At 64.6% G+C, this 47172-nt stretch carries 49 protein-coding genes and 1 riboswitch; of the genes, 23 read left to right on the forward strand and 26 right to left on the reverse strand.

What is annotated here, in order from left to right:
• Nucleotides 1-256: hypothetical protein (locus LJE61_RS01840; protein ID WP_296917257.1), on the forward strand; the 256-nt coding region annotated here is incomplete at its 5' end.
• A 207-nt stretch (nucleotides 257-463) separates the two neighbouring features.
• Here LJE61_RS01840 and erpA read toward each other — a convergent pair.
• The 6 genes from erpA to LJE61_RS01870 all read right to left on the reverse strand — a co-directional run bounded on the left by erpA (nucleotide 464) and on the right by LJE61_RS01870 (nucleotide 4398).
• A complete protein-coding gene (gene erpA / locus LJE61_RS01845) occupies nucleotides 464-814 on the reverse strand; it encodes an iron-sulfur cluster insertion protein ErpA (protein WP_296917259.1) in 351 nt (116 codons plus the stop codon).
• A 278-nt stretch (nucleotides 815-1092) separates the two neighbouring features.
• Complete coding sequence (locus LJE61_RS01850; protein WP_296912988.1) at nucleotides 1093-1908, reverse strand: DUF6776 family protein; 816 nt, start codon at nucleotides 1906-1908, stop codon at nucleotides 1093-1095.
• Between the two features lie 58 nt (nucleotides 1909-1966).
• Entirely contained in the window at nucleotides 1967-2998 is a 1032-nt protein-coding gene (argC, locus tag LJE61_RS01855; RefSeq protein ID WP_296912991.1) for an N-acetyl-gamma-glutamyl-phosphate reductase, read from the reverse strand.
• A 152-nt stretch (nucleotides 2999-3150) separates the two neighbouring features.
• Complete coding sequence (locus tag LJE61_RS01860; RefSeq protein WP_296912994.1) at nucleotides 3151-3516, reverse strand: HesB/IscA family protein; 366 nt, start codon at nucleotides 3514-3516, stop codon at nucleotides 3151-3153.
• A gap of 82 nt (nucleotides 3517-3598) precedes the next feature.
• Nucleotides 3599-4051: a DUF5063 domain-containing protein gene (locus tag LJE61_RS01865; protein ID WP_519972662.1), complete on the reverse strand. Its 453-nt coding sequence runs from the start codon at nucleotides 4049-4051 to the stop codon at nucleotides 3599-3601.
• A 182-nt stretch (nucleotides 4052-4233) separates the two neighbouring features.
• The gene (locus LJE61_RS01870) at nucleotides 4234-4398 is read right to left on the reverse strand and encodes a rubredoxin (RefSeq protein ID WP_296913000.1); all 165 of its coding nucleotides are present in this window, start codon (nucleotides 4396-4398) and stop codon (nucleotides 4234-4236) included.
• A 274-nt stretch (nucleotides 4399-4672) separates the two neighbouring features.
• Between LJE61_RS01870 and thiD the strand changes: the two genes are divergently transcribed.
• From thiD to LJE61_RS01900, 6 genes are all read left to right on the forward strand, one after another.
• Nucleotides 4673-5464, forward strand: a complete 792-nt coding sequence (gene thiD, locus LJE61_RS01875; RefSeq protein WP_296917261.1) for a hydroxymethylpyrimidine/phosphomethylpyrimidine kinase — start codon at nucleotides 4673-4675, stop codon at nucleotides 5462-5464.
• Nucleotides 5461-6096, forward strand: coding sequence for a thiamine phosphate synthase (gene thiE / locus LJE61_RS01880; protein WP_296917263.1), 636 nt, complete (start codon nucleotides 5461-5463; stop codon nucleotides 6094-6096). The genes thiD and thiE overlap by 4 nt, the downstream gene beginning before the upstream one ends.
• Nucleotides 6093-7376 (forward strand): glutamate-1-semialdehyde 2,1-aminomutase, encoded by a 1284-nt coding sequence (gene hemL / locus LJE61_RS01885; protein ID WP_296913008.1) that lies wholly within the window; start codon nucleotides 6093-6095, stop codon nucleotides 7374-7376. Before thiE ends, hemL begins: the two co-directional genes overlap by 4 nt.
• A gap of 123 nt (nucleotides 7377-7499) precedes the next feature.
• The gene (gene prpB / locus LJE61_RS01890; protein ID WP_296913011.1) at nucleotides 7500-8387 is read left to right on the forward strand and encodes a methylisocitrate lyase; all 888 of its coding nucleotides are present in this window, start codon (nucleotides 7500-7502) and stop codon (nucleotides 8385-8387) included.
• Between the two features lie 195 nt (nucleotides 8388-8582).
• On the forward strand, nucleotides 8583-9737 hold the full coding sequence (gene prpC, locus LJE61_RS01895) for a bifunctional 2-methylcitrate synthase/citrate synthase (RefSeq protein ID WP_296914333.1): 1155 nt from the start codon (nucleotides 8583-8585) through the stop codon (nucleotides 9735-9737).
• A gap of 234 nt (nucleotides 9738-9971) precedes the next feature.
• A complete protein-coding gene (locus LJE61_RS01900; RefSeq protein ID WP_296914335.1) occupies nucleotides 9972-11420 on the forward strand; it encodes a bifunctional 2-methylcitrate dehydratase/aconitate hydratase in 1449 nt (482 codons plus the stop codon).
• A gap of 108 nt (nucleotides 11421-11528) precedes the next feature.
• Here the strand turns inward: LJE61_RS01900 and LJE61_RS01905 are convergent, their stop codons facing one another.
• Nucleotides 11529-12299 carry a spermidine synthase gene (locus LJE61_RS01905; protein WP_296914338.1) on the reverse strand — a complete coding sequence of 257 codons (771 nt, stop codon included), beginning with the start codon at nucleotides 12297-12299 and terminating at the stop codon, nucleotides 11529-11531.
• A gap of 219 nt (nucleotides 12300-12518) precedes the next feature.
• Here LJE61_RS01905 and LJE61_RS01910 point away from each other — a divergent pair, with 219 nt between their 5' ends.
• Nucleotides 12519-13499: a hypothetical protein gene (locus tag LJE61_RS01910; RefSeq protein WP_296914341.1), complete on the forward strand. Its 981-nt coding sequence runs from the start codon at nucleotides 12519-12521 to the stop codon at nucleotides 13497-13499.
• A 35-nt stretch (nucleotides 13500-13534) separates the two neighbouring features.
• Nucleotides 13535-14137 (forward strand): YqiA/YcfP family alpha/beta fold hydrolase, encoded by a 603-nt coding sequence (locus LJE61_RS01915; RefSeq protein WP_296914344.1) that lies wholly within the window; start codon nucleotides 13535-13537, stop codon nucleotides 14135-14137.
• Nucleotides 14138-14230: 93 nt separating this feature from the next.
• On the opposite strand, the gene LJE61_RS01920 is transcribed toward LJE61_RS01915, so the two are convergent.
• Nucleotides 14231-15436, reverse strand: coding sequence for a TraB/GumN family protein (locus tag LJE61_RS01920; RefSeq protein WP_296914347.1), 1206 nt, complete (start codon nucleotides 15434-15436; stop codon nucleotides 14231-14233).
• 458 nt (nucleotides 15437-15894) lie between these two features.
• On the opposite strand from LJE61_RS01920, the gene LJE61_RS01925 reads away from it, so the two are divergent.
• Both LJE61_RS01925 and LJE61_RS01930 read left to right on the forward strand, forming a co-directional pair.
• Entirely contained in the window at nucleotides 15895-16326 is a 432-nt protein-coding gene (locus LJE61_RS01925) for a hypothetical protein (RefSeq protein ID WP_296914350.1), read from the forward strand.
• 23 nt (nucleotides 16327-16349) lie between these two features.
• On the forward strand, nucleotides 16350-17417 hold the full coding sequence (locus LJE61_RS01930; protein WP_296914353.1) for an AI-2E family transporter: 1068 nt from the start codon (nucleotides 16350-16352) through the stop codon (nucleotides 17415-17417).
• Nucleotides 17418-17492: 75 nt separating this feature from the next.
• Here the strand turns inward: LJE61_RS01930 and LJE61_RS01935 are convergent, their stop codons facing one another.
• Nucleotides 17493-17759: a hypothetical protein gene (locus tag LJE61_RS01935; RefSeq protein WP_296914356.1), complete on the reverse strand. Its 267-nt coding sequence runs from the start codon at nucleotides 17757-17759 to the stop codon at nucleotides 17493-17495.
• Nucleotides 17760-18206: 447 nt separating this feature from the next.
• Here LJE61_RS01935 and LJE61_RS01940 point away from each other — a divergent pair, with 447 nt between their 5' ends.
• A complete protein-coding gene (locus LJE61_RS01940; RefSeq protein WP_296914359.1) occupies nucleotides 18207-18521 on the forward strand; it encodes a DUF3301 domain-containing protein in 315 nt (104 codons plus the stop codon).
• 13 nt (nucleotides 18522-18534) lie between these two features.
• Here LJE61_RS01940 and LJE61_RS01945 read toward each other — a convergent pair whose 3' ends face one another.
• The 6 genes from LJE61_RS01945 to LJE61_RS01970 form a co-directional block, all read right to left on the reverse strand.
• Nucleotides 18535-19008 carry a ClpXP protease specificity-enhancing factor gene (locus LJE61_RS01945; protein WP_296914362.1) on the reverse strand — a complete coding sequence of 158 codons (474 nt, stop codon included), beginning with the start codon at nucleotides 19006-19008 and terminating at the stop codon, nucleotides 18535-18537.
• Between the two features lie 20 nt (nucleotides 19009-19028).
• Nucleotides 19029-19664 (reverse strand): stringent starvation protein SspA, encoded by a 636-nt coding sequence (gene sspA / locus LJE61_RS01950; protein ID WP_296917266.1) that lies wholly within the window; start codon nucleotides 19662-19664, stop codon nucleotides 19029-19031.
• A gap of 214 nt (nucleotides 19665-19878) precedes the next feature.
• A complete protein-coding gene (locus LJE61_RS01955) occupies nucleotides 19879-20610 on the reverse strand; it encodes a cytochrome c1 (RefSeq protein WP_296910694.1) in 732 nt (243 codons plus the stop codon).
• Nucleotides 20607-21851, reverse strand: a complete 1245-nt coding sequence (locus tag LJE61_RS01960; RefSeq protein ID WP_296910696.1) for a cytochrome b N-terminal domain-containing protein — start codon at nucleotides 21849-21851, stop codon at nucleotides 20607-20609. Before LJE61_RS01960 ends, LJE61_RS01955 begins: the two co-directional genes overlap by 4 nt.
• A complete protein-coding gene (gene petA, locus LJE61_RS01965; RefSeq protein WP_296910698.1) occupies nucleotides 21851-22444 on the reverse strand; it encodes a ubiquinol-cytochrome c reductase iron-sulfur subunit in 594 nt (197 codons plus the stop codon). The genes LJE61_RS01960 and petA overlap by 1 nt, the downstream gene beginning before the upstream one ends.
• A gap of 351 nt (nucleotides 22445-22795) precedes the next feature.
• Nucleotides 22796-23548 (reverse strand): Nif3-like dinuclear metal center hexameric protein, encoded by a 753-nt coding sequence (locus LJE61_RS01970; RefSeq protein WP_296917268.1) that lies wholly within the window; start codon nucleotides 23546-23548, stop codon nucleotides 22796-22798.
• Nucleotides 23549-23820: 272 nt separating this feature from the next.
• On the opposite strand from LJE61_RS01970, the gene LJE61_RS01975 reads away from it, so the two are divergent.
• Nucleotides 23821-24912 (forward strand): S1C family serine protease, encoded by a 1092-nt coding sequence (locus LJE61_RS01975; RefSeq protein WP_296910459.1) that lies wholly within the window; start codon nucleotides 23821-23823, stop codon nucleotides 24910-24912.
• Between the two features lie 46 nt (nucleotides 24913-24958).
• On the opposite strand, the gene LJE61_RS01980 is transcribed toward LJE61_RS01975, so the two are convergent.
• Nucleotides 24959-26020: an aminoglycoside phosphotransferase family protein gene (locus tag LJE61_RS01980; RefSeq protein ID WP_296910454.1), complete on the reverse strand. Its 1062-nt coding sequence runs from the start codon at nucleotides 26018-26020 to the stop codon at nucleotides 24959-24961.
• 161 nt (nucleotides 26021-26181) lie between these two features.
• Between LJE61_RS01980 and LJE61_RS01985 the strand changes: the two genes are divergently transcribed.
• The 3 genes from LJE61_RS01985 to pdxA are packed head-to-tail and all read left to right on the forward strand — an operon-like array spanning nucleotide 26182 to nucleotide 31044.
• Nucleotides 26182-28701, forward strand: coding sequence for an LPS-assembly protein LptD (locus LJE61_RS01985; protein WP_296910452.1), 2520 nt, complete (start codon nucleotides 26182-26184; stop codon nucleotides 28699-28701).
• Entirely contained in the window at nucleotides 28682-30040 is a 1359-nt protein-coding gene (locus LJE61_RS01990; RefSeq protein ID WP_296910450.1) for a peptidylprolyl isomerase, read from the forward strand. The genes LJE61_RS01985 and LJE61_RS01990 overlap by 20 nt, the downstream gene beginning before the upstream one ends.
• Nucleotides 30037-31044 (forward strand): 4-hydroxythreonine-4-phosphate dehydrogenase PdxA, encoded by a 1008-nt coding sequence (gene pdxA / locus LJE61_RS01995; RefSeq protein WP_296910448.1) that lies wholly within the window; start codon nucleotides 30037-30039, stop codon nucleotides 31042-31044. Before LJE61_RS01990 ends, pdxA begins: the two co-directional genes overlap by 4 nt.
• Here the strand turns inward: pdxA and LJE61_RS02000 are convergent.
• Both LJE61_RS02000 and LJE61_RS02005 read right to left on the reverse strand, forming a co-directional pair.
• Nucleotides 30992-31930: a Gfo/Idh/MocA family protein gene (locus LJE61_RS02000; RefSeq protein ID WP_296910446.1), complete on the reverse strand. Its 939-nt coding sequence runs from the start codon at nucleotides 31928-31930 to the stop codon at nucleotides 30992-30994. The genes pdxA and LJE61_RS02000 overlap by 53 nt on opposite strands.
• Nucleotides 31931-32012: 82 nt before the next feature.
• Nucleotides 32013-32180 carry a hypothetical protein gene (locus tag LJE61_RS02005; protein WP_296910444.1) on the reverse strand — a complete coding sequence of 56 codons (168 nt, stop codon included), beginning with the start codon at nucleotides 32178-32180 and terminating at the stop codon, nucleotides 32013-32015.
• 157 nt (nucleotides 32181-32337) lie between these two features.
• On the opposite strand from LJE61_RS02005, the gene apaG reads away from it, so the two are divergent.
• Nucleotides 32338-32712, forward strand: a complete 375-nt coding sequence (gene apaG / locus LJE61_RS02010) for a Co2+/Mg2+ efflux facilitator ApaG/CorD (RefSeq protein ID WP_296910441.1) — start codon at nucleotides 32338-32340, stop codon at nucleotides 32710-32712.
• 95 nt (nucleotides 32713-32807) lie between these two features.
• A complete protein-coding gene (locus LJE61_RS02015) occupies nucleotides 32808-33647 on the forward strand; it encodes a symmetrical bis(5'-nucleosyl)-tetraphosphatase (protein ID WP_296917270.1) in 840 nt (279 codons plus the stop codon).
• On the opposite strand, the gene LJE61_RS02020 is transcribed toward LJE61_RS02015, so the two are convergent.
• The 5 genes from LJE61_RS02020 to LJE61_RS02040 all read right to left on the reverse strand — a co-directional run bounded on the left by LJE61_RS02020 (nucleotide 33644) and on the right by LJE61_RS02040 (nucleotide 37732).
• Nucleotides 33644-34168 (reverse strand): dihydrofolate reductase, encoded by a 525-nt coding sequence (locus LJE61_RS02020; protein ID WP_296910437.1) that lies wholly within the window; start codon nucleotides 34166-34168, stop codon nucleotides 33644-33646. The two genes, LJE61_RS02015 and LJE61_RS02020, sit on opposite strands and share 4 nt — an antisense overlap.
• Before the next feature lie 121 nt (nucleotides 34169-34289).
• Nucleotides 34290-35270, reverse strand: coding sequence for a helix-turn-helix transcriptional regulator (locus tag LJE61_RS02025; RefSeq protein WP_296910435.1), 981 nt, complete (start codon nucleotides 35268-35270; stop codon nucleotides 34290-34292).
• Nucleotides 35271-35280: 10 nt separating this feature from the next.
• Nucleotides 35281-35637, reverse strand: a complete 357-nt coding sequence (gene rsfS / locus LJE61_RS02030) for a ribosome silencing factor (protein ID WP_296910433.1) — start codon at nucleotides 35635-35637, stop codon at nucleotides 35281-35283.
• A gap of 152 nt (nucleotides 35638-35789) precedes the next feature.
• Complete coding sequence (gene nadD / locus LJE61_RS02035) at nucleotides 35790-36419, reverse strand: nicotinate-nucleotide adenylyltransferase (protein ID WP_296910432.1); 630 nt, start codon at nucleotides 36417-36419, stop codon at nucleotides 35790-35792.
• A gap of 38 nt (nucleotides 36420-36457) precedes the next feature.
• Nucleotides 36458-37732 carry a glutamate-5-semialdehyde dehydrogenase gene (locus tag LJE61_RS02040; RefSeq protein WP_296917272.1) on the reverse strand — a complete coding sequence of 425 codons (1275 nt, stop codon included), beginning with the start codon at nucleotides 37730-37732 and terminating at the stop codon, nucleotides 36458-36460.
• Between the two features lie 109 nt (nucleotides 37733-37841).
• Between LJE61_RS02040 and LJE61_RS02045 the strand changes: the two genes are divergently transcribed.
• Nucleotides 37842-38411, forward strand: a complete 570-nt coding sequence (locus tag LJE61_RS02045) for an ATP/GTP-binding protein (protein WP_296910846.1) — start codon at nucleotides 37842-37844, stop codon at nucleotides 38409-38411.
• Nucleotides 38412-38593: 182 nt separating this feature from the next.
• Here the strand turns inward: LJE61_RS02045 and holA are convergent, their stop codons facing one another.
• From holA to leuS, 3 genes are read right to left on the reverse strand one after another with little or no spacing between them, the layout of a single operon-like run.
• Complete coding sequence (gene holA, locus LJE61_RS02050; RefSeq protein WP_296910848.1) at nucleotides 38594-39625, reverse strand: DNA polymerase III subunit delta; 1032 nt, start codon at nucleotides 39623-39625, stop codon at nucleotides 38594-38596.
• A 32-nt stretch (nucleotides 39626-39657) separates the two neighbouring features.
• Complete coding sequence (locus LJE61_RS02055) at nucleotides 39658-40293, reverse strand: LPS assembly lipoprotein LptE (protein WP_296910850.1); 636 nt, start codon at nucleotides 40291-40293, stop codon at nucleotides 39658-39660.
• Between the two features lie 32 nt (nucleotides 40294-40325).
• Nucleotides 40326-42992: a leucine--tRNA ligase gene (gene leuS, locus LJE61_RS02060; RefSeq protein ID WP_296910853.1), complete on the reverse strand. Its 2667-nt coding sequence runs from the start codon at nucleotides 42990-42992 to the stop codon at nucleotides 40326-40328.
• 239 nt (nucleotides 42993-43231) lie between these two features.
• Between leuS and LJE61_RS02065 the strand changes: the two genes are divergently transcribed.
• The 4 genes from LJE61_RS02065 to gcvPA all read left to right on the forward strand — a co-directional run.
• A complete protein-coding gene (locus LJE61_RS02065) occupies nucleotides 43232-43774 on the forward strand; it encodes a zinc ribbon-containing protein (protein ID WP_296910855.1) in 543 nt (180 codons plus the stop codon).
• 63 nt (nucleotides 43775-43837) lie between these two features.
• Nucleotides 43838-43926: riboswitch (glycine riboswitch) on the forward strand.
• A 362-nt stretch (nucleotides 43927-44288) separates the two neighbouring features.
• Nucleotides 44289-45380: a glycine cleavage system aminomethyltransferase GcvT gene (gene gcvT / locus LJE61_RS02070; RefSeq protein ID WP_296912808.1), complete on the forward strand. Its 1092-nt coding sequence runs from the start codon at nucleotides 44289-44291 to the stop codon at nucleotides 45378-45380.
• 67 nt (nucleotides 45381-45447) lie between these two features.
• Nucleotides 45448-45840 (forward strand): glycine cleavage system protein GcvH, encoded by a 393-nt coding sequence (gene gcvH, locus LJE61_RS02075; protein WP_296912809.1) that lies wholly within the window; start codon nucleotides 45448-45450, stop codon nucleotides 45838-45840.
• A gap of 54 nt (nucleotides 45841-45894) precedes the next feature.
• A partial coding sequence (gcvPA, locus tag LJE61_RS02080) for an aminomethyl-transferring glycine dehydrogenase subunit GcvPA (protein ID WP_296917274.1) occupies nucleotides 45895-47172 on the forward strand: 1278 nt, incomplete at its 3' end.

Consider the following 47172-nt stretch of genomic DNA (forward strand, 5'->3'; position numbering starts at 1 on the left):
TTATGCGCGAATAATGATGCGAGACTACAAATTTCGACAGACAGAGTGGCCGCGGCGCAAGACACGCAACGCGACCCAACGGATCCTCGCCGTGCTATTGGCGGGTCTGGGACTGGCTTTGCTGGTGTATGCAGGGGTCCAGTGGCTTGCGACGAGACCGGCACACGAGGGGACGGTGCCGAGCGATGCACGCGTCATCCCGTTGACGATTCCGCCCGAGAAGCCGGCACAACTCGGCGGAGACGCCGGGGGATAGCGTCCGGTCGCTCGTTGTCGAGATCATTGGGCTGAGCGCGCCCCGGGGAGGAGAGCCATCTCCGATCACACTCAGTGTACCCGTTTCCCCCAAGATAGGGCAGCGACGGTCGGTCGTTTCCCGCATGTTCAGGCGCTGGAGCGCTTCACAGCAGCTGTGCATCCTGCCGCTGCACGGGAGGCGCAGAATGGGTGTTTCAGGGCTTGCCTAGGTCGAGAACGACGAACCACAACCACAGGTGGTGGTCGCGTTCGGATTGCGGATGACGAATTGGGCGCCTTGCAGACCTTCGGTGTAATCGATCTCCGCACCCATCAGGTACTGGAGGCTCATCGGGTCGATCAACAGCTTGACGCCGTCGGTGACGACCTCGGTGTCGCCGTCTTGGACCTCCTCATCGAACGTGAAACCGTACTGGAAACCCGAGCATCCCCCCCCTTGGATGTAGACGCGCAGCATGAGGGCCGGATTGCCTTCCTCGGAGATCAGTTCGGCGACCTTCGTGGCAGCGGAGGTCGTGAACACGAGCGGCGTATCTACGGTGGCTTCAGTGGTCATGGCAAATCAGCTCACAATTTCAGGTTTGTCTGTCGCCATATCCTATGCGCTCGGTCGGCTTTTTCAATACCTGGGCGCGGCTGGGCCGGGGGCGAGATGTGCTCAGCTCACTCAGGCGACGATGATCGATTGCCCAGCCTGGCCGACAATCAGCAGGCAACTTCGAGACGCGGCCTCCTGGATGCGGTTTAGTGTCGATCGGTTAGGCAACAGACCATGGCGGTGTCCTCTCTGTGCCGATGGGAGCACCGGGTTCTTCAGCGCTCCCACGAGGGAAATCAGCGACCCTCCGAAGACCCGTCATCGAGCGAAGCCTCAGGACGAAGATCCCCGGTCTCCAGCGCCCATGGGAACGACTCCAGGGTCGGAATCAAGCTCTCGCTGGACGGCTCGATCCCGACCACGACGCCGCTGGGCTCGAAACCATCCGGAAGCTCGAAGGTCCCAGACAGGGTCTGAAAGTGCTCGAACGCGACCCGCAATTCCCGTGGCTCTGCGGCCGGTAAATCACTCAGCGACAGGGTCATGGCAGTGTCGCCATTGTGTCCCTCGATCTCGAACCGCACGCGCCCCTCGGCTTCACCGAACCCAGGAACCATCTGGGTGACCGTGAAGCTGTAGCGAAACGCCCCGGTTCCATCGCCAGCCATCAGATGCAGATCCTGGACTCGCATGGCACCCCGCCCGCCCTCTTGGACCAGCCGCTTCAGGTAGGATAACTCGCGGTTAAGGGCGAGCCGGGCGTCTTGGGCCTGTTTCAGCTGATCCGTGAGGGCGCGGGCGGCCTCGCGATCAATCTGGTGGCTGCGCTCCAGGATGACCCGTTCTCGGAGTGCTGTGGCCAACCCCTCTCGAAGCGACTCGCGTTCAGCCACCACTGAGCGGACCTCCGCAGTCAAAGCCGCCAGTTGCAGCTCCCACCCGGACGAAAGCCGCCGAACACCGAGCTCGAACCCGCCCCAGAATGCCGCGGCCAACAGGACGGCGTAGAGGCCGATCGCGAGCAGCCGGTAAGACAGCCTCCTGAACGAGTCGGTCATGGAGTCGGCGGTGTTGGCGTTGGAGCGACTGGTCACCGAGCGGCGGGTTGACACGGGATCTCAGCGCACGCCACCGACGTCTCCTCAAGAAGCATCAACTGGCACCCTAAACCTAAGGCAGAAGGGGCAGCGCGCCAAGCCCGACCGACTCCTCGATGCCAAACATCAGATTCATGTTCTGGACGGCTTGCCCCGCGGCGCCTTTGACGAGATTGTCTATCACCGACTGGACCACCACGACGCCCGAGGAACCCTGGAGGGTTGCGGCAATTCGACAGAGGTTGGCACCGCGCACGGAACGCGTGTCCGGATGGGCGCCCCCAGCCATCACGTCGACGAAGGGCTCATCCGCGTAATAGTCCCTGAACAAGTCGTCGAGATGGATCGCCACATCGGTCAGCCGCGCATAGATTGTGGCCTCGATTCCTCGAATCATTGGGACCAGGTGCGGAACAAAGGTGAGATTCAGGTCTGGGCCAGCGAACCTGGTCAGGTTCTGTCGGATCTCGGGCGCATGCCGATGGCCCTTGACCGAGTAAGCTTTGAAGCTCTCACCAACCTCCGCCATCAACAAAGCCGTGGACGCCTTGCGCCCGGCCCCGCTGACCCCGGACTTGGCGTCGGCGATCAGCCAGCTCGGATCCACGGCGCCCGCCGCCAGCAACGGGAGAAGCCCCAGGGTCACAGCCGTCGGATAACAGCCTGGATTGGCCACCAGTCTGGCAGCACGCACCTCGGCCCGATTGAGCTCGGGCAGCCCATAAACCGCTTCAGACAGAAGCTCGGGACAGGCGTGAGGCCGACCGTACCAAGCCTCCCAAACGGCGGGATCCTTGAGGCGGAAATCTGCGGCCAGGTCGACTACGCGCACCCCTTGTGCCAACAGCCCGGGAACGGCCGTCATCGCGGTCCCGTTGGGGGTAGCGAAGAAGACCAGGTCGCATTGCGCCAGCGCACGCTCGTCCGGCGCGGTGAATGAGAGCCCCAGACGCCCCCTGAGGTGGGGAAAGATGTCTGCGACGGGCGTCCCAGCCTGGGTGCGCGAGGTGATCACCGAGATCGAGGTCTCGGGATGACCCGCGAGGATGCGCAAGAGCTCGGCCCCGGTGTAACCTGTACCGCCGACGATCCCGACTCTGACCATGCCGACCCTTCCCCCCGTTCGGGCGCAGCCCACCCGCAGGACCTAACTCGTGCGACCAAGACCAGCGATCCCCGCAACAAAAAAGCGGCCGTTGCCGCTTGTTCGTGCGAGCGAGGCGCCCCGCCCATCATCAACGGGACGCGGAACGCCCCTCAGGAGCAGCCTCCACCCGAGGAGGAGCCGCAGGAGCCGCAGCCGCCGCCGACTTGGGGGAGATTGTTGAAGACGAACGTCGCATTTCCATCGCCTTCGTCGACGAAGTCGATCTCGACACCGCGGAGATATGGAAGCGTCCCGTCATCGACGACCACATTGAATCCATCGCAGGCAAGCACGCCGTCATCCGCGTTGATGGCGTCCGTGAAGGTCATTCCAAAGCTGATACCACTGCAACCGCCGGGCGTCGCGAACACCCGAACCCCCTGAACCCCAGCGTCAACCTGCTCGAACAGGTTGGCCATCTTGGCCCTCGCCGGCGCTGTCAGTGTCAGCTCAGTTTCACTTAGGACGGCGGACATCGATCATCACCTCGTGACACAAACGAAAACGGGGCGAAGGGTAGCAGAAAACGATACGGCCATGCCACCGCCGGAGCGAGGCTCACGCCTCGAGGCGGTCTTCGGCCGCGAGCCTGGCGAGATGGCGCTCGGCATCCACGAGATGCCGGCCCCAGTGCGAGTCAAAGCCGACAGCCCAAACAGTGACCGCGCAGACGGGATCCTGGTCGTACAGCCTCAGCCCCAGCTTTAACTCACAGTAGATATCGGTCAGATCGTCGGCCAGGCTGCCAGTCATGCCGTCCGCCCCCTCGCTCGCCCGGTCGAACTCCAGCCAGTAGGCATCCCGGTCCGCCAACAACTTGCGTAGGCGCGAAAACAGCTCGAAGCGCTCGTCTAGATCGACGGCATTCATCTGGCCGAATGCTGACGAAGGCACCGCGACCGAAGCGACGGCCGCGTGAAGTCGCGGCAGCAGAAACACTACGTCTTTGAGCCACCGCTTCGGCTCGTATGCCGACGACTCGATGCGGTCGCAATATTGCTTGGCGAGCACGGCAACCTCGAGGGCGTCGACATGGCACAGCTGCCTAGAAGCGATCGTCGCGTCCATGTGAAGGAGTGTAGACGAGACGGGCCACAATGCGCGGCAACCTGTGCCTCCCAGTATCCCATTCGCCCATCGCGTCGCGGCGGAAGACGTGAAATCCCCGCCCTCCAACCTCAGGTCCCTCTCGACTAGACCTCGACCATCTCGAAGTCGTCCTTCCCTGCACCACACTCCGGACACTTCCAGTTGAGCGGTACGTCCTCCCACCTCGTCCCGGGCGGGATGCCGTCGTCGGGCCACCCCTGCGCCTCATCGAAAATCAGTCCGCAAATCACACACATGTACGTCTTCATCAAGTCACTCCAAGGGACACCGATCGCTGCCGTCCGGCGTTGCCGACGTCGACTTCCATGACAGCAGCGGGGTTTCATCCAGTCCATGGTCGGGCGGAGACCGGACAAATTCAACAGCGCCGCATCAGGCCCGGCCGTTTTCGCCACCCGGAGGGGCCTCACGACCCGAGCATGCCTGATCGAGGGGGCCGCGAAGACTCGCCATCCCTGTTATCTTCTCTGGCGGCGCCGGCCTCGTCGGCCCGAGCGGATCAACTTAAGAGGGACAGAGACCATGAAGGAAGTCGCCGATCGACCGGTCGTCCTCTGTGTGGGGGGCCACGACCCGAGCGGAGGTGCAGGGATCCTCGCAGATGCGGAGGCCATTACGGCCGCGCGCGTGTTTCCGGTCACCGTGATCAGCGTCGTGACCGAGCAGGATAGCTGCGGACTGTCTCGGATCTACCCGCAATCGGCCGAGCAGGTCGAGGGCCAGTGCCGGAGACTCTTGGGCGATTGCATGCCGCGTGCGCTGAAGATCGGCATGGTCGGCAGCTCGCGCGTGATCCGCGTCCTGAACAACCTGATCGACGAGAATCCGGACCTGCCGGTGATTCTCGATCCGGTGCTGGCGAGCGGTGCCGGCGAGCAGGTCGTGGACGCTGCCATGCTGAATCAGCTTAAGCAAAATCTGATTCGGCGCAGCACGCTGATCACGCCCAACCTTCCCGAGGCGCAAACCTTGACTGCCGGCCGGAGTCCGACGGACTGCGCGGAAAGTCTGCTCGCGGGCGGGGCACGCTGGGTCTTGGTCACCGGCACGCACGACAACACCATCGATGTCACCAATCGGCTGTTCAGTGCCGAAGGATTCCAGCAGACCTGGACTTGGCCCAGGCTGGAGGCGGAATTCCATGGATCAGGCTGCACCCTGGCAAGCGCGATCGCGGCGCGTCTCGCGCTGGGGATGACGATGCCAGACGCCGTCGACGAGGCACAAGCCTACACCTGGGAGGCCCTGAAACACGCATTTCGCATCGGCCGCTGTCAATTGACGCCGAACCGGCTGCATGCGCTGACGCCATGACGCCGTTACAGGGCCTCTATGTCATCACCCCGGAAGGCACAGACCGGCCTGACGTCCTCGCCGACCAGGTCGGTCGCGCGATCGCCGGCGGGGCCCGGATCGTCCAGTATCGTGAAAAGGGTCGGAGCCGTCAGGAGCAATACGATCGGGCCAACGCGGTCCTCCAAATCTGTCGAGCCGCGGGCGTTCCATTGGTCATCAACGACGACGTGACGCTCGCCGCAGAGCTCGGTGCGGAGGGGGTCCACCTTGGCCGTGACGACGGCGATCCCCTCGCGGCGCGAGACCGACTCGGGACAGACGCCATCGTCGGCGTGTCCTGCTACGATGACTTGGCTCGCGGACGCGCTGCGGCGCGGCGCGGCGCGAGCTATGTGGCGTTTGGGAGCTTCTTTCCGTCCCCAACCAAACCAGACGCGGTTCGCGCCTCCCGCCAGCTCCTGGCTGCCGCCAGCCGCTGTATGGAGGTTCCGTTGGTTGCGATCGGCGGAATCACACCAAAGAATGGCCCGCTGTTGATCGCGGCGGGCGCCCGAATGCTCGCGATCATCAGCGGTGTCTTTGCGCAACCGGACGTAACCGCCGCCGCTCGCACCTATGCCTCACTCTTTCCTGCAGGAGATCCCCGATGAGCCGATCCCATGAACTCTTCCGAGCCGCCCAGCGCCACATCCCGGGCGGCGTCAACTCGCCTGTGCGGGCGTTCCGCGGCGTTGGCGGCGATCCGGTGTTCTTCGAACGTGCGCTCGGGCCCTATGCCTTCGATGCCGACGGAAAACGCTATGTCGACTATGTCGGGTCATGGGGACCCATGATCCTCGGACATGCCCACCCCGACGTCCTCGCAGCCGTTCAGCGGCGGATCCAGAACGGGCTTTCCTTCGGCGCGCCCACTGAGCTGGAGACGACAATGGCCGACAGGGTCTGCGAGCTGGTGCCGAGCATGGACATGGTGCGCATGGTCAGCTCCGGGACCGAGGCCACCATGAGCGCCTTGCGCTTGGCCAGGGGCTTCACCGGCCGCGACAAGGTGGTCAAATTCGAGGGCTGTTATCACGGTCATGTCGATTCCCTCCTCGTGAAGGCCGGCTCCGGTGCGCTCACGCTCGGTGAGCCCAGCTCACCGGGCGTGCCGGCCGCGCTGGCCGAGCTGACGATCACGCTCAGTTACAATGACCTGGATCAGGTCCGCCAGGCCTTCGCCGAGATCGGCGACGCGATCGCCTGCGTCATCGTCGAGCCCGTCGCCGGGAACATGAACTGCATCCCTCCGGTACCCGGTTTCCTCGAGGGGCTGCGCGGGATCTGCGACCAGTATGGGTCCGTGCTCATCTTCGACGAGGTGATGACGGGTTTCCGCGTTGCCCGTGGCGGGGCCCAGGAGCTCTTCGGCATCGACCCGGATCTAACCGCGCTCGGAAAGGTCATCGGAGGCGGAATGCCCGTGGGTGCCTTCGGCGGCAAGCGCGAGATCATGTCTCACATCTCACCACTCGGCCCGGTCTACCAGGCCGGCACCCTGTCGGGTAACCCAATTGCGATGGCCGCGGGGCTCAAGACCCTCGAGCTGATCAGCGAGCCGGGGTTCTACGATCGACTGAGCGCCACCACAGCGGGGCTCCTCGCCGGGTTGCAGGCGCGCGCCGATGCCGCCGGCATCCCGTTCAGCACCAATCGCGCCGGCGGGATGTTCGGGCTCTTCTTCACCGGCGAGCAGGTGATCAACTTCGAGCAGGCCACCCACTGCAACCAGGATCAGTTCAAGACCTTCTTCCACGCGATGCTGGAGCGTGGCGTGTACCTGGCCCCTTCGGCCTTCGAGGCCGGCTTTGTTTCGATCGCGCATGAAGAGGCGCAGATCCAGGCCACGTTGGATGCGGCGGAGGAGAGCTTCGCCCTGATTGGCGGTTAAACCACGTCCGGCATGGCCAGGCACAACTCAGCGAGCGTCGCAGCGGACGCGGTGGAACAACCGCTGCGCCTCCGCGCCGAAGAGCGGCGCGAGCCCAATTCTCGCGGTATGGAGTCGACCAGCATGACCGAGACAGACACGCCCGGCGCGCGACTGCGGCTCGCCGTTCGCGACGAGCATCCGCTTCAGGTCATCGGAACGGTCAATGCCTATCATGCAATGATGGCGCAACGCACGGGCTATCGCGCGCTGTATCTCTCCGGGGGCGGAGTCGCGGCCTGCTCATTCGGTCTTCCAGACCTGGGGATGACCAGCCTCGACAATGTCTTGGAAGACGTGCGCCGAATCACCGACGCATCCGACCTCCCTCTCTTGGTCGACGCCGATACCGGCTGGGGCGGCGCCTTCAACATCGCGCGCACCGTGCGATTGATGAGTCGCGCGGGCGCCGCCGGTTGCCATATCGAGGACCAGGTCGCAGCGAAACGTTGTGGCCATCGGCCAGGAAAGGCCATCGTCTCAAAGGGGGAGCTGGTCGACCGCATCAAGGCCGCTGTGGATGCGCGCACCGACGACTTCGTCATCATGGCCCGCACGGACGCCCTGGCCGTCGAGGGCATGGAGTCCGCCATCGACCGCGCCGTGGCCTGTGTCGAGGCGGGTGCGGACATGATCTTTCCTGAAGCTGTGACCGAGCTGGCCCAGTACGAGCGATTCGTCGCGGCGGTCAAGGTCCCGATCCTCGCCAATATCACCGAGTTCGGTGCAACCCCTTTGTTCACGACGAGCCAATTGGGCGGCGTCGGCGTTGCGCTGGTCCTCTATCCGCTGTCCGCCTTCCGTGCCATGAATCAGGCGGCTCTCAAGGTCTTCGAGGCGATTCGCCGGGAAGGGTCCCAGGCAAACGTGGTCGACACCATGCAGACCCGTATGGAGCTCTACGACTTCTTGGGGTACCACAGCTTCGAGCAGAAGCTCGACAAGCTGTTCGCGGATCAGAAACCGGATTGACGATCACCCCTCGAACCCGGCAATGGCGTTCGATCGATCGTCGGGGGCGCAGAGCAGGTGGTCTGCGCCGACGAGGGAGATCCAACCGGAAGCAGTCGAGTGGCAGGACGCGTTGGGCTTGGTACCTCGGCCCAACTGAGTCGAAACACCCGGCCTGCTTCATGCCTTCGCATCGCGGTGAAGGCGGAGTTTAAGATGGCCGAGAACCACGACCCCCCAGTGCCTAGACCCAAAAAATCCGTTGCCCTGTCCGGTACACTAGCCGGCAACACCGCCGTCTGCACCGTGGGACGTACGGGCAACGACCTCCACTATCGGGGCTATGACATCCTGGACTTTGCCGACCAGGCCGAGTTCGAGGAGATCGCCTACCTCCTGATCCACGCGCATCTGCCGACAGCTGCCGAGCTCGCGGCTTACAAGCGTGGGCTCCAATCATCCCGCGGGCTGCCCGCCGCGCTCAAGACCGCCCTGGAGCAGATCCCGCCGTCGGCGCATCCGATGGATGTGATGCGAACGGGCGTCTCGCTGCTCGGCACCCTGGAGCCGGAGCAGAATGACATGCCGGTGGCCGCCACCCGCGACATCGGGGACCGCTTGATCGCCAGTCTAGGCTCCATGCTCCTTTACTGGTATCACTTCGCCCACAACGGGCGACGTATCGAGGTCGAGACTGACGACGAATCGCTCGGCGGGCATTTCCTGCACCTTCTGCACGGGAAGGCACCTTCTGCCGAGTGGGTGCGGGCCATGCACACCTCTTTCATCCTCTATGCCGAGCACGAGTTGAATGCCTCGACCTTCGCCGCACGCGTCGTCGCGGGCACCCAGTCGGACATCTACTCCGCTGTCACAGGCGCGATCGGCGCGCTCCGCGGGCCGAAGCACGGCGGCGCAAACGAGGCCGCCTGCGCGATCCAGAGCCGCTATTCCAGCGCGGAAGAGGCAGAGGCGGACATCCGCGAGCGGGTCGGCCGCAAGGAGATCATCATCGGGTTCGGCCACCCCGTGTACACCACAGGTGACCCACGGAACGGGGTCATCAAGTCGGTCGCACGGCGGCTTTCCGAGTCCAACCGGAACACACGCATGTTCGAGATCGCGGAACGCCTCGAGACGGTCATGTGGGACCTCAAGCACATGTTTCCGAACCTCGACTGGTTCTCCGCGGTGTCCTACGCCCAGATGGACATCCCCACGCCCTTGTTCACACCGATCTTCGTCATCGCGCGGACCACGGGCTGGGTCGCCCACGTCATCGAACAACGCCTGGACGGCAAGATCATCCGACCCAGCGCCAACTATGTCGGACCCGAGAACCGGAGCTGGGTGCCGATCGAGAGGCGTTGACCTGCCGCAGCCGCCAGGACGAGAGGCGCTTGGAGGAGCTGACACACGGGTTCCGGTCCGTCGCGATTCGTGGTTCATCGCGGGATCCGAGTGCCGGAGACCTGAGCTGGTGGCTTGTAGCCAAGGTACAGGCTGATTGATCGACCATCCTGGCCGAGAATCAGCGCGCATCCTGCCACGCATGGGAAGGGCTGGATTCTCCAGCGCTTGCTTACTCCCCCCGGAGAGCCTGCAATGATCTCACACAGCGCCGACGCCAACCTCCGTCCACCCCCGGACCAGGAGCTGGTCGCGATCGCGGACTATGTCTCTGACTTCCGTATCGATTCGCAAGCGGCCGTCACCACAGCCAGACACTGCCTGATGGACTCGTTGGGCTGCGCTCTGCTTGCGCTGCAGTATCCCGAGTGCACCAAGCATCTGGGTCCCATCGTTCCGGGCACTGCGGTCCCGAACGGTGCCCGTGTGCCCGGGACCCAGTTTGCGCTGGATCCGGTCAAGGCGGCCTGGGACATCGGCGCCATGGTTCGCTGGCTGGATTTCAACGACACCTGGCTCGCAGCGGAATGGGGACATCCCTCGGACAACCTCGGCGCCATCCTCGGCCTGGGAGACCATCTCTCGCGCAAGGCGGTCGCCAGCGGCGAAGCCCCGCTGACCATGAGCGATATCCTGCACGCCATGATCAAGGCTTATGAGATCCAAGGGGTCCTGGCGCTCGAGAACAGCTTCAATCGGGTCGGACTCGATCATGTCGTGCTGGTCAAGGTCGCCTCGGCGGCCGTCTCCGCGCACATGCTCGGTGCCGACAAGGACCGGGTCATCGACACCCTTTCCCACGCATGGGTCGACGGGCACGCGCTCCGAACCTATCGACACGCCCCCAACACCGGGTCACGCAAGTCCTGGGCGGCCGGCGATGCCGGCTCGCGTGCGGTGCGGCTCGCCATGATGGTCGACAAGGGTGAAATGGGCCTGCCTTCGGTTCTGACCGCCCCGCGGTGGGGCTTCTACGACGTGCTCTTCAGGGGCCATCGCTTCGCCGTCCAGCGCGGCTACGGCAGCTATGTGATGGAGAACATCCTGTTCAAGATCAGCTTCCCGGCCGAGTTCCACGCCCAGACCGCCGTGGAATGTGCCATGATCCTCCATCCCCGGGTCAAGGACCGCATCGAAGACATCGCGCGCATCGAGCTCACGACGCAGGAATCGGCCGTGCGCATCATCAGCAAGGAGGGGCCGCTCTACAATCCGGCCGACCGTGACCACTGTCTTCAGTACATGGTGGCCATCCCGCTGCTTTTCGGGCGTCTCACCGCAGATGACTACGAGGAGGCGGTCGCAGCCGACCCGCGAATCGATGCGCTGCGGACAAGGATGGTCGTGACCGAGGATCCGCGCTATACCGCTGACTACCTGGACCCGGACAGGCGTTCGATCGCCAATGCCATCCAGGTCTTCTTCACCGATGGCACGGGAACCGAGAAGATCGAGGTCGAATACCCGATCGGACACCGCCGCCGTCGCGCCGAGGGCATCCCACGCCTGGAGGTCAAGTTTCTCGCCGCGCTCAAGACCCGCTTCCCGAGGGGCCGGGCCCAGGACATCTACGAGCTTTGCCGGGACGAAGGGCGCCTGATGTCCACCCCGCTCAACCGCTTCATGGATCTCTTCGTGATCTGAATCCGCGCACCCCGGTGGACGAGCGCTGCGATTCACCGGGTACCGCTGGGTCCCGCCCATCGACCCATCCAGCGGGAGGATCTGCCCCGCGGACGTGACCGGGAGCGATCAGCGTGACTCTTGAAGTCGAAATCCCATGAGCTCAAGAACAACGCCCGTCACGGCGCCGCCGAGCAGCCCGCCCAGCAATCCTGGCGGAACCGCGCCGAGGACCTGGTCTGCCGCGTCCTGCGCCTGGCTGCCAAACGCGGCCGAGGTGGTCCCGCCGATGATCCAGATGCCCGCCCCGATCACAGCCGCGACGAGTCCGGCGACGACGGGGTCCGACAACGCCCCCGGAAACCAGCGCGCGCTTCGCGCGACCAGCCAGCGCTCGGACATCTGGAAGAAGGTCCCGACCAGCGCCACGACGCCGGCAGACAGGACGAAGATGCTGGGCGCAGCCTCCGTCAGCGCAGACAGGACAGCGAGGATCCCGCCCGCCGTCAAACCGGCGATCAAGCCGGTGAGGGTCTCGGCAAGCGGCCGCCCTCCTCCAGTCACCATCCAGGCATAAAAGAGACCTGCGACCATGCCTACCCCGCCGGCCGTACCCGCAATCAGAATCAACTCGACATTCTGCCCGGTGACGATCAGGTAAGCGATGGATGCGAGGACCCCCGCCATGGCACCCACGAGCGCGACCGGCATGGCACTATAGAAGGCAGACGTGGTCGTCGCGGCGGCGGCGGCCGCGATCACAAGCGGGTGCCACCCCGACAGGCCGAGAATGCCCAAGATCTGATAGAGACCCCCGAAGAGTGCGCCGAACAGAGCGCCAGCGAGCGCCCAGATGAACAGCGTCGTGATGACGGTGGTCGTGTTTTCCTTGGCTGGCATATCCCCTCGACAGGATGACTCTCGATCGGTGTCAGACAACACGATGCCGGCGACCGGCACCGAACGGCTAATAACGCAACCACTATAGCGTGGCACCTGCACATAGCCGTGCGCAAGCTCCGGATCACGCGGGCACAGTTGCTCGGGTCATCTGTTATGCGTCTCCAACCCATCTTTACTCTACACTTGGCAGAGATTGATCCGGTTGTCGACGCTGGCATGTCCAAACAACTCTGCAACGGTACTCGACGTCTCATGCAAGGCGAGAGACGTGTGTTCTACGATGGCTACTGGATCAAGTACTACGAGCCACCCGCCGATAGCCTCGAGACCAAGCGCGGCCTAATCCAGGCGCTCACCCGGCGACTGTTCAACCACGTTGAGCATGGAATCAACATTCCCGGTTGGCGGCTGAACGAGGCGCGCGCAGCATACGCGAGGGAAACCGACCCCGAGCGTAAGCGGGTGAACGGGGCGATGCTCGCAGGCGCGCTCTTCAACCGGGCGGCCGACATCTTCACCTGCCTTGTTGATCTTCAATCCGCTGGGGTCGAGATCGCAGCGGACAACAGCCTCATGCGTGAATGCGGGCAGTGCCTGCTGGAGGCGCTGGATTTGGGAAAGATGGTCCGTCACCGGGGCGGGGATGAAGGCATCGATGAGCTTTGGGGCGAGCCCTTCAAGGCGTTCTCCATGACGATCGAGGACTTCTACAGCAGCCGCTACCTCAAGATCGCCATGACCATGCGGGACATCGACCGCATCGCCGCAACGCTGAAAGAGACGTTCGCGCACAGCCGTCAGATCACCGAGGTCGACCCACGGATCGACGACCTGGCGCAAGCGGCCAAACGCAAATGTGAGATCCTCCGCACCGACCCGGCGGTCTTCGATGTCTGGCCGGCATTCGTGGTCGCGAGCGACCGGCTCGCTCGCATTGCGCCGTTGCTGCCGCCGGAGGCCAGTGGCGATGCGACGCGCGAGGCCATGGCCGGGATTCGGCTGCTACGCCAGGGGGCCGAGCTCATCAGCTTTCTCGTGCGTGCACGCGTCCCGATGCCGAAGAGCACGCGCGATTTCATCGACTGTTGTCATCAGTTTCGTCACACCTTCTTCGAGCTTCCGCGGCCCGACGGCGACGCGGGCTCGATGAGCCCATCGCAGGACGCATGCCCCAGAGATCATCTAGCTCGGGCATGAGGATGGTCATCTAGCGATCCGGCGAGGCGCGCGCGGTGCTGGTTTATTTCCACGGGCTCAATAGCTCGAGCCGCTCTCTCAAGGCCCAGCGCCTCCGAGAACGATTGAAACCGCATCGCGTGGTCGCGATCGACTATCCGGCCCACCGCCCCGGCGATGCGGTCGCGCGACTGTCGGTTTTCCTCTCGGGGCTTCTCTCGCGGCAGCCCGCGATCGAGCCAGCTCTGGTGGGTAGCTCCATGGGCGGCTTCTATGCGCAGTATCTGGCCCGACGATTCCGATTCTCGCACGTCTATCTGATCAACCCCGCACTCACGCCGTGGAGCCTGTTCAGAACACGCATCGGCGAGGCCATGACCACCGCAGACGGCGAACCTTATCTGGTGAGCGAGGCCCTGATCGACAGCACCCGCGCCTACGCGGTGGCGAATCCATGCGATGGCGTAACCACCACCCTCTTTCTGGATCGCGGCGATGAGGTCATCGACTACCGCATCGCTGAGCGTCTCTATGCTGACTGCGGTCGCCTGATGATCTGGGACGATGGCGACCATGCCTTCCAGCACCTTGACGAGGCGATCGAGACGATTCGCCGGCAGCTCGATGCCTTTGACCAACCTCGGGACCAATCCGCATAAGCCGGATTGCCAGCCTGCAATGACAGACACGCGGCGCGCTCGGGGACGCTTGGGCGAACGAGGGTCCATCGTTTCAGGTCGTCGACCGGGTCATCATGAAACCCCGGCGTGGAACAACTGGTCGACGATGTGGAAGCCGGCCACATAGGTGCCGACACCCGAGCCCAAGGTGCTGAGCAGGAACACCAGGAAGACCCTTGCGACGCGGTTACGCCACCAGCCGCGCCAGGTCAAGACATCGTGCCGCAGGCGGTTGAAATCACCGACCCGAGGTTTTCGCATCGACAGCTCAACCGCTCCGGCGACCATTCCTGCACCGATGGTCGGATTTAACGAGGTCAACGGCGCGGCGAAAAACGCGGAAGCGACCGTAAGCGGGTGGCCGCCGGCGATCAGCGCGCCCATGGCGGAGAGTCCGCCGTTGATAATGACCCATGCGGCGACCAGGCCCCACCCCAAGCCGGTGTTCTGCGCAAAGCCGAACCCGAACCCGCAGAGGATCAGCACGACGAGTCCCCACGCGAGGAACCTCGGCCAACGGCTTGGCCTGGCGACCCGCTCCAGCTCGCGGGTCACCGCAACGGGGTTCTCGTGGTCCTGCTCCAGATAGGCGGCGATACCCTTGAGGTGTCCCACGCCAACCACGGCCAGGACGCGCTTCGCGCCGCTCCTTGCGGATTCGCTGCGCAATCTCGCGGCCATATAGCGATCGCGCTCGTCGATCAATGGAACGTAAAGGTCCCGTCGATCCTGAGCGAACTCGGCGAAGGTGGTTTCCAGCACGTCGCCTTCCTTGAGGCGCTCGATCTCCTCTTCGCTGACCTCGTCCGCGGTCAGCATGGCCGCAATCAGACCGGTAAAAAGCGTGTAGCGCTTCCACCAGCTCAGATTTGCGGAGATTCGCTTCAGGGTGATGCCGATATCGCGATCGATCAGGAACACGGGCAGGCCCAACTCGTTGGCCACCCGCACAGCTGCACGCTGCTCGGCACCCGGCTCGATTCCAAACTGATCGGCCAGACGCTGCTGATACGCAGACAAGGCCAGACTCGCGACCACCATGGCGACGCGCCGCTGCCGAATGACTGAGAAAAGATCCATCTGAGACAGCGCTTTAGGATCCATCAATGCGGTGAAACGGCTACGGCACAGCTCCACCGCCACGGCGTCGTAATCGCCGCTCTGTAGAAGCTGATGGACCTCTTCTTCGCTGGCGCGTGAGACATGCGCGGTCCCAAGGAGCGTGAGCCGCGTCTCCGCGAGGTCGAGCTCGAGCTTCGGTTCGATGGATTCAGGCATGAGCGAAAGAGTCGATCGAGGCCAGGCGGGGCGAAGGCGCGAATGATACCCCAGGAATGCGACTGCGGCTGACCGGGCGCCTGCCCGGCAAGAAAACCCGCGGCGCTACGGTGGTTTCCGAGACAGGCGCCTGAATCTTCAGCCGGGTCTTGAAGCCCTTCTCACACCCCTTGCTGGCTGCCCGGGCAGGGAGAGACCGCTCAGAGGCTGTCCACCGGCCACTGATCGCGACGTCGACATTGGTCGTGGACCGACGTTCACTTATGATAAGCCCAGGCAGGGACTCCATCATCGGGATGCATATGACAGACTCGGGAGAGCAATCGGTTCGAGTGCCTCGTTGCGCTTGCAAGCGCAGGAAGCAATCCGCGGTCAATCCGCCAGGGAGGCCGGAATCCGGCGCCATTGATGGTCGCTGGCAGCAGGCTCAGCGCAGCGGGACAAAGCGCAATTCCCGAGTGGCGGGCCAGCTTGGCCGAACCCAGAGTCTGCTCTGGGTGCTGCTCGTCTCCGTCCTGAGTGTCGGCTGCGCGATGGTTGAGAAGGATCGGCGGGCCTTGGGGCTGGAGGCCGCTACGACCGGCTATCAGTCGGCACTCCGTTGGGGCTACTACGAGACGGCATTCGGCTTCCTTCATCCGGATCAGCGAAAGGACCTGGAGCGACCGGAGGCCCTCGACGGCCTGCGCATCACTGGGTACGACGTGGTCCAGCCGCCGGTCATGCAGGACGACGACACGGCCAGCCAGATCGTCGTCATCGACTATCTTTTCGAGGATGCCCAGGTCGTTAGGCGGCTTACCGATCGTCAGGTCTGGCGCTGGGACGACCAGCTCAAGAGCTGGTGGCTCGACTCCGGCTTGCCTCGGTTCGAGTCGGACCCAGGCTGAGACCAGACGCGTCGCGCCCGCCCATGAGCTCCGATCTCGGATTCAGCCCCGCCGCACGTTTCCTCGTGGTCGCCGGTGCATCCGTGATTCTCGTCGCCGGGATGCGGGCGGCATCCTCCCTGATCACCCCATTCCTGCTCGCGGTCTTCATCGCCGTGATCGCGACCCCTCCGTTGCGTGACCTGCGCCGACGAGGCGTGCCGAATTGGGCGGCGATGTTTCTGGTCGTTCTCGTGATTGCCGGCATCGGCAGCGTCTTCGCGATCATGATCGCGGGCTCGCTGGACGGCTTCAAGGCGAGCCTGCCCGGCTATCAGGAGCGGATAAAGATGCTCATCGGCGACCTCGCCGGATGGCTCGACGGGATCGGCATCCACACCTCGCGTGAAGCGCTACAGGCGTATGTGGATCCGGCCAGGGTCCTGGGGATGGCGGGCGAGCTCGTCTCGGGGCTCAGCGGAGTCCTCGCCAATGCCTTTCTCATCTTGCTCACGGTGGTCTTCATCCTGCTTGAAGCATCCGGCCTGCCGGCCAAGCTGCGCGCTGCGCTCAAATCCCCGGAGGTGTCCACCGAACGGCTGCAGGACGTGCTGGACAGCATCAATCGGTATATGGCCATCAAGAGCCTGACCAGCCTGGGAACTGGTGCGGCGCTCTGGGTTTGGCTCTCCATCTTCCGGGTCGACTTCGCGATCCTCTGGGCCTTGCTCGCCTCTCTGCTGAACTTCGTCCCCACGATTGGCTCAATGCTCGCTGCGATTCCCGCGGTATTGCTCGCCCTCGTGCAGATCGATGTCCAGACAGCCGTGCTCGTGGCCATCGGTTATCTGATCGTCAACACGCTGATCGGGAGCATCCTGGAGCCCAGGATCATGGGACAGGGACTCGGCCTTTCCACGCTGGTCGTATTCGTTTCACTGGTCTTCTGGGGTTGGGTGCTCGGACCGGTGGGGATGTTTCTCTCTGTCCCTCTCACCATGTGTCTCAAGATCGCGCTGGACGCCAACCCCCAGACCAGGCCAATCGCCATCATGCTGGGTCCGGAGGTGCGAGAACCGCAAGAGAATCGATCGCCTCCGCCCGCCGGCTGACCGCCTGCGATCCGCCCACTGCGACCCAGCGCTGCATGTGGCGCCCGCCCGCGATGGCCGGGCGCCAAATGCAGCTTATTCACCGGAGAACATCGCCTCGAGGCGGTCGATCTCATCACGGAGCTGATCGGGAAGCGAATCCTTCATGGCAACCAGTTTGTCCATCAAGTCCCGAGCGATGTCCTTGTTGTCTTGAGCCAAGAAATCCTTCACTTCCTGGATCATCTCCTTGGCCTCGTCGATCGCCGCAGAGCCAGCCTCCGATGCCGACTCTGCCATGGCAGAAACCCCCTCACCAGCCCGCTCGGTGGCATCCTTGGCCGTTTCGACGGCCTGATCCACCGCGCTTGGCTCCTCGCTCGGCGCCGCTGCCTCCTCGACAGGTGCTTGATCTTGGCCACAGGACCCAAGGCCGAGCGCGGCGCATGACACGATGATGCTGAAGAGAACCCGTCGCGTCATTTCAATCACTCCGTTTCTGTTCAAGGGCCGCCAGTATAACCAACTCAGGGACTGTCCACTGAGCTCGTCAGGCCACGAGGGAGTCCTGTGTCGGACTCGGCCTGGCTCGCCGTCGAGGAAAGCGCTCCGGTTGATCCGGGGGGGTTGACGTGGAACGACCGGACGGACCGTCCGACGCATCGTGGCACGGCGAGTGGGCACCGGGCCTCCGACGCGACTTGCCACCTGCCGACCCACACGGCAGAGTTCGGTTCGTCAGGGACCGCGACCCGCAGACGGCGTCTGTGGTCGGTCCGGTTATCCGGTCACATGCGAGGACGCACCGGCATGAGCCATCTGCTTGCGATCTTCCTGCTTCTCCTGGTCGGCTGGTTCTGGCTGGACAGTCTCCGCGCGCGGGAGATCGCGACCGAGATCTGTAAGGTCGCCTGCGCCCACCGCGAGCTCCAGTTCCTGGACCAGACCGTTGCCTTGCGACGACTCGGCCTGGCCTGGCGATCCGAGGGATTGAGAATACGCCGGGTCTATCGTTTCGACTTCAGCGAGGAAGGCGTCGGCCGGCGCAGTGGATGTCTCGTGATGCGAGGACTGGTCCTCGAGGATCTCAGCTTCGGATTGCCAGCCCAAGCAGAGGATAGATGAAGCGCCTGCCGGATTACTTGACGATCTTGAGGGTCGGACCGCCGTTCTTGCCTTTGCCCTTTCGGGAAGCAGGCTTGGAATCCCGTGACGCCTCGGCACCCTTGGGTCTATCGGCCAAGTCCCCGCCCGAACCGGCCACCGGTGTCCAGTCGGACTCGCCGCTCCCCTGGGACGGATAGGGCAGCTCGGGAAAGACCATCCCTTGGCCGTTTTCCCGGGTGAAGATCCCAAGCACCGCATCGGACGGGAAAAGCACATCGCGCGCAACGCCGCCGAATCGCGCGTTGAACGCGATCCGTTCGTTTCCCAGGACCAGGCCGCGAACCGCCGCAGGTGAGATGTTCAGCACCAGTCGATCGTCCTCGACGAACTCCGTCGGCGCCAGCACACCTGGGTAACGCACATCCACGACGAGATGGGGCGTCATCTCGTTATCCAGGATCCACTCGTAAATCGCTCGGATGAGATAGGGTTTCGTCGAGGTCATGACAGGGACTTCTCGATCCACTAGGCGACGTCCGCGATCATCTCCTTCTCGGCCTCCGTCAAGCTCTTGCGAAAGGCGTCCCAGGCAAAGATGCGTCGCATGTACAGACGAAGGGCCTCGGCTTGGGACGGCACCTCGACGCCCAGGACCGGGAGCCTCCACAGCAGGGGCGCGACGCAGCAGTCGACGAGCGAGAACTCATCGCTCATGAAGAAGTGATGGGCGCCGAAAACCGGGGCGGTGGCGATCAAGCTCTCGTTCAGCTCTTTCCGGGCCTGGTCTACCTCGTCCGCACTGCCCGTCTGGATCTTTTGCATCAGAGAGTACCAGTCGCGGTCGACGCGGTACATAAAAAGCCTCGCGCTTGCACGGGAGACCGGGTCAACCGGCAACAGGGGCGGGTGCGGAAAACGCTCGTCCAGATATTCCATAATGATCCGCGACTCGTAGAGCCGGAGATCCCGGTCGACCAAGGTCGGCACGGTTCCATACGGGTTGAAATCCATGACCTCGTCGGGGAGGTCATGCGCATCGACGTCGACGACGTCGACGGCGATTCCCTTCTCGGCGAGGACCATCCGTACCCGGTGGCAATAAGGGCAGGTGGGATCGGAAAATAGCGTCATCACAGCTCGTCTACCCGCAGCCACTGCCATTCTTCCCATCTCAAGCAGGTGGTCAAAGCCCGGTCGGGCCCGGGGAATCTGTGTCACCGACCTTCCGGGTCGGCTGCCTTGAGCATGGCGCGCGGCGCCTTAACCGGGGCCGGGATGACCGACCGCGAGGTCGCGCTACACCCGGGAGCCCAGGACGAGACGGAAGAACGAATCGACCCCGGCAGACCAGGGTCGAGGCAGTCTCTCGCGACGTTTAGTGAATGTCTTTCCAGTACTCCTTCTTCAGCGCATAGGCGACGATGAAGAACAAACCGAGGAAGAGCAGGACGTACACGCCAAGTCTGCGACGCTCAAGCTTGATCGGCTCGCCTGCGTAGGTGAGGAAGGCGGTGATGTCACGGACCATGTTGTCATACTCCTCGGGCGTCAGACTGCCCGGCTGAGTCAGGACAACCCCTGTGACCGTCGCCTCGTGACCCTCTCCGTGCGTCTCCATGACGGGCTCCTGGAGGCCTTGAAGATCACCCAGCACGTGGGGCATACCAACCAACGGGAAGATCAGGTTGTTCACCCCGTAAGGCCGTGCCGGATCCGCGTAGAAGCTCCTCAGATAAGTGTACACCCAATCCGGGCTGCGCCACCGCGTCACCAGCGTGAGGTCAGGAACGGCTGTGCCGAACCAAGTCTCGCCGTCGGCCGGACGCATCGAGTTGGTCATCATGGACGTCGGTTGAGCGTTACCGAAGAGGAGGTTGTCGCGCAGCGACTTGTCGTCGATCCCCAGATCCTCGGCCATGCGCGAGTAGCGCATGTGCTTGAGCGAATGGCAGCCCATGCAGTAGTTGACGAAATATTTTGCCCCGCGCTGCAGTGACGCCTGATCGGTCAAATCGATCGCGGCCTTGTCCAACTCCTCGTGTCCCCCCGAGGCGAAACCGACGGTGGGGAGAAGGAGTACCAGGATGGCGATGATCAGCTTTCTCATGAGGTCACCCTCTCCGGAACAGGCTTGGTCTTGTCGATCGAGGTGTAGATCGGCATCAGCAGGAAGTAGGCGAAGTAGATGGAGGTAAAGATCTGCGCCAACAGCGTCAGGAAGGGATCGGCCGGTTGCATCCCGAGCCATGCCAGGATCACGAAGCTGACGGCAAACAGACCCGTCATGGTTTTCGAGATCGGCCCCTTGTAGCGCATCGACTTCACTTTGCTGCGGTCGAGCCATGGCAACGCAAACAAGATCAGGATCGCCCCGAACATCACGACGACACCGGGGAATTGCGATCCGTACATGGGGGGCACGGCACGAAGCATCGCGTAGTAAGGCGTGAAGTACCAGACCGGCGCGATATGCTCAGGTGTTTGGAAAGGGTTGGCCGGTTGGAAATTCGGCGCCTCGAGGAAGAGTCCGCCGAAGGTGGGGGCGAAGAAGATGACGGCCGAGAGGAGGGCCAGGAAGACCACCACGCCCACGGTATCCTTCACGGTGTAGTAGGGATGGAACGGGATGCCGTCCGCAGGCGCCTTATCGCTCCAGCGATTGCCTTTTGGGCCTTCCTTGATCTCGATCCCGTCCGGGTTGTTGGAGCCGACGTGGTGCAGCGCGACAATGTGCAGGAACACCAGGGCAGCCAACACGAACGGCAAGAGGAAGTGGAAGGCGAAGAAACGATTGAGCGTCGCATCCGAGATGACGTAGTCGCCACGGACCCAGACCGAGAGATCGTCTCCGATCACCGGCACCGCCGCGAAGAGGTTGACGATCACCTGGGCGCCCCAGTAAGACATCTGGCCCCAGGGCAAGAGGTAGCCGAAGAAGGCGGTCGCCATCATCGCGAGATAGATCACGACACCGATGATCCACAACAGCTCGCGGGGTTTGCGGTACGAGCCCCAGAGCAAGGCGCGGAACATGTGCAGATAGATGACGATGAAGAAGGCGGACGCGCCGGTGGAGTGGATGTAGCGAATCAGCCAGCCCCACTCGACATCGCGCATGATGTACTCGACCGACGCGAAGGCATCGGCAGCGGAGGGCTTATAGCTCATCGCCAGCCAGATCCCGGAGACGATCTGGATCACCAGGGTCAAGATCGCAAGCGAGCCGAAGAACGACCAGAAGTTCAGATTCTTCGGGGCGTAATATTCGGAGAGGTGGGCCTTCCAGGTCTCCGTCAGCGGGAACCGCTTGTCGATCCAGCTGAGGTTTTCGGTCTTTTCCGCGCTCATCAAGCAGCTCCTCGATCCTCACCAACCAAGATGGTGGTGTCGTTGAGATAGGTGTGGGCAGGAATCACCAGGTTGGTTGGCGCCGGAACGCCCTTGAAGACACGGCCGGCGAGGTCGAATCTCGACCCATGACACGGACAAAAATAGCCGCCGCGCCACTTTTCGCCGAGGTCGTCAGGGGCAAACTCCGGGCGAAACGTCGGCGAGCAGCCCAGATGAGTGCAGATCCCGATCACGATGAAATATTGCTCTTTGATCGAGCGCGTCGGGTTCTGACAGTATTCGGGCTGCTGCGGCACCGTCGAGGCTGGATCGACCAGCAATGGATCGAGTGTCGGCAGCGCCTCGAGCATCTCCGGCGTGCGGTTGACGACCCACACGGGTTTGCCACGCCATTTGAGGCGCAGCATGCCGCCGGGTTCCAACTGACTGATATCGGCCTCGACCGGCGCACCGGCGGCACGGGCCTTCGCACTGGGATTCATGGAATCGATGAATGGAACGAGGGCGAAACCGGCTCCCACGGCTCCGACCACGCTGGTCGCGGCGACGAGCACACGCCGCCTGGTTTTGTTCACGCCTTGTGCGCTCATAAGCCACTAACCCCCGGCTGGCGCGAGCACCCAGATCAGCTCAACGGCTGGCCGCTCACGCGTTGTCATGGAAGGAAGTTCAGAATATACCAATTCTCTACAAAATCGACCGGAAATTGTCTTCCATTCCGGTGGGACTGGTCAAGGTTTGGCCGAGTCGGTGGCGTAACGAACTTGGGCGATCGAGAGGCCACGCGCGCCCTGAAGGATCCCCGCCGGAGCGGGTCCGAAGAGAGCGCAGAGCGAGCGATTCGCACCCACCGAAAGGCGCGGTCGCACGCTCGGCGGTCGTCTCGCGTGAATGAATCAACGGCCTCGGCATTGCCTCAAACAGCCATTTCACACCGCGTGCTACGCCGGATTGTCGATATCGACGAAGCGGTGCTCCAGTTTGAACCGCTCGGCCAGGTGTCCGCCCAACGCCTGCACGCCGAACCGTTCGGTCGCGTGGTGACCAGCCGCGATGAAGGCGATCCCATACTCGCGCGCCTGGTGCGTCGTCTGCTCCGAGATCTCTCCACTGAGGAAGGCGTCCACACCAAGCTCTGCGGCCTGCGCGATGTACCCCTGGCCGCCGCCGGTGCACCAGGCGAGGCGCTCGATGCACGAACGCCCCGCGCGGACCAGGGTGGGCTGACGTCCCAGTCGTTCAGAGATCTCGCCTGCCAGCGCGTCGGGAGAGCAACCGTGCGCAAGCCGACCGGTCCAAAGCAGCCCCTCGGTGCCGGGAGCCGGCTCGGCGTCGAGGACACCGAGCCGCATGCCGAGTGTCGCATTGTTGCCCATTGTCGGGTGCGCATCGAGCGGCAGATGATAGGCGATCAGACTGGCCCCGGCGCGCAGCAGTCTCCGCGCACGGCGACCCTTGATACCGGTGAGACAGGGATTCTCACCCTTCCAGAACCAGCCGTGGTGGACCAGAATCGCGTCCGCGCCGGACTCTCCGGCTGCGTCGATCAGCGCGGCGCTCGCCGTGACCCCGCTCACCAGCCGCTGGACAGGGCGTTCGCCCTCGACCTGGAGGCCGTTGGGTGCAGAGTCGCTGAAACGGTCGGCATCGAGTAGACGGTCACAGTAGGCAACCAGCACACGCGGCTCAACCATCTGAGGCTCCTCCGGGGCGATGCGACCGGTCGCTCGGTGCTCCCCTTCGCACCGATCGCGCCGCGTTCAAGGTGGGTCGAAAACGAGATCGACATCGTCGCATGAGTCTCAACGCGAGGGGCCTTCGATTCAGAGCCAAGGCGCAGTCCCGGTCGCGGCGTGAATAGGCTAAAATTGAAGGCCTGGTGAGGCAGTCTCGACTCAGGGTGTCGGGTCAACACCGCTCGGTTAGCTTATATCGGATGCTCAAGATTGGTCCAACCGTGCTTGTGATGACCGCGCTGGTCGGCGGGGCCAGCGGTGCGATCTCGACCCTTTGGCTATCAGGCGGCGCAGCGACGCCGGCCGACTCAGGTCAGTCGCTGCATACCCGGCGCGGTGACCTGCCGACCTTCGCCGAGGCGATCGCGCGCGTCGCTCCCGCTGTCGTGAGCATCTTCGCGACGCAGACCGACCCGCAGCTCCGCCGCACCGCGCCGCACACCGACTCGGGCCCGGTCTGGATGACGCCGCCGGGATCGGTCGCCTCGCGAACCGGCTTGGGGTCAGGGGTCATCCTTGCACCGGATGGGCTGATCCTGACCAACCGCCATGTCGTCCACGATGCTGATCGGGTGCGGGCCGTCCTCGCGGATGGACGCTCGTTCCAGGTCGTCGTGCTCGGGGTCGATCCGGATACGGACCTCGCCGTCCTTAAGGCCGATGCCGAGGGGCTGCCCACGGCGCCGATTGGACGCTCGCAGGCGCTGAGGGTCGGTGATCTCGCGCTGGCGATCGGGAACCCCTTCGGGATCGGCCAGACCGTGACGATGGGGATCGTCAGTGCCACCGGACGGGGCGAGCTGGGCATCACCAGCATCGAGAACTTCATCCAGACCGACGCCGCCATCAATCCGGGCAACTCGGGCGGCGCCCTGATCAACGCACAGGGCGAGCTGGTCGGCATCAACACCGCCATCCTCACCGAGAGCGGCGCCTCCCAGGGAGTCGGTTTTGCCATCCCCGGCGAGCTCGCGATCGAGGTCGCCAGATCCCTTGCAACGCACGGCCAGGTCTCGCGCGGGTGGATCGGCCTGCATGGACGCAGCGTGAACCCGGGCGTCGCCGAATCCTTCGGGCTGCGCACCATGCGGGGTGTGCTGGTCGCCTCGACGCTGGTAGACAGCCCGGCAGCCCGTGCCGGACTGCGCCCGGGCGACGTGGTGACCCGGGTCGACAACCGCGACGTCACCAGCGTTCAAGACCTCCTGGAAGCAATCGCAGGCGCAGGACCGAATGCGCAGATCGATCTGGAGGTCTGGCGGGGCAGCCAACGCATGCTGACTCGAGCAACGACAGAGACGCGCCCCCCGGTCGCTGACTGACCAAGTCAGATGACCGCCGTAAGACGTTGCGAAGCCTGACGCGGCCTCAGCCCGGCGCAATACGGGATCCGCACCCGGGGAGCGAGCGACCGTCGCCGCCGGGGGCAAGCGGCGGGTCGACGACCGCATCGAGTCCCGGCAGCACCCGTTCTTCCAACAGCCGCGCGAGGCCGTCCAGCTCAGCATAGCGCCCCGATACCTCGCGGACGTAGCCCAGCGTGCGGGGGATGTCTTGAAGGTAGTGCCGTTTTCCGTCGCGCAGGTTCAACCGCGCGAAGATGCCGCATGCCTTGAGATGGCGCTGCACGCCCATGAGATCGAACCAACGCAGAAAACCGTCGGGTTCGTGTTCTCGCAGCACGCCACGCTGCAACGCCAGTTGAAAGTAACCCAAGGCCCAGTCGGTCACCCTGTCTGCCGGCCAGGCGATATAGCAGTCGCGTAGAAGGGACACCAGGTCGTAGGTCACCGGCCCGACCACGGCGTCCTGGAAATCCAGGATCCCGGGATTGCCCGCATCGATCAGCATCAGATTACGCGAGTGATAGTCACGGTGGACGCAGACGCACGGCTGCTCTTCTGCATTGGCCACCAGTCGCTCATCGATGGCCGCAAGCGCGGCCGACTCCGTTTCCGTCAGCCTGAGACCGAGGAGCGAGCCGAGAAACCAGTCTTGGAAGAGACCCAGCTCACGGCGGATGAAGGGCGCGTCATAGCTCGGCAGGCCGTCCATCGGTGCGCACGCCTGGATAACCGCGAGGGCGCTCATCGCATCTCCGTAAAGACGATCGGCGGTGCCGTCCCTCAGCTCGCCGAGATAGACCCTGTCACCGAAGTCGGTGACCATCAGGAAACCGTTCGCACGATCCTCGGCTTGGACCTCCGGGGTGTTGAGGCCGACGGAACGGAAGCGCCTCGACAGATCTGCGAAACGGCCACAATCCTCAAACGCCGGCGGGGCGTCCATCAGGATCGCGGTGGTCGAGGAATGGACGAGACGCCAATAGCGACGAAAGCTGGCATCGGACGAGGCCGGCTTCAGCTCGAAGTCGCTCGAGCCCAGCACCCCGGCCACCCACAGGCGTAAACGTTCGTATCGATCAGACACAGGAGCTCCGAGCTGAGGCTTCTACGGCACGGGCCGGCGCGGCCCGCGCACCCGCCCAAGATTGCTGCGCTAGTGCAGATATGCCATGGTTGCAGGTTCATGCGAACCCGTCCACTGACCCGAGATCCGAGCGCCGGACCGCCGTCGACCTCTGACAAACTGTGCGCCTCATTTCCCTGATCCTAACCCTCTGTGCCGTCGCACCCGGACTCCTCGCCGAGGACCAGGCGTCTGGCCCCGGCGGGCCAGAGGGCATGGCTGTCGACGGGGGCGACGCGGGATTCTCAGATCCGGGCAGCGACCCCGGACGCATTCTCCTCCCGCCGCTTCAGCCGCTCGAGCCGGGTCCGCGGGAGGCCCGCCTCCCAGGGCTCGATCTGCAGGGCCCGGGCGACGGCTCGGAGGGGACGCTGCCGTTGCCGGCCGAATCGGATCGCTCAGACGAACCCCTCCGCGTGGAGCTCGCGCCCCGCGCGCTCGAGATACCCGCGGCGTGGGACCAGCGCCTGCACGCCGATCTGCCCTGGGAGTATTGCGGACCGAAGCCCGGTGCGGCCGGAATCGGCGGCGTTCCAACCCCGATGAATGCCGACGGGGTCCCGGTTCGGATCCTGGCGGATCGGGTCGATTACGACCGAAACGCCGACGTGATCGAGCTCCGGGGCGGGATCGAGGTCACGCAGGCCGAGCAAAGACTGGAGGCCGAACGATCGACCTACGACCGCCGCTCGGGGCAGCTCGACGCGAGCGGGCATGTGTACCTGGACTCGTCCGGCCTGCGCATCCAAGGGGACCGTGCCAAGTACAATCTGTTTACCAAACGGGGCAAGATCGAGGGTGCACGTTATCGCCTGTCAGGCAGCGCTAACCTGCTCGGCACGGCCGAGGAGGCAGAGATCCTATCGGACCGACAAAGCCGATACCGAAACATCACCTACACCACATGCCCACCCGGCAACGCAGACTGGTCGATCAAGGCGCGTGATCTCAAGCTCGACCAAGAGACCGGCCTGGGCCAGGCCTGGCATGCGCGCATCCGTGTCGGCAAGATTCCCGTCCTCTACAGCCCTTATCTGTTTTTTCCGATTGACGATCGTCGCCGCAGCGGATTCCTGATCCCAAGCTTCGGCTCGTCCAACACGACCGGGACCGACATCTCCATCCCCTACTACTGGAATATCGCGCCGAACATGGACGCCACCCTGACACCCCGCTACATGAGCACCCGCGGGCTGATGCTCGGTGCCCAGGTCCGCCACCTGACCCGCTTTCAGGAGCTCGAGATCAACGGCGAGGTCCTTCCCGAGGACCGCCGCGCCACCGAGGAAGGGTTGCGGGGTGCCCTGCGGATCCAGCAGGCGGGGCGACTGGGCGCACGCTGGTCGAGCTCGGTCGACTTCGCTTCGGTGTCCGACGACACCTATCTTCAAGATTTCGGCAATCGACTCGATGTCACGAGCTTGCGCAACCTGGTGCAGCGGGCCCAAGTGAACTATGCCGGGGAGGGCTGGCGCCTCCTGACGCGCGTGCAACAGTTCCAGACGATCGACACCACGATCCCGTCGGCGAGACGGCCGTACGCGCAGATGCCACACCTCGAGCTCGCGGTCCTTCCGCAGCGCTGGCAGGACCTGATCGAGTACGGCTTGGACGGACAGTACGACTTCTTCGACCACCCTACGAAGGTCCACGGCAATCGCCTGGTCGCCGTTCCGTCGCTGCGGATGCCGTTTCGGCGGGGCTTCGGCTACCTCACGCCCCGCGCGCGGCTCTACTCCATCCAGTATGACCTGACCAACCAGACCGAGGGGCTGCCCGAGCGCGAGTCCTATCTGATCCCGAGCTTCGACCTGGATGGGACCCTCTTCTTCGAGCGTGATACCCAGTGGCTGGGTACGCCGGCGCTCCAAACGCTGGAGCCCCGGCTCTACTATGTGCTCACGTCATTCGAAGACCAGTCCGATGCCCCCTTGTTCGATACCACGGCGCTCGATTTCAGCTTTGCAAGCCTGTTCCGGCCGAACCGTTTCACGGGCTTTGATCGCATCGGCGACGAAAACCGGCTCACGGTGGGGCTGACCTCACGCACCATCGCCAACGGGACGGGGGGCGAGCTCTTTCGCGCCAGTATCGGACAGATCTATTTTTTCGAGGACCGTCGCGTCCAGCTGCTCGGTCAGCCGGTTGAGGAGGAGACCCGATCCTCTGTCGCGGGCGAGCTCGCGGCGCAGCTCACCGAGAATTGGAGCGCGCGTGCAAGCGCGCAGTGGAACCCCAACAAGACCGAGCAGCCTTGGGAAAAGCGGGTGCTGCAGCTGCGCTACGCAGCGGATGACGGGCGACGCGTCAACCTCGCGTATCGATTCAACTACGCCCAGCAATCGGCGCTGCGATACGAGGACACCGACCTGTCCTTTCAGATGCCGGTCGGCCCGCGCGTCAGACTGGTCGGACGCTGGCTCTATTCGATGCTCAACGACGAAACCCTCGAGGCCTTCGCCGGCATCGAGTTCGGCCGCTGCTGCTGGCGGCTGCGTCTGCTCGGTCAGCACCTGCAGACCGGGGACGACGGCGGGAATACCAGCGTGATGTTACAGGTCGAGCTGGCCGGGCTCGGCTCATTCGGCAATCAGATCGACAAGGTCCTGGAACGAGGCATCTATGGTTATCACACGGACTAGCGGCGGCTCTCTCAAAGCGAGCGGCCGATCCCGGCCTGTCGCATTCGTCGGCATCTTCGCCAGCCTGTTGCTCGCGATGGCGGGGCCGGTGATCGGCCAGTCGCGGGTCCAAGAGCTGGATGCGATCGTCGCCGTGGTCAACGACGATGTCGTGGTCCGCAGCGAGCTCGACAGCGAGATCGATCTGATCCTGCCGCAGATGCAGCAGCAGGGCACCGTGCCGCCGCCCCGACCCCAACTCGAGAAACAGGTCTTGGATCGGCTGATTCTGAAGCGACTGCAGATCCAGCGGGCGCGCGATCTGGGTATCCAGGTCGACGACGCAACCCTCAACGAGGCCCTTACCAACATCGCCGAGCGAAACGGCCTCAGCCTGGAGGAGCTGCAATCCACGCTCGAGGCCGGCGGGATCCGCTTCGCGGACTTCCGAGAGGATACCCGCTCTCAGATCATCACGAGCCGCCTCCAGAATCAGGAGGTGGTCAACAAGATCGAGGTCAGCGACCGGGAGATCGACCGCTTTCTGGAACGCGAGTCGAGCCGCCTGGTCGAGCGCGAGCAGGTGAGGCTCCAGCACATCCTCATCGCTTTGCCCGAAGCCGCGACCCCGGCCCAGGTCCAGGGCGCGGAGGCGAAGGCCGCCCGTCTGGTCGCCGAGCTCCGAGGCGGTGCGGACTTCGGGCAGGTGGCCGCGCGTGAATCGGACGGCCGCAACGCCCTCCAGGGGGGCGACCTGGGTTGGTTCGAGATGGGTGCGGTCCCGACCATCGTGAGCGACCTGGCCTTCACCATGGCGGAGGGCGAGATCAGCGAGCCGCTCCGCAGCCCCAGTGGATTCCACATCATCAAGATGCGTGAGATCAAGGCCGCCGCCCCGAAAAACGTCACCCAGACCCAGGCCCGCCACATCCTGGTTCGAACCAATGAGCTGGTTTCCGACGAGGACGCCAAGCGGCGACTTGAGCAGTTGCGCCTGCGTATCGTTGGCGGTGAGGATTTCGGCGCCCTCGCCCGCTCTCATTCCGACGATACGGGCTCTGCCTTGAGGGGCGGCGATCTCGGCTGGGTGAATCCTGGGGATACCGTCCCCGACTTTGAGGAGACGATGAACGCCCTCGCGCCTAACGAGGTGAGTCGACCGTTTCAGAGCCCGTTCGGATGGCACATCGTACAGGTCCTCGACCGCCGTACGCAGGAGACGGGTGACGAGCTCATGCGGATCAAGGCCCGAGAGGCATTGCAGCGCCGCAAGGCCGAAGAGGCCACGGAGGAGTGGCTGCGTCAGCTGCGTGACGAGGCCTACGTCGAGATTCGACTCGAGGACGAGCCGCTACCATGATCGCCGTCACACCGGGCGAGCCCGCCGGGATCGGCCCCGACCTGGTCGTCAGACTGGCACACGAGCCGGTCGGCACCCGGATTGTCGCGATCGCCGATCCGACGCTTCTGGAAGAACGCGCCCGGCGGCTCGGCATTGCGCTGCGGATCCAGCTGCTCGACCCCCGCAGCACCGCCCTCCCCGACCCGCCGACCGGCCGGCTCGCCGTGCTGCCGGTGGCCCTGCGGCGAGCGGTGACACCCGGCCGACCGGATACCGCCAATGCCAGCTACGTGCTGCAGACGCTTCAGATCGGCTGCGATGCCTGTCTCGCCGGCACCTTCGACGCACTGGTGACGGGACCGGTGCACAAAGGCGTCATCAACGAGGCTGGTTTCCACTTCACCGGCCATACCGAGCTGCTGGCCGATCGGTGCTCGGCACATCCGGTCATGATGCTTGCGACGCCCGGCCTTCGCGTGGCCCTCGCGACCACCCATCTGCCACTCCGCCAGGTCAGCGCGGCCATCACACGCGAGCATCTGAGACACGTCCTCACCATCCTTCAGCGAGACCTGTCCGCCCGATTCGGGGTCGACGACCCCCGCATTGTTGTCTGCGGCCTGAACCCCCACGCCGGGGAAGGGGGGCATCTGGGACGCGAGGAGATCGAGGTGATCGAGCCGGTCGTTCAGGAGCTGGCGTCCAATGGCTGGCGCCTGCTGGGTCCCGTGCCGGCGGACACGGCCTTTGTCCCCGAGAGGATCGCTGAGGCCGACGCGGTCTTGGCGATGTATCACGATCAGGGGCTACCGGTGCTCAAGCACCTCGGTTTCGGTCAGGCCGTCAACGTCACCCTGGGCCTCCCGATCATCCGGACCTCCGTCGATCACGGCACTGCGCTGGAGCTCGCCGGCACCGATCGAGCCGATCTCGGCAGCCTGAGAGCGGCCCTGACCATGGCGGAGGCGCTCACTCGCCAGCGATCTTCGCGCGGACCTCGAGCGCCACCTCCAGCGCCTTGAGCCCGGTATGGCCGTCCACCAGCGGCGGCCGGCGCTGCCGGATGCAACTCACAAACTCGGCGAGCTCCCGGTCAAGCGGCTTGATCGGCTCGACAGGGATTCGCTCACGCGCGATCTCCGGTCGCGTTGCGCCCAACGCGGTTCGCGGCTCGGCGATATCGATGGTCTGGTCCAAGAAGTCCAGTGAGAGATATCGGCCCGGCTGAAAGACCCGAATCCGCCGCGTCGTCTTATCCGAGACGCGGCTGGCGACGACGTTGGCGACCGCCCCGTTTTCGAACTCCAGACGGGCGCTCGCGATATCCACATGCTCGGTAAGGACGGATGCACCGACTGCGGCAATGGCCGCGATCCGGGTCCCGACCAAGGACAGAATGATATCGATGTCGTGGATCATGAGGTCGGAAACCACATCGACATCCGTCGCGCGCTCGACGAAACCACCCATCCGCTGGGCCTCGATATAGACCGGCGCATGGATCCGCTGCGCAAGCGCCATCACGCCGGCATTGAAGCGCTCCACGTGTCCGATCTGTAAGGCCGCCCCATGCGCCTGGGCCAGGCGAACGATCTCGGCACCCTCGACCAGGTCTCCAGCGATGGGCTTTTCGAGCAAGACCGGGATGCCCCTCGAAAGAAAGGGCTCGGCTGCATGAAGATGGGCAGTGGTCGGAACGACGATGCTGACGGCGTCGACCCGCCCGACGACGTCATCGATCCTCCGACAGACGGGGCAACCCGCCTCGGCGGCAACAGCCGCTGCGCGGTCCGGGTCGGCATCGACGACGCACACCAGCTCGACGTCCGGCATGCGGGAGTAGATGAGGGCATGGAAGCGGCCCAGGTAGCCGACACCGATCACGGCGACACGAAGCTTATCGGACATAGTCACGACCGGATACAGGGTTGAACTGACCTCGACGATGCTCGGCGCCTGGACCCCTTCGGGCGAAGGCGCTGGCGCCGTCTCAACCGCCGACACCACCAGGGATGAAGTTCTGTCTCGCGATCGGGATCAGGTCCACGCCGGAGTACACGCTGATCTGGTAGGCCAGCGTCGCCGCCATTCCGACCAAGACAAAGGCGATGAGCAGCGTGAAGAGATCCGGCTTGCGACGATAAGATTTTGACCGCATTGGGGTACCGTCCATTGTCTCCAAGAAGGTCACTTCGCCATTCGACGTCCGGTGAGACATCGGACGAAGCTCCAGCAATTCCGATGACCTGGATTGCTCGCCGGGGGTATGTGTATTATCACGCGATCCGATGCGCTTGTCTGCGATGGAGAGACCGGTGAAAGAATTTTCGATCAAGATTTCGGCCAACAGCCAGTATCAACCTGAGCGTTCAGCACCGGCGGAGGGCCGCTATGTGTTCGCCTACACCATCGTGATCGAGAACCAGGGCAACCAACCCGCCCGCCTCCTGAACCGGCATTGGATCATCACTGACGCCGACGGGAAGGCCCAAGAGGTCAGAGGCGAGGGGGTGGTGGGAGAGCAACCTCACTTGCGGCCCGGCGAACGCTTCGAGTATACGAGCGGCACGATCCTTGCTACCCCAGTCGGGAGTATGCACGGCACCTACGGGATGATCGGCGACGACGGGACACGATTCGAGGCGGACATCCCGGCGTTCTCACTGGCATCCGTTGCGACCATGCACTGACGAACGAGTCAGCCGCCTCGCGATCCTGGAGCGCCAGTCAACCGGCGCGCTCAGCCACCGGACCCAGAAAACCCAAGGCAGGCCCGGAAGCGCCCATGCCCACGTTTGCCATCGGCGACATACAAGGGTGTTACCGCGACCTGCGCCGACTGCTCGACGCGATCCGATTCGATCCAGGCTCGGACCGGCTCTGGTTCGTCGGCGATCTGGTCAACCGTGGCCCGGATTCGCTCTCGGTCATGCGCTTCGTGCGCGACCTCGACGACCGGGCGGTCGTCGTTCTCGGAAACCACGACCTTCATCTCTTGGCGCTGGCCGCAGGCAACAGGCGGCACGCCGGCAAGGGCACCCTCGATGAGATCCTCAGCGCGCCGGACCGCGATGAGCTGCTGGACTGGCTGCGTCATCGTCCGCTCCTCCACCACGATTCCGACAAAGGCTTCACCCTGATCCATGCCGGCCTGCCGCCGCAATGGACCCTGGCGGAGGCACAGTCCTGTGCACGCGAGCTCGAAGCAGCACTCCGCGGTCCGCAGTGTCAAGCCTTCCTGCTCGAGATGTATGGCAACCAGCCTACTCGGTGGTCACCCGACCTCACGGGGATCCAGCGCCTGAGGTTCATTACCAACTGCCTGACCCGACTGCGGTTCTGCACACAGGAGGGTGCGCTCGCGCTGGCCGAGAAAGGGGACCTCGGCAGCCAGTCCCGAGGTCTCTTGCCGTGGTTCCGGGTCCCCGGCAGGCGCAGCCGACAGGAGCGGATCATCTTCGGCCATTGGTCCACACTCGGTTACCGAGCCGAGGACAATGTCTGGGCACTGGACAGCGGCTGTCTATGGGGCGGCGCACTGACGGCGATTCGGGTCCACCGGCGCGGGTCGATCACCCCGGTTCAGATCCCCTGCAGAGGCTACCTCCGGCCCGGCTCCAACTAATCTGAGCAGGAGGCGACTCGACGGAGCTCCAGGAAGGTCATCGCATAGCAGTTTCGCGCGTCAGCCGCGTGATCGACACGGCTGACCTCACGCCAGCTCGCGGGATTCCATCTCGGAAATCGGGTGTCGCCATCGACCGAGGCATGGACCTGCGTCAGATACAGGCAGTCGGCGCGCGGCAGCGCCTCGGCATAGAGTCCGGCACCGCCCACGATCAGCAGCTCGGCCACCGGACCGGCGGACGCAATCGCGGCGTCCAGCGAGCCGGCGACAACGCAGCCTTCCGGGCGAAACCCGGGGTCGTTCGAAAGCACGATATGACGGCGGCGGGGCAAAGGAGCCGGCAAGGACTCCCAGGTCCGTCGACCCATGACGATGGTCTTGTCGAGCGTCAGTCGCTTGAAGTGGGCCAGGTCCGCGGGGAGATGCCAGGGGAGGCGGTTGTCCCGCCCGATCACCCCGTTGTCGGCAACCGCGGCGACCAGGCAGAGGGTCGGCGTCTCTCGCTGAGTCGAGTCCATGGTGTTGCGGGCCTCCACCGCGGGGCGAGCTGAATCCTCCCGCCCACGATCCGGTCATCGGAACCGCCTGCACAGGAGGCCAAGCGGCGCGCCGATCTTCGCGTTGCCACGCATCCGCACATCAGCTCTCGCGACCGCTCTCATACTGCCCGAGTGCGCCGCGCAGACGCTCCCGGACGAGATCGCGGAGCCCCGCAGGCCCCACGACCTCGACATCAGGCCCATACTTGAGGACGTCCATCGTCAACTCCAGGGCATTGCTGTAGGGGATTCGAAGCTCGTAGCACCCGTCTTCCAGGAACCGGCCTTCCTGATCGCGATGCCACTCCTCGATGGACACCCAACGGGCACGCTCGGGACTGAACCTGAGCACGGCAACCTGGTCGGGGACGCCGGCAAAGATCCCGTAGGAGGAGGCAACGTGTTGCTCCAGCTCGGCGTCCTTGACCTGCGCGGCGTCTGCGGACAAAGGTCTCGCGGCCGCGATCGCGTCGAGAGCGAAGGTCCGCAGACCCTCGCGTAGATGACACCAGGCGTCGAGATACCAGTTGTCCCGATAGTAGACCAGTCGCTGGGGCGAGACCTCGCGCTCGCTATGCAGATCGCTGCCGCGATTGAAGTAACGGATCCAAAGCCGCTGGTGCTGCGCCAGCGCGCCGGCGACCGTCTGGAAGTGGCGGCCGCCGCGGCGCGCACCCATCTGGATCACCCGTACCCGCGCAGCAAGACCGTCGAACCCCGGTCGCTGCAGGTCGAGCAGCTCGCCGATCCGCTTCTGCAGCGGACGCAGGTGCTGGTCGAGCAGGCCCGGCTGCATGGTCTTGAGCAACTGCTGAACCGTCAGCAGCGCATGCAGCTCCGAGGCATTGAACCAGAGTCCGGGGAGCTCGTACATGGCGCCCTCAGCCAGGTCGTACCTGTAGCCGTTGTGCTCACGGTCGTAGACGATGGGTGCGTTCAGATAGAGACGCATGTCCTCGATGATTCGTTTGACCGTGGCGCGCGAACACTCAAGCTCCTCCTGGAGCCGCCGACGCGAGACCGGATAGCGAGCCGCCTGCAGGATGCGGTTGAGCTCGAAGATCCGGTCGAAGCGATCCACCGAAATGGTCCTACAGAGGCCTGGCGGCCGCCTTCGGAACCGCTGCCGGAGCGGACCAGAGCCGCTCGAGGTTGTAGAAGTCACGCACCTTGGGGAGCATGACGTGGACCACGACCCCGTTGAGGTCGACCAACGCCCACTCACCCTCGGCGACGCCCTCCAGACCCAGAGGAATCTCACCCGCCTCCTTCGATCGGAAGGCCAGAGTCTCCGCGATGGCCTTGACATGACGGTCCGAGGTGCCGGACGCCACGATCATGTAATCGGTGATGGCGGTCTTGCCCCGCACATCCATCACCTCGATGTCGCGGGCCTTCATGTCGGTCAGTGTATCGACGACCAGCTGTCGAAGTGTCTCAAGCTGCATGCGATCTCCTCTGCTCTTGGATGGGGTGTGCGTCGACACGCCGCACGGGGATTCTCGTCGCACCGCGATCCGCGATGACGACCAGGCCATCCCTGCCTGTGTCCGAAGAGCGACGGTGCCAACGTGGCCCATCGGATCGGTGCGCCTCCGGCTCACCGATAAAGCCGCTCCGATTCGATGATCGAGATCACCGCATCGGGCAACAGATAGCGCGGGCTCCAACCCTGCCGAACCAGCTCCCGCACCCGTGTCGCCGAAACATCGATCTGGGTGACCGCTTGAAACAGGATGCGCCCCGCAGGCGTCTCTGCCAACTCGCCTGGATCGTGGGAAATTCGTTGCGCCCAGAGCGCCCGTAGGCCCGGATCGGGTGGAACCGGCGGTCGCGGTCGCTGCATCACGATCACATGGGCCAGCTCAAGGATGTCGTGGGGACGATGCCAGCCCAGGAATCCGGCGAAGGCATCGGCGCCGATCAGCAGGCACAAAGGACGCTCTCGCCCGAGCTCGGCGCGCAGCGAGACCAGCGTGTGATAGGTGAAGGAGCCGCCCGGGCGCTCGATCTCACGGCGGTCCGCGACGAAACCGGTCTGCCCGGCGATCGCCGCCTCCAGCATGGCCAGTCGAAGCGCCGGCGGGGCAAGCGGGGGCGGACGATGGACCGCCACATTGAGCGGGATGAATCGAATCTCATGCAAACCCAGTGACTGGATGCAATCGAGTGCCGGCCGCAGATGCCCGAAGTGGATGGGGTCGAAGGTGCCGCCAAGGATGCCGACCATGGATCAAGCGACCAGCGCCCCCGACAAGTCCGGCGGCATCAGGTGCGCACCTCCCCATCCCCGAGCACCACGAACTTCACCGAGGTCAAGCCTTCGAGCCCGACTGGGCCACGCGCATGGAATTTGTCCGTGCTGATTCCGATCTCCGCGCCCAGACCGTATTCGAATCCGTCCGCAAAACGGGTGGAGGCATTCACCATCACCGAGCTGGAGTCGACCTCGCGCAGGAAGCGTCTGGCATGGCTGTAGTCTTCCGTGACGATGGCGTCCGTGTGGGCCGATCCATGAATCGCGATATGATCGATCGCGGCATCGAGTCCCGAGACGACCCGGACGGAGAGGATCGGCCCCAGATATTCCGTATCCCAATCAGCCTCCGTGGCCGTCTTGGCCTCGGGCAGGATCTCGCGGGTACGCTGGCAGCCCCGAAGCTCCACTCCTTTCTCGCGATAGGCCGCGCCCAACCGCGGGAGGATCATTGCTGCCACCGACTCGTCAACCAAGAGGGTTTCCATCGTGTTACAGGTGCCGTAGCGCTGCGTCTTGGCGTTCAGTGCGATGGCGAACGCCTTGTCGGGATCGGCATGCGCATCGATGAAGACATGACAGATTCCGTCCAGATGCTTGATGACCGGCACGCGGGCCTCGCGGCTGATCCGCTCGATCAGGCCCTTGCCGCCGCGCGGGATAATGACGTCGACATGCTCGGGCATGGTGATCATGGCCCCCACCGCGGCACGGTCGGTGGTGGCCACGACCTGCACGCCGTCGGCAGGCAGACCGGCCTCGACCAGACCGCGTTGGATGCAGGCCGCGATCGCCTGGTTGGACTCGAACGCCTCCGAGCCACCGCGCAGGAGTGTGGCGTTGCCCGACTTGAGACAGAGTCCGGCGGCGTCCGCAGTCACATTGGGTCGCGATTCGTAGATGATCCCGACGACGCCCAGCGGCACCCGCATACGCCCCACCTGGATCCCGGAGGGACGGAAATCGAGATCACTGATCGCGCCGATCGGGTCCGGCAGGGCAGCGATCTGCCGCAGACCCTCGATCATGCTGTCGACGCGCGCCTCGGTCAGCTCCAAGCGGTCGAGAAGCGCGGCATCCAGACCCTTCGCCGCACCTCGCTCCAGGTCGACCCGGTTGGCCGAGACGATTGCGTGGCGTCGATCATTGATCTCCGACGCGATGGCCAACAAGGCGGCGTTCTTGGAACGCGTCGCGGCGCGTGCCAGGTCGCGGGATGCCGCACGCGCACGCTGCCCGAGGCCTGACATATAGGCATCAATGTCTGAGATCTGTCGTTCGCTCATCCGGCACCTGCTGTTAATGGCTTGGGAAAGTGTAAGATTGCAGCTTGGGCCTGTATAGCGGGGAAATGACGCGGGATCCACTGATCCCGGCCCAAGAGGGCGGACAGGCGTGGACGAGCGGCTCAGACAAACCGACATCCGCGGACTCAAGCGGGTCGTTCTGTACGGCCCGGAGTCGACAGGTAAGACCACCCTCGCGCGTCAACTGGCGGCGCATTTCGATACCCTGTGGGTCGCCGAGTATGCCCGGCCGTACATCCGGGAAAAGATTCGACGAACCGGCCAAAACTGCGGGCTTGACGACATCCTCGCGATTGCGATCGGCCAGCAGGCAAGGGAAAATCGCGCAGCGGTCCGGGCAAGACATGGTCTTCTGGTCTGCGATACCGACCTGTTGACGATCAGGGCCTATTCGGACCTCTTTTTCGGCGGCATACCGGAATCCCTCAACGCCGCACTCCCCTTTATCCGTTCCGATCTCTACCTCCTGACGGACATCGACGTCCCTTGGCAGGCAGACGGGATCCGAGACCGACCAGAGAACCGCGCCCAGATGCTGGCTTATTACGAGCAGCTGCTGGATCTCTACAGCCGGCGCTACGTCAAGGTCGCGGGCGATCCGAGGCGGCGTTTCAGGGATGCCGTCAACGCTGTCGGGGATCTCCTTCGGGCCCCTTGAGGACCCGTCCTCAAGCCTCCTCTTCGAAGCGCCGGATCGCCACCGGGCGAGCCGGTTTGCAGGGCCCTGAATGCGATCCCGCGGCGAGCGCGGGACGGCCAACGGACCAAGACCGCATCGGCTGGCGTTCTATGGCTCCCTGACCACCCCTTCGGGCCTCTCCTGAAACGAGCAGATACGGGTTAACGCTGCCGGACCGGCCGGGCCAACCGAAACCCGCCTGCGGCCAGTGCGTCGGCGACGACGGCAAGTCGGTGCCAGGGGTCACCGGTGGCCAGCCCCTTGATCGACTGGTCAGTCAGTGCACACTGCTGGAGCAGCGTACGCAGCAAATGGGGCGAGAGACGCGTGAGCGCCCGCGCGATTGCCTGCAGACGCTGCGGCGGCAGGCGCCCCTGCGCGAAACCCGGCGGTCGAGATCCCGCGCTCGCCGCGGCCGCCTCGGCCAGCATCCGCAGCTCGCGTGCCAGGGCCCAAAGAACCAGGACATCGGCGGTTCCATCCGCTCGCAGGGCCGACAGAACCCTTTGCGTGCGGGCACGGTCCCCGGACAAGGCGGCATCGGTCAGTGCGAAGAGATCGAACCGCGCACTGTCGGCGAGATTGCCGAGCAGGTCGGCGACCTCGAGCGGCCCAGGGTCCCGTAAGAGGCGTTGCTTCTCGATCTCCTGGGCGGCCGCCAGGAGGTTTCCCTCGGCCCGGTCGGCCAGGAGCTCGGCCACTCCCGGTCCCGGCTGAAGACCAACGGCCTGCAGCCGCTGCGCGAGCCACCGCAACAGCTCTCGGCCCTTCAACGGCCAGACCTGAAGCAGGACGCCGACCGACTCGACCTGCTTGGCCCATCGACTCTGCAGCTCCTTGCGATCCAGCTCGGGCGCAATCATCAGGAGCAGATTGTCCGGGCAGAGGCGCTCGCAGTAGGCGAGAACCGCGGCACTCCCGTCTTTGCCGAGCCTCGCGGTGCCGATGCGCAGCTCGATCAGCTTGCGCGCAGAGAACAGCGACATGCCGTCGGCGGATGCAGCCAGCGCGTGCCAGTCGAAGCTGCCGTCCTGATGCAAGACCTCGCGCTCTGCGAATCCGTGTCGGCGCCCCGCCTCGCGGACCAAGTGCGCCGCCTCCCCGAGCTGATAAGGCTCGTCGCCGCAAATCAGATAAAGCGGGGCCGGACCACCCGCGAGTGCGTCATGGAGCTGATTGAACCGCAAGCGCATTAGGGTCTGTTACCGGGGCGTGGGAGGATGGCTCAGAGCAGCGCAACGCGCAGGCGCATTAAGATGCGATCGGCGGCGTCGCGAGCAAAATCATCGAAGATCAGGCGCTCTTCGAGCTGTTTCCCCAGCACCTCCACGTCGGGGTTGTCGAAGTTGCGCACGAGATCGAGTGACTGTGCGGGCACCTTCTGACTGCCGTCTGCGGCCACCGCATCGTAATTGACGAGATAGTGGAGCTCGTAGGCCAGGACCCGGCCACGGGCATCCACCGCGACCACCCGGGAGGTGCTGGCCTCCGAGAGGACACGCAGGATCAGCCTGGCGCCGGTCGCAGCCGGCGCCACAACCACATCGCTGCCCGCCAGCTGCTCGATGATAGCCTGACGCACCGGCGACCCGCCGGCAGACTGGATATAGATCGGGTTGAGCTCGGCCGGTATCTCCACGGCGCCGCGCAGGCGAAATCCGCAGCCAATCTGGACCAGACAGACCGATGCGAGGACCAGCAGGGCGATCGAGCGACGCCGTGCGCCGGACGTCGCCCGTATCCGCAATGGAGACCGGCGACAGCCGGCCGAGCGACCCGTCCCGGTGCGCCCGGATCCCGGCTCCCGTGTGCCGAGCGCGCGGGCTGCCTGCCCGCCCCCGCCGGCAACCGGATCTCCCATGCTCGCCTCCGGTCGTTGGACGGGTGCCGGCATCAGCCCGCTACGATGTTGATCAGCTTGTTCGGGACCAGGATGACCTTGCGTACGCTGGCTCCCCCGATGAATCGCCGCGCGTTCTCGTTCGCCAGCGCGACCGCCTCGATCTCCCCCCGTTCGGCATCCGCCGGGACGCGCACGGTCGCGCGAACCTTGCCGTTCACCTGCACCACGTAGTCGATCATGGACTGCACGAGGGCATCGGCGTCGACCTCGGGCCAGGTCGAGCAGAGGATGTCGTCGCCGAACCCGAGCTCCCGCCAGAGATGGTGGGTCACATGCGGTGCGATCGGCGCCAGGAGACGGAGCAGGATGCTCATCCCCTCACGCAGCAGGGCGCCTCGGGCCGGGGAGGCTTCGAGCTTGTAGAGGACATTGACCAGGGTCATGCAACCCGAGACCACGGTGTTGAGCCGGTGGCGCTCGTAGTCGAAGCGTGCCTTCTTCAGAACGGCATGGATCTCACGGCGGGCGCTGCGTGCCGGCTCCTCGAGGTCGTCCCCCAGCAGCACGCTCGGCGGACCCGCTCTGCGGATCGCCTCAGTCTCGGTCGTCGCGAGCGACCAGAGCCGCTTCAGGAAGCGGAAGGCCCCCTCCACGCCTTCCTCGCTCCACTCCAGCGACTGGTCCGGCGGGGCGGTGAACATGGTGTAGAGCCGCACCGTGTCGGCGCCGTAACGCTCAATCAGGGCCTGCGGGTCGACACCGTTGTTCTTCGATTTCGACATCTTCTCGATGCCGCCGAAGCGCACCGGCAGACCGTCGGACTTGAGCGACGCCCGCAACAGGCGACCCTTGTCGTCGCGCTCAACCGCCACCTCGGCCGGATTGAACCACTGCTTGCGGCCCTCGGCGTCTTCGCGATACCAGGTCTCGGCGACGACCATCCCCTGGGTCAGCAAACGCGTGAACGGCTCGTCGCAGGCGACCAGACCCTCGTCGCGCATCAGTCTGTGGAAGAAGCGCGCGTAGAGCAGATGGAGGACCGCGTGCTCGATCCCGCCAACGTATTGGTCAACCGGCAGCCAATAGTCGGCGCGCTCGTCGAGCATGGCGCTGTCGCAATCGGCGGAGCAATAGCGCGCGTAATACCAGGACGACTCGAAGAAGGTGTCGAAGGTGTCGGTCTCTCGCATCTCCCCGCCGGGAAGATGCGAGAACGACGGCATCTTCTTGAGTGGGGAGCCGGATCCGTCCACCACCAGGTCTTCGGGGAGGCATACCGGGAGATCGGTCTCGGGGCGGAGGCTGCCGTCCGGGCGCTGGACCACCGGGATCGGGCAGCCCCAGTAGCGTTGGCGCGAGACGCCCCAGTCGCGCAGCCGAAAGTTGATCCGTTTCAGGCCCTTTCCGCGCTCAGCCAACCAGGCCGCGATCGCTTCGAATGCCTCGGCACTGGTCAAGGCCGAGAACGGGCCTGAATTGATGAGCGCGCCCTTTTGCTCGAAGCGCTCGTCCCAGCCCGACCAGTCCAAGGGCGCGTGAAGGGAGTCCCCTGCGGGCCTGATGACGGGGTTGCCGCCGACCAGGTTAGCCGCGCCGGTGCCGATGTCGAGCTCAAGGTCTTTCCAGTCCTCTGGCACGATCACGGGCCGGATCGGGATCCCGTACTTGTGCGCGAAATGGAAATCGCGCTCGTCGTGCGCAGGAACCGACATCACGGCCCCGGTGCCATAGCCCATCACGACAAAGTTGGCCGCGAAGACAGGCACAACCTCCCCCGTGACCGGGTGGATGGCGTTCAGGCCGAGCGGATGACCCTTCTTCTCCATCGTCTCAATCTCGGCCTCGGAGGTCCCACCCAGACGGCATTCGTCGATGAACATCGCGAGCTCGGGCTGATCCCTCGCAGCACGGCGCGCCAGCGGGTGCTCGGCGGCCACGGCAACATAGGTCACCCCCATGAGGGTGTCCGGTCGAGTGGTGTAGATCTCCAAGGTCTCGTCCGAACCCTGGATCGCAAACGTCATCTCCACGCCCTCGGAGCGCCCGATCCAGTTGCGCTGCATGGTCCGAACCTGATCCGGCCAGCCGTCCAGGCCATCGAGCGCATCCAGCAGCTCCTGGGCATAGTCGGTGATGCGTACGAACCACTGCTGGATCTCGCGCTTCTCGACCGACGCACCGGAGCGCCAGCCCTTGCCGTCGATCACCTGCTCGTTGGCGAGCACCGTCTGGTCGATCGGATCCCAGTTCACCGTGGCCTGAGTGCGATAGGCGAGGCCCTTCTCCATCAGCCGGGTGAACAGCCACTGCTCCCAGCGGTAATAAGCCGGGTCGCAGGTCGCCAGCTCGCGGTCCCAGTCATACCCGAATCCGAGCTGCTTGAGCTGGCGGCGCATGTAGGCGATGTTGGACCGGGTCCATTGCGAGGGCGGGATGCTCTGCTTGATGGCCGCGTTCTCGGCGGGCAGCCCGAAGGCGTCCCAACCCATGGGCTGAAGCACATTCTTGCCCAGCATGCGCTGGTAGCGGGCGATGACGTCGCCGATGGTGTAATTGCGCACATGCCCCATGTGCAGCCTGCCCGAGGGATAGGGGAACATGGACAGGCAGTAGAACTTCTCGCGCGAGCGATCCTCAACGGCCTTGAATGACTGGCGTTCTTCCCAATAGAGCTGGGCCGCGGCCTCGATCGCCTGCGGGTCGTAGTCGGTCTGCATGGATGTCCGGCCTTCTGGCGCGCGCGTGACGGCAATGACCCTTAGGATAACGCAGCCAGCGGATCGGCGGCGACCGGTGAGGCCGGTCCGAGCAGGTCCGAACGGGGGGGGATGGGCGCATTGATCCGGCAAGCGCCCCCGATCCTTGCCAAATCCGCTCAATATCGCACACTTCAACCGATAGGAAGGGCCTTCAGCCATTCCATGAAGCGGGCGTGAGGCAACCGACGGAGGCCATCATGAGCAATCAAGAAGAGAAGGGCACGACGACCGACAAGCTGGTGGACGCCTACGAGCGGATGCTCAAGCACACCCATGAGGCGATCGACAAGACCCAGGCGGAAACGGCCCCGCGATTCCGCGAGATCCTGGAGAAGGCGCGGGACAATATGGTCGAGCTCGGCGAGCTGACGCGGGAAGAGGCCCACAAGGTCTCTGATTATATCCAACGCGATGTCGAGGACGCAGCGAGCTATATCGCCGAGACGGGTCAAGACATTCGCGATTGGTGGCGATTTGACCTGCAGCTGATCGAGCAGCGCATGATGGACATGTTCTCCAAGGTCGCCGACCAGACCAGCCTCCAGCTGGCTCAATGGGCCGAGACGGCCCGCCAGATGAGTCTCTATCAGGCCGGCGAGGTCACTGGTCCGGGTACGCTCGTCTGCGACCGGTGCGGCGCCGAGACCCATTTCGTCAAGGCCGGACGCATCCCAGCCTGTGCAGACTGCGGGGGGACCGCGTTTCGGCGGCGCAACAGCGAATCCGAAACCAAAGGCTGAGCTGCCGCCCACTCGGCGACGTCTGGAAATCTCGACGCACGGCGCTTATAGTCTCGTCTCGCGTGAAGTCCCGCGGGAGAGATCGGCCTCGGCCGGCGCCGAAGGCGCAACACTGCCCGGAATCGCTCAGGCAAAGGGACTGCGGGAATAACGACCGACTCTGGAGAGCGGTCGCGACCGGACCAGCGGTCGCGGCCCACCGAAGGGGCAGCAGGACCGACGCAATCGGCCGCCTGCAAACTCTCAGGTCTGGGACAGAGGGGCGGCGCCGAGGGTCCAGGTGGATCCCAACGGGCCGCGCTTGCGCCGCTATCGATCGCCGTGGGCGTTCGCGGGGGTGACTCCAACCACAGGGGCCACCGCTGTTCCGGGCGCTTTCGGACGTCGGGCTTCTGCACTCGGCAGGGCCGCAGTCCAGCACCGCCCATCCCGTTTCACCTGAACCCATCGGCCGGTTAGACGCCTTTCGACGTCCCGCCGGCGGGGCGGGCCAATCAGGCCAGTGGAGAGTGGTATGGCACTGCGTACCCCATTGTTCTCGGAGCACGAGCGTCTCGGCGCCCGGATGGTCCCATTCGGCGGCTGGGACATGCCGTTGCACTACGGCTCGCAGATCGAGGAGCATCATGCGGTGCGCCGCGGCGCGGGCATGTTCGACGTTTCCCACATGCGACCGGTCGACATCGAAGGGCCGGAGGCGCTGGCCTTTCTCAGATACCTGCTTGCCAACGACGCGAACAAGCTGACCACACCGGGCAAAGCGCTCTATAGTTGCATGCTGAATCCGCAGGGAGGGGTGGTCGACGACCTCATCCTGTTCTTCCGCGGGGCCGGGCGTTATCGGGCAGTGGTCAACGCCGCAACTGCGGACAAGGACCTGGCGTGGATGCAGCTGCAGGGCGAGGGGCGCCGGGTCCGGATCTCGCGGCGCGACGATCTGGCCATGATCGCGGTACAAGGCCCTGACGCACGTGCCCGAGCCGCACCCTTGCTGCGGGACGGATTGCGCGAGGCGGCACTGCGGATCGCCCCCTTCTTCGCTGCAGAGGATCAGCGCTGGTTCGTGGGGCGTACCGGATACACCGGCGAGGACGGCTTCGAGATCATCCTCCCGAGCGAGGATTCGATGGGGCTCTGGCGTGGCCTCGCCGCAGCGGAGGTACGCCCGTGTGGTCTGGGCGCACGCGATACGCTGAGACTGGAGGCGGGAATGAACCTCTATGGCCAAGACATGGACGAGGCGATTGGCCCGCTCGAATCCGGACTCTCCTGGACCGTCGCCTGGACCCCCGAGGAGCGCGAGTTTGTCGGTCGCGAGGCCCTCAAGGCACAACGCGATCACCCCGAACGGCGGGACTTCGTCGGCTTGCTGTTGACCGGACGGGGCATCCTTCGCCCAGGTCAAGCGGTCCTTGCGAACGGACGAGTCGTCGGGGAGGTGACTTCAGGCGGCTTTTCGCCGACCTTGGAGCGCTCGATCGCATTCGCGCGGATTGCCCCCATCCCCTCCGCGCATTGCACGGTCGTGATCCGCGGCAGAGAGGTCTCCGCGCGCGTCGTCAATCCACCGTTCGTGAGGCACGGCACGATCCGCGTAACCCTGTGACTCGAGTGGACCCAGCCAGCCGGCAAACACACGACTGTCAGCCGGTGTCATTCCATCGGAGCCAACCATGAGCGACGTCCCTGCAGACCTGAGATACACCAAGAGCCACGAATGGGTGAGGAACAATGGTGACGGGACCGTCACCGTCGGCATCACCGACCATGCCCAGGAGGCACTGGGTGACATCGTCTTCGTGGAGATCCCCGAAACGGGCCGGGAGGTCGAAGCCGAAGAGGCCTGTGCCGTGGTCGAGTCGGTCAAGGCCGCCTCGGATATCTATGCCCCACTCGCCGGCGAGGTGATCGAATCGAACGATCTCCTGAACGATAGCCCGGATGCAATCAACAACAGCCCTTACGATGAAGGTTGGATCTTCCGACTTGCACCGAACGATATGGCGGCACTCTCGGGGCTTCTGGATGCGGCTGCCTACCGGCAGGTCGTCGAGGACGAGGTCTGAGGTCGATCGCTGGCCCCATCTGAAGGGCCCGCAACCCGGGCCCCGGAACCTTCTATGCCCTTCGTACCCCATACCCAGGACGACATCACGGCGATGCTCGAGAGCATCGGCGTCGCCAGTACCGATGATCTGTTCGACGAGATCCCCGCCGAGCTGCGCATCGGCGAGCTGACCGCCATCCCAACCGCCCTGGCTGAGATGGAGATCGCCGCACTGATGCAGTCACGCGCCCGCGCGGACGGGCAGCCGCTCTGCTTCATCGGCGCCGGCGCCTATGACCACCACGTCCCTGCAGCGGTCTGGCAGATCGCCACGCGAGGGGAGTTCTACAGCGCCTACACGCCCTATCAGGCGGAGGCCAGCCAGGGCACCTTGCAGCTGCTCTATGAGTTTCAGTCGATGATGGCTGCCCTGACCGGGCTGGACGTCTCCAACGCCTCGCTCTATGACGGCGCCTCCGGGCTCGCCGAGGCGGTCCTCATGGCCGTGCGATCCAATCGCCGGGCAAAGTCCGGGAGGGTCCTCATCCCCCGTGCCCTGCACCCGGCCTATCGGCGCACCCTGCGCAGCATCGTCGCCCCACAAAGCATCGAGCTGGTCGAGGTCCCGTTCGATCCTCAGGGTGGGCATACCCCTGTCGCGGCGCTGGATGCGCTCACAGATCAGGGCCCCTATGCTGCCCTGGTGATCACCCAGCCGAGCTTCTTCGGTGTGCTCGAAGACGTCGACGAGCTGACCGACTGGGCGCATGCCCGGGGAGCGCTGGTCATCGGCGTCGTCAACCCGACCGCGCTCGCCCTGCTCTCACCGCCAGGGGACTGGGGCACCGCAGGGGCCGACATTGCCTGCGGCGAGGCCCAGCCGTTGGGGATGCCGCTCGCCTCGGGCGGACCCTATGCCGGGTTTCTCTGTTGTCGGCGGGAGCTCGTGCGGCAACTGCCGGGACGCATCGTCGGGCGGACCCTGGATCTCGACGGCAAGCCCGGCTTCACACTCACGCTCCAGGCCCGCGAGCAGCACATCCGGCGCAACAAGGCGACCTCGAACATCTGCACCAACCAGGGCCTGCTCGTCACCGCAGCCACCATCCACATGGCCATCCTGGGTGCCGAGGGGCTGGAGCGTGTGGCCGCCTCGTGTCATGCCAAGACCAGACAGCTCACGGGGATGCTCTGCGAGGTCCCGGGAGTTGAACCGCTCTTCGACCGAGCCGTCTTTCACGAGCAGGCCCTGCGGCTCCCAGCTGCCACCCAGGACGTCCTCCGGTCCCTGGCCGCCCACAATGTTCTCGGGGGATTCGATCTCGGCCGGGACTATCCGGAGCTCGACCCC

This window comes from Thiocapsa sp. (assembly GCF_022340925.1).
Classification (GTDB): Bacteria; Pseudomonadota; Gammaproteobacteria; order Chromatiales; family Chromatiaceae; genus Thiocapsa.

Coding starts and splice junctions, on each gene's coding strand:
- erpA (WP_296917259.1), bottom strand. CDS start 814: ATGACCACTGAAGCCACCGTAGATACGCCGCTCGTGTTCACGACCTCC.
- argC (WP_296912991.1), bottom strand. CDS start 2,998: ATGGTCAGAGTCGGGATCGTCGGCGGTACAGGTTACACCGGGGCCGAG.
- LJE61_RS01860 (WP_296912994.1), bottom strand. CDS start 3,516: ATGTCCGCCGTCCTAAGTGAAACTGAGCTGACACTGACAGCGCCGGCG.
- LJE61_RS01870 (WP_296913000.1), bottom strand. CDS start 4,398: ATGAAGACGTACATGTGTGTGATTTGCGGACTGATTTTCGATGAGGCG.
- thiD (WP_296917261.1), top strand. CDS start 4,673: ATGAAGGAAGTCGCCGATCGACCGGTCGTCCTCTGTGTGGGGGGCCAC.
- thiE (WP_296917263.1), top strand. CDS start 5,461: ATGACGCCGTTACAGGGCCTCTATGTCATCACCCCGGAAGGCACAGAC.
- hemL (WP_296913008.1), top strand. CDS start 6,093: ATGAGCCGATCCCATGAACTCTTCCGAGCCGCCCAGCGCCACATCCCG.
- prpB (WP_296913011.1), top strand. CDS start 7,500: ATGACCGAGACAGACACGCCCGGCGCGCGACTGCGGCTCGCCGTTCGC.
- prpC (WP_296914333.1), top strand. CDS start 8,583: ATGGCCGAGAACCACGACCCCCCAGTGCCTAGACCCAAAAAATCCGTT.
- LJE61_RS01900 (WP_296914335.1), top strand. CDS start 9,972: ATGATCTCACACAGCGCCGACGCCAACCTCCGTCCACCCCCGGACCAG.
- LJE61_RS01905 (WP_296914338.1), bottom strand. CDS start 12,299: ATGCCAGCCAAGGAAAACACGACCACCGTCATCACGACGCTGTTCATC.
- LJE61_RS01910 (WP_296914341.1), top strand. CDS start 12,519: ATGTCCAAACAACTCTGCAACGGTACTCGACGTCTCATGCAAGGCGAG.
- LJE61_RS01920 (WP_296914347.1), bottom strand. CDS start 15,436: ATGCCTGAATCCATCGAACCGAAGCTCGAGCTCGACCTCGCGGAGACG.
- LJE61_RS01930 (WP_296914353.1), top strand. CDS start 16,350: ATGAGCTCCGATCTCGGATTCAGCCCCGCCGCACGTTTCCTCGTGGTC.
- LJE61_RS01940 (WP_296914359.1), top strand. CDS start 18,207: ATGAGCCATCTGCTTGCGATCTTCCTGCTTCTCCTGGTCGGCTGGTTC.
- LJE61_RS01945 (WP_296914362.1), bottom strand. CDS start 19,008: ATGACCTCGACGAAACCCTATCTCATCCGAGCGATTTACGAGTGGATC.
- sspA (WP_296917266.1), bottom strand. CDS start 19,664: ATGGCAGTGGCTGCGGGTAGACGAGCTGTGATGACGCTATTTTCCGAT.
- LJE61_RS01955 (WP_296910694.1), bottom strand. CDS start 20,610: ATGAGAAAGCTGATCATCGCCATCCTGGTACTCCTTCTCCCCACCGTC.
- LJE61_RS01960 (WP_296910696.1), bottom strand. CDS start 21,851: ATGAGCGCGGAAAAGACCGAAAACCTCAGCTGGATCGACAAGCGGTTC.
- petA (WP_296910698.1), bottom strand. CDS start 22,444: ATGAGCGCACAAGGCGTGAACAAAACCAGGCGGCGTGTGCTCGTCGCC.
- LJE61_RS01970 (WP_296917268.1), bottom strand. CDS start 23,548: ATGGTTGAGCCGCGTGTGCTGGTTGCCTACTGTGACCGTCTACTCGAT.
- LJE61_RS01975 (WP_296910459.1), top strand. CDS start 23,821: ATGACCGCGCTGGTCGGCGGGGCCAGCGGTGCGATCTCGACCCTTTGG.
- LJE61_RS01990 (WP_296910450.1), top strand. CDS start 28,682: ATGGTTATCACACGGACTAGCGGCGGCTCTCTCAAAGCGAGCGGCCGA.
- pdxA (WP_296910448.1), top strand. CDS start 30,037: ATGATCGCCGTCACACCGGGCGAGCCCGCCGGGATCGGCCCCGACCTG.
- LJE61_RS02000 (WP_296910446.1), bottom strand. CDS start 31,930: ATGTCCGATAAGCTTCGTGTCGCCGTGATCGGTGTCGGCTACCTGGGC.
- LJE61_RS02005 (WP_296910444.1), bottom strand. CDS start 32,180: ATGCGGTCAAAATCTTATCGTCGCAAGCCGGATCTCTTCACGCTGCTC.
- LJE61_RS02015 (WP_296917270.1), top strand. CDS start 32,808: ATGCCCACGTTTGCCATCGGCGACATACAAGGGTGTTACCGCGACCTG.
- LJE61_RS02020 (WP_296910437.1), bottom strand. CDS start 34,168: ATGGACTCGACTCAGCGAGAGACGCCGACCCTCTGCCTGGTCGCCGCG.
- rsfS (WP_296910433.1), bottom strand. CDS start 35,637: ATGCAGCTTGAGACACTTCGACAGCTGGTCGTCGATACACTGACCGAC.
- nadD (WP_296910432.1), bottom strand. CDS start 36,419: ATGGTCGGCATCCTTGGCGGCACCTTCGACCCCATCCACTTCGGGCAT.
- LJE61_RS02040 (WP_296917272.1), bottom strand. CDS start 37,732: ATGAGCGAACGACAGATCTCAGACATTGATGCCTATATGTCAGGCCTC.
- holA (WP_296910848.1), bottom strand. CDS start 39,625: ATGCGCTTGCGGTTCAATCAGCTCCATGACGCACTCGCGGGTGGTCCG.
- LJE61_RS02055 (WP_296910850.1), bottom strand. CDS start 40,293: ATGGGAGATCCGGTTGCCGGCGGGGGCGGGCAGGCAGCCCGCGCGCTC.
- leuS (WP_296910853.1), bottom strand. CDS start 42,992: ATGCAGACCGACTACGACCCGCAGGCGATCGAGGCCGCGGCCCAGCTC.
- LJE61_RS02065 (WP_296910855.1), top strand. CDS start 43,232: ATGAGCAATCAAGAAGAGAAGGGCACGACGACCGACAAGCTGGTGGAC.
- gcvT (WP_296912808.1), top strand. CDS start 44,289: ATGGCACTGCGTACCCCATTGTTCTCGGAGCACGAGCGTCTCGGCGCC.
- gcvH (WP_296912809.1), top strand. CDS start 45,448: ATGAGCGACGTCCCTGCAGACCTGAGATACACCAAGAGCCACGAATGG.